Source organism: Rhizorhabdus histidinilytica (genome assembly GCF_900167915.1).
Lineage (GTDB): Bacteria > Pseudomonadota > Alphaproteobacteria > Sphingomonadales > Sphingomonadaceae > Rhizorhabdus > Rhizorhabdus histidinilytica.
The window spans coordinates 1-53011 of record NZ_FUYM01000014.1 but is presented as its reverse complement, the minus strand read 5'-3'; the positions used below and the strand labels follow the sequence as shown (position 1 = coordinate 53011).

At 67.2% G+C, this 53011-nt stretch carries 61 protein-coding genes and 2 tRNA genes (1 of these 63 cut by a window edge); 34 read left to right on the top strand and 29 right to left on the bottom strand.

Going from position 1 to position 53011, the window contains the following annotated elements; translation table 11 throughout:
- A protein-coding gene (locus tag B5X82_RS22675; protein ID WP_079650574.1) for a Gfo/Idh/MocA family protein crosses the window boundary here: on the bottom strand, positions 1–357 show its 5' end (the start). It extends 666 nt beyond the left edge of the window; 357 of the gene's 1023 nt are visible here — the first part of the coding sequence; it begins with the start codon at positions 355–357; the stop codon falls past the left edge of the window.
- The gene (locus B5X82_RS22670) at positions 354–1325 is read right to left on the bottom strand and encodes an MDR/zinc-dependent alcohol dehydrogenase-like family protein (protein WP_223811291.1); all 972 of its coding nucleotides are present in this window, start codon (positions 1323–1325) and stop codon (positions 354–356) included. Before B5X82_RS22670 ends, B5X82_RS22675 begins: the two co-directional genes overlap by 4 nt.
- Before the next feature lie 76 nt (positions 1326–1401).
- Between B5X82_RS22670 and B5X82_RS22665 the strand changes: the two genes are divergently transcribed.
- Positions 1402–1680 (top strand): SWIB/MDM2 domain-containing protein, encoded by a 279-nt coding sequence (locus B5X82_RS22665; RefSeq protein WP_079650571.1) that lies wholly within the window; start codon positions 1402–1404, stop codon positions 1678–1680.
- Here B5X82_RS22665 and B5X82_RS22660 read toward each other — a convergent pair.
- The 4 genes from B5X82_RS22660 to B5X82_RS22645 are packed head-to-tail and all read right to left on the bottom strand — an operon-like array spanning position 1664 to position 5085.
- On the bottom strand, positions 1664–2788 hold the full coding sequence (locus tag B5X82_RS22660; RefSeq protein ID WP_079650569.1) for an inositol-3-phosphate synthase: 1125 nt from the start codon (positions 2786–2788) through the stop codon (positions 1664–1666). The two genes, B5X82_RS22665 and B5X82_RS22660, sit on opposite strands and share 17 nt — an antisense overlap.
- A gap of 10 nt (positions 2789–2798) precedes the next feature.
- Positions 2799–3719, bottom strand: coding sequence for a glycosyl hydrolase (locus B5X82_RS22655; protein ID WP_079650568.1), 921 nt, complete (start codon positions 3717–3719; stop codon positions 2799–2801).
- On the bottom strand, positions 3716–4498 hold the full coding sequence (locus tag B5X82_RS22650; protein ID WP_079650566.1) for a TIGR04290 family methyltransferase: 783 nt from the start codon (positions 4496–4498) through the stop codon (positions 3716–3718). Before B5X82_RS22650 ends, B5X82_RS22655 begins: the two co-directional genes overlap by 4 nt.
- Positions 4495–5085 (bottom strand): histidine phosphatase family protein, encoded by a 591-nt coding sequence (locus B5X82_RS22645; RefSeq protein ID WP_079650564.1) that lies wholly within the window; start codon positions 5083–5085, stop codon positions 4495–4497. Before B5X82_RS22645 ends, B5X82_RS22650 begins: the two co-directional genes overlap by 4 nt.
- A 298-nt stretch (positions 5086–5383) precedes the next feature.
- Between B5X82_RS22645 and B5X82_RS22640 the strand changes: the two genes are divergently transcribed.
- Genes B5X82_RS22640 through B5X82_RS22610 form a run of 7 tightly spaced genes read left to right on the top strand, consistent with a single transcriptional unit; the run spans position 5384 to position 12994 of the window.
- Positions 5384–6490, top strand: a complete 1107-nt coding sequence (locus B5X82_RS22640) for an NAD-dependent epimerase/dehydratase family protein (RefSeq protein WP_079650563.1) — start codon at positions 5384–5386, stop codon at positions 6488–6490.
- The gene (locus tag B5X82_RS22635) at positions 6487–7548 is read left to right on the top strand and encodes an NAD-dependent epimerase/dehydratase family protein (protein WP_079650561.1); all 1062 of its coding nucleotides are present in this window, start codon (positions 6487–6489) and stop codon (positions 7546–7548) included. The genes B5X82_RS22640 and B5X82_RS22635 overlap by 4 nt, the downstream gene beginning before the upstream one ends.
- Positions 7545–8660, top strand: coding sequence for a glycosyltransferase family 4 protein (locus B5X82_RS22630; RefSeq protein WP_079650559.1), 1116 nt, complete (start codon positions 7545–7547; stop codon positions 8658–8660). The genes B5X82_RS22635 and B5X82_RS22630 overlap by 4 nt, the downstream gene beginning before the upstream one ends.
- Positions 8657–9772 (top strand): CgeB family protein, encoded by a 1116-nt coding sequence (locus B5X82_RS22625; protein ID WP_079650558.1) that lies wholly within the window; start codon positions 8657–8659, stop codon positions 9770–9772. Before B5X82_RS22630 ends, B5X82_RS22625 begins: the two co-directional genes overlap by 4 nt.
- Positions 9769–10857, top strand: coding sequence for a CgeB family protein (locus B5X82_RS22620; protein WP_079650556.1), 1089 nt, complete (start codon positions 9769–9771; stop codon positions 10855–10857). Before B5X82_RS22625 ends, B5X82_RS22620 begins: the two co-directional genes overlap by 4 nt.
- The gene (locus tag B5X82_RS22615) at positions 10854–11972 is read left to right on the top strand and encodes a CgeB family protein (protein WP_079650555.1); all 1119 of its coding nucleotides are present in this window, start codon (positions 10854–10856) and stop codon (positions 11970–11972) included. Before B5X82_RS22620 ends, B5X82_RS22615 begins: the two co-directional genes overlap by 4 nt.
- Entirely contained in the window at positions 11969–12994 is a 1026-nt protein-coding gene (locus tag B5X82_RS22610; RefSeq protein WP_079650553.1) for a UDP-glucuronic acid decarboxylase family protein, read from the top strand. The genes B5X82_RS22615 and B5X82_RS22610 overlap by 4 nt, the downstream gene beginning before the upstream one ends.
- Before the next feature lie 27 nt (positions 12995–13021).
- On the opposite strand, the gene B5X82_RS22605 is transcribed toward B5X82_RS22610, so the two are convergent.
- On the bottom strand, positions 13022–13786 hold the full coding sequence (locus B5X82_RS22605) for an SDR family oxidoreductase (RefSeq protein ID WP_079650552.1): 765 nt from the start codon (positions 13784–13786) through the stop codon (positions 13022–13024).
- 212 nt (positions 13787–13998) lie between these two features.
- Positions 13999–14073: transfer RNA gene (locus tag B5X82_RS22600), tRNA-Gln, on the bottom strand.
- Positions 14074–14169: 96 nt separating this feature from the next.
- Between B5X82_RS22600 and B5X82_RS22595 the strand changes: the two genes are divergently transcribed.
- The 4 genes from B5X82_RS22595 to B5X82_RS22580 are packed head-to-tail and all read left to right on the top strand — an operon-like array spanning position 14170 to position 17031.
- Positions 14170–15168: an SDR family NAD(P)-dependent oxidoreductase gene (locus tag B5X82_RS22595; protein WP_079650550.1), complete on the top strand. Its 999-nt coding sequence runs from the start codon at positions 14170–14172 to the stop codon at positions 15166–15168.
- A gap of 4 nt (positions 15169–15172) precedes the next feature.
- Positions 15173–15532, top strand: a complete 360-nt coding sequence (locus B5X82_RS22590) for a hypothetical protein (RefSeq protein ID WP_079650548.1) — start codon at positions 15173–15175, stop codon at positions 15530–15532.
- Positions 15533–15550: 18 nt separating this feature from the next.
- Positions 15551–16432, top strand: a complete 882-nt coding sequence (locus B5X82_RS22585) for a dienelactone hydrolase family protein (RefSeq protein ID WP_079650547.1) — start codon at positions 15551–15553, stop codon at positions 16430–16432.
- Positions 16429–17031 carry a glutathione S-transferase family protein gene (locus B5X82_RS22580; protein WP_079650545.1) on the top strand — a complete coding sequence of 201 codons (603 nt, stop codon included), beginning with the start codon at positions 16429–16431 and terminating at the stop codon, positions 17029–17031. Before B5X82_RS22585 ends, B5X82_RS22580 begins: the two co-directional genes overlap by 4 nt.
- Here B5X82_RS22580 and B5X82_RS22575 read toward each other — a convergent pair.
- Positions 16991–17746, bottom strand: a complete 756-nt coding sequence (locus B5X82_RS22575) for a WecB/TagA/CpsF family glycosyltransferase (protein ID WP_079650544.1) — start codon at positions 17744–17746, stop codon at positions 16991–16993. The two genes, B5X82_RS22580 and B5X82_RS22575, sit on opposite strands and share 41 nt — an antisense overlap.
- A 93-nt stretch (positions 17747–17839) precedes the next feature.
- Entirely contained in the window at positions 17840–18568 is a 729-nt protein-coding gene (locus B5X82_RS22570) for a Bax inhibitor-1/YccA family protein (protein ID WP_079650542.1), read from the bottom strand.
- A gap of 142 nt (positions 18569–18710) precedes the next feature.
- On the opposite strand from B5X82_RS22570, the gene thpR reads away from it, so the two are divergent.
- Positions 18711–19244, top strand: coding sequence for an RNA 2',3'-cyclic phosphodiesterase (gene thpR / locus B5X82_RS22565; protein WP_079650541.1), 534 nt, complete (start codon positions 18711–18713; stop codon positions 19242–19244).
- On the opposite strand, the gene B5X82_RS22560 is transcribed toward thpR, so the two are convergent.
- The 4 genes from B5X82_RS22560 to B5X82_RS22545 form a co-directional block, all read right to left on the bottom strand.
- The gene (locus tag B5X82_RS22560) at positions 19229–19714 is read right to left on the bottom strand and encodes a low molecular weight protein-tyrosine-phosphatase (protein WP_079650539.1); all 486 of its coding nucleotides are present in this window, start codon (positions 19712–19714) and stop codon (positions 19229–19231) included. The two genes, thpR and B5X82_RS22560, sit on opposite strands and share 16 nt — an antisense overlap.
- On the bottom strand, positions 19711–20259 hold the full coding sequence (locus B5X82_RS22555) for a superoxide dismutase family protein (RefSeq protein WP_079650537.1): 549 nt from the start codon (positions 20257–20259) through the stop codon (positions 19711–19713). The genes B5X82_RS22560 and B5X82_RS22555 overlap by 4 nt, the downstream gene beginning before the upstream one ends.
- A gap of 148 nt (positions 20260–20407) precedes the next feature.
- Positions 20408–21529 carry an OmpA family protein gene (locus tag B5X82_RS22550; protein ID WP_079650535.1) on the bottom strand — a complete coding sequence of 374 codons (1122 nt, stop codon included), beginning with the start codon at positions 21527–21529 and terminating at the stop codon, positions 20408–20410.
- A gap of 243 nt (positions 21530–21772) precedes the next feature.
- Entirely contained in the window at positions 21773–22369 is a 597-nt protein-coding gene (locus tag B5X82_RS22545) for an SOUL family heme-binding protein (protein WP_079650533.1), read from the bottom strand.
- A gap of 131 nt (positions 22370–22500) precedes the next feature.
- Here B5X82_RS22545 and B5X82_RS22540 point away from each other — a divergent pair, with 131 nt between their 5' ends.
- On the top strand, positions 22501–23064 hold the full coding sequence (locus B5X82_RS22540) for a helix-turn-helix domain-containing protein (protein WP_079650531.1): 564 nt from the start codon (positions 22501–22503) through the stop codon (positions 23062–23064).
- 90 nt (positions 23065–23154) lie between these two features.
- Positions 23155–24474, top strand: coding sequence for a cystathionine gamma-synthase family protein (locus B5X82_RS22535; protein ID WP_079650529.1), 1320 nt, complete (start codon positions 23155–23157; stop codon positions 24472–24474).
- Positions 24475–24490: 16 nt separating this feature from the next.
- Here the strand turns inward: B5X82_RS22535 and B5X82_RS22530 are convergent, their stop codons facing one another.
- Positions 24491–25375, bottom strand: a complete 885-nt coding sequence (locus B5X82_RS22530; protein WP_079650527.1) for a winged helix DNA-binding protein — start codon at positions 25373–25375, stop codon at positions 24491–24493.
- 189 nt (positions 25376–25564) lie between these two features.
- Here B5X82_RS22530 and B5X82_RS22525 point away from each other — a divergent pair, with 189 nt between their 5' ends.
- Positions 25565–26125 (top strand): hemerythrin domain-containing protein, encoded by a 561-nt coding sequence (locus B5X82_RS22525; protein WP_079650525.1) that lies wholly within the window; start codon positions 25565–25567, stop codon positions 26123–26125.
- Positions 26126–26288: 163 nt separating this feature from the next.
- On the opposite strand, the gene murA is transcribed toward B5X82_RS22525, so the two are convergent.
- Entirely contained in the window at positions 26289–27572 is a 1284-nt protein-coding gene (murA, locus tag B5X82_RS22520) for a UDP-N-acetylglucosamine 1-carboxyvinyltransferase (protein WP_011951706.1), read from the bottom strand.
- 132 nt (positions 27573–27704) lie between these two features.
- Between murA and B5X82_RS22515 the strand changes: the two genes are divergently transcribed.
- Both B5X82_RS22515 and B5X82_RS22510 read left to right on the top strand, forming a co-directional pair.
- Complete coding sequence (locus B5X82_RS22515; RefSeq protein WP_079650523.1) at positions 27705–30320, top strand: TonB-dependent receptor; 2616 nt, start codon at positions 27705–27707, stop codon at positions 30318–30320.
- Positions 30320–31096, top strand: coding sequence for a hypothetical protein (locus B5X82_RS22510; protein WP_079650521.1), 777 nt, complete (start codon positions 30320–30322; stop codon positions 31094–31096). The genes B5X82_RS22515 and B5X82_RS22510 overlap by 1 nt, the downstream gene beginning before the upstream one ends.
- Before the next feature lie 80 nt (positions 31097–31176).
- Here B5X82_RS22510 and clpS read toward each other — a convergent pair whose 3' ends face one another.
- From clpS to B5X82_RS22495, 3 genes are all read right to left on the bottom strand, one after another.
- Complete coding sequence (clpS, locus tag B5X82_RS22505; protein ID WP_029548701.1) at positions 31177–31503, bottom strand: ATP-dependent Clp protease adapter ClpS; 327 nt, start codon at positions 31501–31503, stop codon at positions 31177–31179.
- 205 nt (positions 31504–31708) lie between these two features.
- Positions 31709–32572 (bottom strand): phasin family protein, encoded by an 864-nt coding sequence (locus B5X82_RS22500; RefSeq protein WP_223811289.1) that lies wholly within the window; start codon positions 32570–32572, stop codon positions 31709–31711.
- A 137-nt stretch (positions 32573–32709) separates the two neighbouring features.
- Positions 32710–34476 (bottom strand): PHA/PHB synthase family protein, encoded by a 1767-nt coding sequence (locus B5X82_RS22495; RefSeq protein WP_079650517.1) that lies wholly within the window; start codon positions 34474–34476, stop codon positions 32710–32712.
- Positions 34477–34603: 127 nt separating this feature from the next.
- On the opposite strand from B5X82_RS22495, the gene B5X82_RS22490 reads away from it, so the two are divergent.
- Positions 34604–35812 (top strand): LL-diaminopimelate aminotransferase, encoded by a 1209-nt coding sequence (locus B5X82_RS22490; RefSeq protein WP_079650515.1) that lies wholly within the window; start codon positions 34604–34606, stop codon positions 35810–35812.
- Between the two features lie 98 nt (positions 35813–35910).
- Here B5X82_RS22490 and B5X82_RS22485 read toward each other — a convergent pair whose 3' ends face one another.
- Positions 35911–36192 (bottom strand): hypothetical protein, encoded by a 282-nt coding sequence (locus tag B5X82_RS22485; protein WP_079650513.1) that lies wholly within the window; start codon positions 36190–36192, stop codon positions 35911–35913.
- Between the two features lie 181 nt (positions 36193–36373).
- On the opposite strand from B5X82_RS22485, the gene B5X82_RS22480 reads away from it, so the two are divergent.
- On the top strand, positions 36374–36847 hold the full coding sequence (locus B5X82_RS22480; protein ID WP_235862771.1) for a DUF2721 domain-containing protein: 474 nt from the start codon (positions 36374–36376) through the stop codon (positions 36845–36847).
- Positions 36844–37290 (top strand): DUF4345 domain-containing protein, encoded by a 447-nt coding sequence (locus B5X82_RS22475; RefSeq protein WP_079650511.1) that lies wholly within the window; start codon positions 36844–36846, stop codon positions 37288–37290. The genes B5X82_RS22480 and B5X82_RS22475 overlap by 4 nt, the downstream gene beginning before the upstream one ends.
- A 182-nt stretch (positions 37291–37472) precedes the next feature.
- Here the strand turns inward: B5X82_RS22475 and B5X82_RS22470 are convergent, their stop codons facing one another.
- Genes B5X82_RS22470 through B5X82_RS22460 form a run of 3 tightly spaced genes read right to left on the bottom strand, consistent with a single transcriptional unit; the run spans position 37473 to position 39342 of the window.
- Positions 37473–38003, bottom strand: a complete 531-nt coding sequence (locus B5X82_RS22470; RefSeq protein ID WP_079650509.1) for a hypothetical protein — start codon at positions 38001–38003, stop codon at positions 37473–37475.
- A gap of 59 nt (positions 38004–38062) precedes the next feature.
- Positions 38063–38746: a hypothetical protein gene (locus B5X82_RS22465; RefSeq protein WP_079650507.1), complete on the bottom strand. Its 684-nt coding sequence runs from the start codon at positions 38744–38746 to the stop codon at positions 38063–38065.
- A gap of 2 nt (positions 38747–38748) precedes the next feature.
- Positions 38749–39342 carry a hypothetical protein gene (locus B5X82_RS22460; RefSeq protein ID WP_079650505.1) on the bottom strand — a complete coding sequence of 198 codons (594 nt, stop codon included), beginning with the start codon at positions 39340–39342 and terminating at the stop codon, positions 38749–38751.
- 150 nt (positions 39343–39492) lie between these two features.
- Here B5X82_RS22460 and B5X82_RS22455 point away from each other — a divergent pair, with 150 nt between their 5' ends.
- From B5X82_RS22455 to B5X82_RS22445, 3 genes are all read left to right on the top strand, one after another.
- Positions 39493–40095 carry a YdeI/OmpD-associated family protein gene (locus tag B5X82_RS22455; protein WP_079650503.1) on the top strand — a complete coding sequence of 201 codons (603 nt, stop codon included), beginning with the start codon at positions 39493–39495 and terminating at the stop codon, positions 40093–40095.
- A complete protein-coding gene (locus B5X82_RS22450) occupies positions 40082–40798 on the top strand; it encodes an extensin family protein (RefSeq protein WP_079650501.1) in 717 nt (238 codons plus the stop codon). Before B5X82_RS22455 ends, B5X82_RS22450 begins: the two co-directional genes overlap by 14 nt.
- A 61-nt stretch (positions 40799–40859) precedes the next feature.
- On the top strand, positions 40860–41759 hold the full coding sequence (locus B5X82_RS22445) for an LOG family protein (protein WP_079650499.1): 900 nt from the start codon (positions 40860–40862) through the stop codon (positions 41757–41759).
- Positions 41760–41765: 6 nt separating this feature from the next.
- On the opposite strand, the gene B5X82_RS22440 is transcribed toward B5X82_RS22445, so the two are convergent.
- Together B5X82_RS22440 and B5X82_RS22435 are read right to left on the bottom strand one after the other, a co-directional pair.
- A complete protein-coding gene (locus tag B5X82_RS22440) occupies positions 41766–42344 on the bottom strand; it encodes an alpha-ketoglutarate-dependent dioxygenase AlkB (RefSeq protein WP_079650497.1) in 579 nt (192 codons plus the stop codon).
- Positions 42345–42347: 3 nt separating this feature from the next.
- Complete coding sequence (locus B5X82_RS22435; RefSeq protein WP_079650495.1) at positions 42348–42971, bottom strand: YbhB/YbcL family Raf kinase inhibitor-like protein; 624 nt, start codon at positions 42969–42971, stop codon at positions 42348–42350.
- 175 nt (positions 42972–43146) lie between these two features.
- Between B5X82_RS22435 and B5X82_RS26860 the strand changes: the two genes are divergently transcribed.
- From B5X82_RS26860 to trmFO, 5 genes are all read left to right on the top strand, one after another.
- Entirely contained in the window at positions 43147–43407 is a 261-nt protein-coding gene (locus B5X82_RS26860) for a hypothetical protein (protein ID WP_176152678.1), read from the top strand.
- On the top strand, positions 43404–44564 hold the full coding sequence (locus tag B5X82_RS22430) for a winged helix-turn-helix domain-containing protein (RefSeq protein WP_176152677.1): 1161 nt from the start codon (positions 43404–43406) through the stop codon (positions 44562–44564). Before B5X82_RS26860 ends, B5X82_RS22430 begins: the two co-directional genes overlap by 4 nt.
- A gap of 82 nt (positions 44565–44646) precedes the next feature.
- Positions 44647–44778 (top strand): entericidin A/B family lipoprotein, encoded by a 132-nt coding sequence (locus tag B5X82_RS22425; protein ID WP_047168555.1) that lies wholly within the window; start codon positions 44647–44649, stop codon positions 44776–44778.
- Between the two features lie 247 nt (positions 44779–45025).
- Positions 45026–45148, top strand: coding sequence for a hypothetical protein (locus tag B5X82_RS27275; protein WP_268878260.1), 123 nt, complete (start codon positions 45026–45028; stop codon positions 45146–45148).
- A 68-nt stretch (positions 45149–45216) separates the two neighbouring features.
- Positions 45217–46554, top strand: a complete 1338-nt coding sequence (gene trmFO, locus B5X82_RS22420; protein WP_079650493.1) for a methylenetetrahydrofolate--tRNA-(uracil(54)-C(5))-methyltransferase (FADH(2)-oxidizing) TrmFO — start codon at positions 45217–45219, stop codon at positions 46552–46554.
- Between the two features lie 110 nt (positions 46555–46664).
- On the opposite strand, the gene B5X82_RS22415 is transcribed toward trmFO, so the two are convergent.
- Positions 46665–47075, bottom strand: a complete 411-nt coding sequence (locus tag B5X82_RS22415; RefSeq protein WP_079650491.1) for a low affinity iron permease family protein — start codon at positions 47073–47075, stop codon at positions 46665–46667.
- A 146-nt stretch (positions 47076–47221) separates the two neighbouring features.
- Here B5X82_RS22415 and B5X82_RS22410 point away from each other — a divergent pair, with 146 nt between their 5' ends.
- Entirely contained in the window at positions 47222–48403 is a 1182-nt protein-coding gene (locus B5X82_RS22410; RefSeq protein WP_079650489.1) for a glycosyltransferase family 4 protein, read from the top strand.
- Between the two features lie 16 nt (positions 48404–48419).
- Here B5X82_RS22410 and B5X82_RS22405 read toward each other — a convergent pair whose 3' ends face one another.
- Both B5X82_RS22405 and B5X82_RS22400 read right to left on the bottom strand, forming a co-directional pair.
- Positions 48420–48740: a DUF2218 domain-containing protein gene (locus B5X82_RS22405; RefSeq protein ID WP_079650645.1), complete on the bottom strand. Its 321-nt coding sequence runs from the start codon at positions 48738–48740 to the stop codon at positions 48420–48422.
- Positions 48741–48748: 8 nt separating this feature from the next.
- Positions 48749–49372: a PadR family transcriptional regulator gene (locus B5X82_RS22400; RefSeq protein ID WP_079650487.1), complete on the bottom strand. Its 624-nt coding sequence runs from the start codon at positions 49370–49372 to the stop codon at positions 48749–48751.
- A 128-nt stretch (positions 49373–49500) separates the two neighbouring features.
- On the opposite strand from B5X82_RS22400, the gene B5X82_RS22395 reads away from it, so the two are divergent.
- From B5X82_RS22395 to B5X82_RS22380, 4 genes are all read left to right on the top strand, one after another.
- Positions 49501–50817, top strand: coding sequence for a replication-associated recombination protein A (locus tag B5X82_RS22395; RefSeq protein WP_079650485.1), 1317 nt, complete (start codon positions 49501–49503; stop codon positions 50815–50817).
- 20 nt (positions 50818–50837) lie between these two features.
- Complete coding sequence (locus tag B5X82_RS22390) at positions 50838–51164, top strand: MmcQ/YjbR family DNA-binding protein (RefSeq protein ID WP_235862770.1); 327 nt, start codon at positions 50838–50840, stop codon at positions 51162–51164.
- Entirely contained in the window at positions 51161–52030 is an 870-nt protein-coding gene (locus B5X82_RS22385) for a hypothetical protein (RefSeq protein ID WP_079650482.1), read from the top strand. The genes B5X82_RS22390 and B5X82_RS22385 overlap by 4 nt, the downstream gene beginning before the upstream one ends.
- 20 nt (positions 52031–52050) lie before the next feature.
- A tRNA-Thr gene (locus B5X82_RS22380) sits at positions 52051–52125 on the top strand.
- Positions 52126–52226: 101 nt separating this feature from the next.
- On the opposite strand, the gene B5X82_RS22375 is transcribed toward B5X82_RS22380, so the two are convergent.
- Positions 52227–52874 (bottom strand): pyroglutamyl-peptidase I family protein, encoded by a 648-nt coding sequence (locus B5X82_RS22375; protein ID WP_079650480.1) that lies wholly within the window; start codon positions 52872–52874, stop codon positions 52227–52229.
- Between the last annotated feature and the right edge of the window lie 137 nt (positions 52875–53011).

Sequence of the window (53011 nt, the reverse complement as noted above, 5' to 3'; positions counted from 1 at the left end):
ACCGATGCACCGGTCCGCCCGCCGCGCGGCGGCCAGCACCGCCTCCACCTCCCGGGCATCCCGACCGAGCGGTTTCTGGCAGAACACCGGCACACCCCGATCCAGTGCCGCGATCGCCTGCCGCGCGTGCAGCGCGCTCGGCGTTGCGATCACCACCCCGTCGGGCTGCCGATCGAGCAGGGCATCGAGATCGCCGCAGGGCACGGCATCGGGGGCCAGCCGCAGCGCCCCAGCGAGATTGTCGGGCGATGGATCGGCTATCGCGATCGCCTCTGCCCCGGCCGCGAGCAGCTTCTCCATCCGGTGCCGTCCGATCCATCCGACGCCCAGGAAGGCGAGCCTGACGGCGCGGCTCATGCGAGCCGCACCCAGGCCTTGAGGAAGCCGTCGGGCCGATCGCGGGTCGCATCGAGCGCGTCGCCCAACTCGTCGAGGCCATAGCTGTGGGTGTAGAGCGGCGAAGGATCGAGCCGTCCGTCTGCGACGGCATCGACCGCGTCACGGATGCCCGCCGCATAGACGGCCGGATCGCGCTCATGCGCGTTGATCACGTCGATCCCGCGCCAGTTCCAGAGCCACATGTTCACCTGCCGTGGCCCATCCTGATGGTAGCCAGCGACCACGAGCCTGCCCCGCTCGCCGGTCAGCTCCGCCGACAGGTCGAGCGCCTCCTGCTTGCCCACCGCCTCGATCACCCGCGCGCAGAGCCGATCCCCGGTCCGTTCGGCGACGCGCGCGACGACGGCGGCGCGGTCGTCGAGGACGATCGTCTCGGCCGCCCCGAAGCGCCGCGCGACCTCCAGCGAAAAGGGCCGGCGCGAGATGGCGATGACACGCGCACCCGCATCGGTGGCGAGCCGCGTCAGGATCGCACCGAGGAAACCGATGCCGACAATCGCGACATCCTGCCCGGCCCGGATATCGGCACGGCGGAAGATGTTCATCGCACAGCCGAGCGGCTCGCCCGGAAACGGCCGGCCGGCGAGCGACGACGGCAGCGGGACGCAGGCCGCCTCGTCGGCGATGTCGAACTCGGCATAGCTTCGATAGGAGAGGGCCGCGACGCGCTGGCCGACGAGCAGGCTCGACACCCCCTCCCCCAGCGCATCGACGGTCCCCCAGCCCTCATGGCCGAGCGCGCCGGGTTCGGTCGGGAACGCCATCCATTCGGGGCCGGCCCAGGGACCGAGATTGGAGGCGCAGACCCCGCAACCTTCGAGCCGGATGCGGACCTGTCCGGGGCCCGGATCGGGGATGGCAACCCGATCGATCCGGGTCTTTCCGGGGCCGGTCAGGACGACTGCCGCCATGCTGGTTCGCTTCATCCTATCCTCGCTCGGCATCGGGAGCCGGCCGACCGGCGGAGCGTTTCCGCCGGGTCCAGCAAATGGGAGACATGTCATGGCGACGAACCGGAAGACGGGCGCGAAGACGGACGGGCTGCATCGCGCGGTGCAGCCGTCGGCGGAGTTGGGAGCGATCGTCGGCGACAAGCCGACGACGCGCGCGGATGTGGTCAGCCGGATATGGAGCTACATCAAGAAGAACGACCTTCAGGACGCGAAGGATCGCCGCACGATCAAGGCCGACGACAAGCTGTCGAAGATCTTCGGCAAGAAGGAAGCCTCGATGTTCGAGATGAACAAGCATCTGGCGCGCCACCTCAAGCCTGCGGGCTGACGGCATCGCCGCCGACGAAGCGGCCCAGCGCGGCATGGGCCGCTTCGTCGGACATCTGCAACGGCGGATGCTTGCAGAAGAAGGCCGAGGCGGAGTCGATCGGCCCGCCGATCCCGCGATCGAGGGCCAGCTTCGCGCAGCGGATCATGTCGATCGCCACACCGGCGGAATTGGGGCTGTCCTCCACCGAGAGACGCATCTCCAGGTTCATCGGCACGCCCCCGAACAATTGCCCTTCCATCCGCAGGAAGCAGACCTTGTTGTCGTTCTGCCAGGCGACATAGTCCGACGGCCCGACATGGATATCCTCGTCGGCGAGCCGCTGCTCGGCCACGGCCTGGACCGCTTCCGTCTTCGATATCTTCTTCGAGGTGAGCCGCTGCCGGTTAGACATGTTGAGGAAGTCGGTGTTGCCGCCGGTGTTGAGCTGGTAGGTGCGGTCGAGCTTCACCCCGCGCCGTGCGAACAGGTCGGTGAGCACGCGGTGGACGATGGTCGCGCCCATCTGCGCCTTGATGTCGTCGCCGATGACCGGCACGCCCGCCGCAGCGAAGCGCCGGGCCCAGGCGGGCTCGCTGGCGATGAACACGGGGATGGCGTTGACGAAGGCGACCCCGGCCTCCAGCGCGCATTCGACGTAGAACTCGGTCGCGGCCTGCGATCCGACCGGCAGATAGTTGATCAGGACGTCGGTCCCGGTCTCGCGCAGCCGCCGAACGACCGTGCCCTTGTCGGGCTGCGCCGCATCCGCGGGCAGGAAGGTGCGGTCGACGGGCTGGTCGCCCATATGCTCGGCGACTCCGTCGAGGACCGCTCCCATCTCGACCACGGCGCCCGTCGGCTCGAGATCGGCGAAGAAGATGGTCGTGCAATTGGGCCGGGCGAAGATCGCATCGGCGACGTCGCGCCCGACCTTGCGCGCGTCGATGTCCCAGGCTGCGACGATCCGGATGTCGGAGGGCCGATAGCCGCCGATGTCCCATTGGCGCAGGCCGGCGGGGTCGTTGCGGCCATCGGCATAATAGCCGAGCCCCTGCACGAGCGAGCTGGCGCAGTTGCCGACGCCGACGATGGCCAGGTTGATGGGCTGCGATGGGGGTGCGAGCATCGATCCTCTCCTAGGCGCCCATGGCGCGGGGCAGAGCCGGCCGGGCCGGCGCATAACGGTCGATCATCTCGGCGCAGAAGTCGGCGAAGGCGGTCGGATCGGCCGGCGCGCTGGTATGGTGCGGAACCATGCCGAGATGTTCGGGGGTGAAGCAGAAGGTGACGGTGACGTCGAACTCGGCGAGCGCTTCCATCTGCCGGTCGAACCAGTCGAGCGCGCCCGGCCGGAAATAATCGGCCCAGGACAGGCCGGTCCGCAATTGCCGGACGCCGAGGCTGCGCATCCAGCGCACCGCCTCGTCCAGACGGTGGTCCTCGAAATGGAACCACTGCATCAGGCCCATGCGGGAGGCGACCCGCGCATAATCCTCCAACGCGGGCTTCGGGCTGCCGTCCTCGCGAATGAGGCCCATGTAGAAGTGGCGATAATAGCTCGATCCCTCGGCCTCGCGGTGGCGCGTCGTCGCTCCCCAGCTCTGCGGAAGATCGAACAGGCTGTACCAGAAGATGCGCGGCACCCGGTCGATCAGCAGCTCGGCAGTGCGGTTGAGGCCGAAGACCTGCACCTCCTCCGCGCCGAACGAGCCGACACCGACCTCGGTCACCCACACCGGCTTGTCGGTCACCGCCTCGATCTCGGCGATCTTGTCGGGCCAGGCGTGGATCGGCCACAGATTCCAGTCGAGCGGGAAGCCGTGCACCGCGACGACCTCGACATGGTCGAGCGCCCCGTGCGCTTCGACCTGCCTCAGCCAGAAGGGGTCGATCGGAGACATGCCGCCCAGCACGCGCGGCAGTCCGGGATTGACCGCGGCGATCGCGCTTCCCGCCAGCCGGACGCATTCGCCGTAGCGGGCCCAGTCGGGGTCGATCTCCAGATCCCAGTGCGACTTGTTGTTGGGCTCGTTCCAGATCATCGCGGCTTCGATCATGTGTCGGCCTTTCGTGCAGGATAGACCGCGCCGAGCCCCGGGCCCCAGCCCTGATAGGGAATGTCGGCGACGCGGCAGAGATAGACCTCGTCGACGGGACCGGCCTCGATAGCGAACCCCGCACTGCGCAGCATCGCCTCGGTCGCAGCGCGGTTGGGTATCCACCAGTTGGTCCAGTCATGGGCGAACTGGTGCTCGACGAAGTGCAGCTTCGGATAGCCGGGCCGGCCGAAGTCGTCGGGATCGTCGAATTCATAGTCCGGCTTCACCGGCGCGACGCGGCGCGAGCCGCGCGTCAGCGACTGGAACAGCAGGAGATCGCCGGCGACGTGCTCGCGGATCAGGTCGAGCGCGAGCAGCGGATGGCGCAGATGATAGAAGACACCCATGAAGATGACGAGGTCGAAGCGCCGGCCGAGCAAGGCGACATCGTAGACAGACAGCCGGCGGAACTCGACGTCGGCATAGCCCAGCGCTTCCGCGACGAACCGCGCCTGGGCAAGATAATGGTCGTCGGAATCGACGCCGAGCACATAGTCCGCGCCACGCCGCTTCATCTCCATCGAGTAGAAGCCGGCATTGCACCCGATGTCGAGCACCGACATGCCGCGCAGGTCCTTTGGCAGCGCCCTGGCGAAGCGCCGGAATTTCGCGCCCGGATAGTCGCCCAGGAAATGGTCAGGCGCGGTCCAGACCCCGTGGATGTCGATGTTATGGAACCAGGGGCCGAGCGCCTCGATATCGGCACGCAGCTCCCGCGGAGACGGCAGACGGTTCATCGCGGCACCTCGTTGAGCTGAAGGACCCGCGCACATCGGTCGTCGAGGAACAGGCTGCTGAGCGATCCGGGTTCGATCTCGAACTCGAGCATCCGGTCGAAGCCCAGTCCCGCATAGAAGGCGACCGCGCCGCGGATGATGTCGCAATGGCTGACGCACAGCACGTGGCTGCATCCCTTCGCCGCCAGCCGGTCGAGATGCCGGACAATCCGACCGGTCGCGGCGGCCATCGTCTCGCCACCCGGCGGACGAGCCAGCGCACGCCGGCTGTTCCACCGGCGCCAGCGCCGGTCGGCATCGAGCGCGGCGAAGGAACGGCCCGTCCAGGCGCCGAAGTCGATCTCGTCGAGATCGTCGACGACGATCGGCTCCAGCCCGAAGGCCTTCGCCACTATCTCCGCTGTCTGACGCGCACGCGGACGCGGGCTGCTATGGATCGCGGTCAGGCCCAGCGAAGCGCAATGGGCGGCCAGCCTCGCCGCCTGGTCCAGACCCGCAGACGACAGGCCGATGCCGGACCGGCCCGAAAGAATCCGACCGACTTCGTCATGGGTGCCATGCCGGGCGAGGAAGATGGTCGCGCTCATGAGGATTGTGACGGCAGCATCAACATAGAAGCTGCAAAAGCACGAAACAGCGACTTGGTTCAGCTATTTTGAAATATATCCGATGAATGGAACATGAATGAAGCCAAGCCGAAAATACTCTTCGGAACTAGATGATGAAGAAGCTCGTCTTAATAGGCCTTATATTTGAAGGAAGGCGAGCCAAAAACATTAATCCATGTTAAAATCATTTCAAATAGCAAATATGATCTAACATAGATCAAGTAATTAACATAGATTGATGGCCCGCCCTCGGTGCGATGGAGCGAGGGAGATTCGCGTGGAAAATATTCTGATCACCGGCGGGGCCGGCTTCATCGGACGCGCCGTCGCGGCGGAGCTGCTCGACCGCGGGCATCGCGTCCGCATCCTCGACAGCCTCATCGAGCAGGTGCACGGCGCCGATGCCGTCCCGCCCACGACGGGCGTCGAATTCCTCCGTGGCGATGTCCGTGACGGGGACGCCGTGTCGCGCGCGCTGCGTGGCGTCGACAGCGTCATCCATCTCGCGGCCGAGGTCGGCGTCGGCCAATCGATGTACGAAGTGGAGCGCTATACCTCCGCCAACGACGTCGGCACCGCCGTACTGTTCGAGCGGCTGATCGACCAGCCGGTCCGCCGGGTCGTCACCGCCTCCTCCATGAGCATTTATGGCGAAGGCCTCTATCGCGACGTGGAGGGGAATGCCGTGGAGGACGCCGAGCGCCGGACGCTCCACGACGGCCAGGTCTGCTGGGACCCGCTCGATGCCGACGGACGCCCGCTGGCACCGATCGCGACCCCCGAATGGAAGCGGCCGAGCCTCGCTTCGATCTACGCGCTCAACAAATATGTCCAGGAGCGCACCACCCACATCATGAGCCGTCCCTATGGAATCGAGGGGGTCTGCCTGCGCCTGTTCAACGTCTATGGTCCGGGCCAGGCGCTTTCCAATCCCTATACCGGCGTACTCGCGATCTTCGCGTCCCGTCTGCTCAACGGCCAGCAGCCGCTGATCTTCGAGGATGGCGAGCAACGCCGCGACTTCGTCCATGTCGACGACGTGGCCCGCGCCTTCGCCGACGCGCTGTTCCTGCCCCAGGCTGCCGGCGGAACCTTCAACATCGGCTCCGGCCAGGACCGCTCCGTGACAGAGGTCGCCGTCGAACTGGCCCGCGCCATGGGCAAGAACCAGATCGAGCCGCAGATATTGGGCAAGGCGCGGATCGGCGACATCCGCCATTGCTTCTGCGACACACGGCTGGCGGACGAGAGGCTCGGCTTCCAGGCCAGTCGCGACTTCGGCGAGGGGCTGGCCGAGCTCGCGCAATGGGTCGCCGAACGAACCGCCGTCGACCGGGTCGACCATGCGCGCGCCGAACTCGAAGCGCGGGGGCTGGTGGCATGATCGATTCCCGCCCCGTCCTGATCACCGGCGGCGCCGGCTTCATCGGCTCGAACATTGCCGACAGGTTGGCCCGCGAAGGCCATGACATCGCCATCTATGATGCCCTGACCCGCCCCGGCGTCGATCGTAACCTCGACTGGCTGCAACGTCGCCACCCCGGACGCATCTACGCGATCGTCGCCGACATCCGCGAGGAGGATCGCCTCCGGATGGCCGTCGCAGAAAGCAAGGCTGTGTTCCACATGGCGGCGCAGGTCGCGGTCACCACCAGCATCGAGGATCCACGCTCCGACTTCGAGACCAACGTGCTGGGCACGATCGAGCTGCTCGAAGCGCTGCGGTGCGAGGCTCCCGCCACGCCGCTCGTCTTCGCCTCGACCAACAAGGTCTATGGCGGGCTGGGCGATATCGAGCTCGTCCTGAAGGAGGAGGGCTATCGCCCCGCCGACGAGTTCGTCGCGCGCAACGGCGTGAGCGAGGAACGGCCACTCGACTTCCACACCCCCTATGGCTGCTCCAAGGGCGCGGCCGACCAATATGTGCTCGATTACGCCCGCAGCTTCGGCCTGCGTACCGCCGTGTTGCGGATGAGCTGCATCTACGGGCAACGGCAGATGGGCACCGAGGACCAGGGCTGGGTCGCCCATTTCCTGATCCGCGCGCTCGAAGGAAAGCCGATCACCATCTTCGGCGATGGGCATCAGGTCCGCGACATCCTGGACGTCTCGGACGCGGTCGAGGCCTATCTCGCCGCCTGGCACCGGATGGACGAGGTGCGGGGACGGGCGTTCAATCTCGGCGGCGGCCCGTCCAATGCAGTGAGTCTCAACGGCCTCGTCGCGCATATCGAGCGTCTGCTGGACCGTCGGGTCGCAATCGAGTTCGCCGACTGGCGGGCAGGCGACCAGCGCTATTTCGTCGCCGACACGTTGCGCGCCGACGGCGAACTCGGCCTGCCGCCCAAGCGCGATTGGCGCGAAGGCGTCGAGCGGCTGGCGCGGTGGCTGGCCGAGGAGCGCGCCGTCGCCTGGCCACGCACGCTGATGGCCGCGTCATGACCGCGGCGCCCCGGATCATGATGAGCTGCGACGCGATCGGCGGCGTTTGGCAATATTCGCTTGATCTCTGCCGCACGCTCACCGCGCAAGGATCGGTCATCGCCCTGGCGGTGCTCGGCCCTCCGCCCGGTCCGCGCCAGCGCGCGCAGGCCGAGGCGATCGATGGTCTCAGCCTGTTCGAGACCGGACATGACCTCGACTGGACCGCCGCCGATCCGCGACGGATCGAGGAAGCTGGGGAGCATCTGGCCCTGCTGGCGGCAGCCCACGACGCAGATATCGTCCACCTCAACAGCCCCGCGCTGGCCGCCGCGGCCGATTTCCCGGCGCCGGTCGTGACGGTGGCCCATAGCTGCGTCGGCACCTGGTGGGATGCGGTCCGCGGCGGCCCCCTGCCCGCCGATCTCGCCTGGCGGGACGAGCTCCATCGCGCCGGACTGGACAGGGCGGATCTGGCGATCGCGCCGAGCCGGAGCTTCGCCGCCGCGACAGCCGCGCACCATCGCCTCGCCCGCATGCCGCTGGCGATCCACAACGGACGGGTCGCCAGCGGCGCTTCCTCTCGGGCGATGCACGACTTCGCCTTCACGGCCGGCCGGCTGTGGGACGATGCCAAGAACCTGGCGACCCTCGACCGCGCCGCCGCCCGGCTCAGCGTACCGTTCCGCGCCGCCGGCCCCTGTGACGGCCCCAATGGCGAGCATATCGACTTCGCCGCCATCGCACCACTCGGCCACCTCGACGACGAGGCGGTGGCGGACCGGCTGGCGAGCCGCCCGGTCTTTGTTTCAGCCTCGCTCTACGAGCCTTTCGGCCTCGCGGTTCTCGAGGCCGCGATGGCCGGTTGCCCGTTGGTCCTGTCCGACATCCCGACCTTTCGCGAGCTGTGGGCCGATGTCGCCGTCTTCGTCGATCCGCGCGACGATTTCGGCTTCGCCGAGGCGATCGACCGGCTGATCGGCGACGCCCGGATTCGGATCGAACGTGGCGACGCCGCGCGCATCCGGGCGCGCCGCTATTGCCCCGTGGCGACGGGCACGGCGACCATGGCCGCCTATCGCCGCCTGCTCGACGGCAACACCCTTCCGGCACGAGCGAGGGCGCTGGCATGAAGATCGCCTATTTCACCCATTCACTGCTGTCCTGCTGGAACCATGGCAATGCCCATTTCCTGCGCGGCGTGCTGTCGGAGCTCCAGCGGCGCGGCCATGAGACGCTGGCGCTCGAAGCCCGCGACAATTGGAGCCTGAGCAATCTGGTCGCCGACCATGGCGTGGCGGGGCTCGACGCCATGACCGAAGCCTATCCCGAGCTCAGGACCCGCTGCTACGGCCCCGGAACCCGCGCCGCCGACCTGACCGATGGCGCCGACCTGGTGATCGTCCATGAATGGAACGATCCCGGCCTGGTCGCCGACATCGGCCGGCTGCGCAAGCGCGGCGCAGCCTTCACCCTGCTGTTCCACGACACCCATCACCGTGCGGTCAGCGACCCCAAGGCGATCCGCGCCTTCGACCTGTCCGGCTATGACGGGGTGCTCGCCTTCGGCGAGGCGCTGTCGGAGGTCTATCGCCGCTGGGGCTGGGGCGATCGGGTGTGGACGTGGCACGAGGCCGCCGATACGCGCATCTTCCACCCACCGGCTAAAGGCGAGACCGATCGCGACGGGCTGGTCTGGATCGGGAACTGGGGCGACGGCGAGCGCACCGCGGAGCTGGAGACCTATCTCTTCCGCCCGGCCCGCGAAGCGGGCCTGCCGCTCGACCTCTACGGCGTGCGCTATCCCGATCGGGCGCTCGACATGCTACGCCGCTACGGCGTCCGCTATCATGGCTGGGCGCCCAATGCGAAGGTGCCCGCGATCTTCGCCGGTGCGCTTGCGACCGTCCATGTCCCGCGCCACTATTATGCGACGCGGCTGCCCGGCATCCCGACGATCCGGATGTTCGAGGCGCTCGCCTGCGGAATCCCGCTCGCCTCGGCGCCCTGGACCGACAGCGAAGGCCTGTTCCGCACCGGCACAGACTATCTCGCGGCGCGCAGCGGTACGGAGATGAGCCGCCATCTGCGCGACATCGCGCACGATTCCGGGCTGCGCGCCAGTCTCGCCGCCCATGGGCTGGAGACGATCCGGTCCCGCCATAGCTGCGCCCATCGCGTCGGCCAGCTGCTCGACATCGTCGACGGCATCGCCGCGCCCCTGCCCGCACGGAGCATCGCATGAAGATCGCCTTCTACGGATCCAGCCTCCTCTCTTCCTATTGGAACGGCGCCGCCACCTATTATCGCGGAATATTGGGCGAATTGGCGAAGCGCGGGCACGCGATCAGCTTCTACGAGCCCGACGCCTTCGACCGGCAGCAGCATCGTGACATCGATCCGCCCGAATGGGTTCGTTCGATCGTCTATCCCGCCACCACAGAAGGTCTGCGGTCGGTGCTGGCCGAGGCGGCGGATGCCGACATCGTCGTCAAGGCCAGCGGCGTCGGCGTGTTCGACCGCGAGTTGCTCGAAGGCATCGTCGAACGGTCCCGCCCCCACGCGCTGAAGATATTCTGGGACGTCGACGCCGCCGCTACGCTGGACGAGATGAGCGGACAGCCGGACCATCCCGTGCGCCGCGCGGTCTGCGAGCTCGACCTCGTCCTGACCTATGGCGGTGGCCCGCCCGTGATCGAAGCCTATCGCCGTTGGGGCGCGCGGCGCTGCGTTCCGGTCTACAACGCGCTCGATCCCGAGACCCATCATCCGGTTCCCGCCGATCCTCGTTTCCGCGCCGATCTCGCCTTCCTCGGCAACCGCCTGCCCGATCGCGAGGAGCGTGTCGCCGAGTTCCTGTTCGAACCGGCCCGATCGCTACCGGATCGCCACTTCCTGATCGGCGGCAACGGCTGGGCAGACGCGGCGATGCCTGCCAATGTCGTCCCCGTCGGCCATGTCTACACGGCCGATCACAACGCCTTCAACTCGTCGCCCCTGGCGGTGCTCAACATCGCACGATCGAGCATGGCGCAGGTCGGCTATTCCCCTGCCACACGCGTGTTCGAGGCGGCCGGCGCCGCGGCCTGCCTGATCACCGACGCCTGGGAAGGGATCGAGCTGTTCCTGAAGCCGGGCGAGGAAGTGCTGGTCGCGCGCGACGGACGGGACGTGGCCGAGCTGCTGGCGACGCTGACCCCGGAGCAGGCGATCGAGATCGGCGCGGCCGCCCTCCGGCGGGTCCGGTCGGAGCACAGCTATGCACTGCGCGCCGTGGCGGTTGATCGCCTGTTCCGCGAGCTGGCCGAGCAGGTCGAGGTGGCGGCATGAAGCTCGTCGTCCTCGGCCTCACCCTGTCCTCCTCCTGGGGCAACGGCCATGCCACCACCTATCGCGCGCTGCTCGACGCCTTCGCGGCACGCGGCCATGATATCCTGTTCCTCGAACGCGACATGCCCTGGTATGCCGAGCAGCGCGATCTCGTCGATCCGACCTATTGCCGTCTCGCCTTCTATCGCGACACGGCCGAGCTCCGCAGATGGTCACGCGCGATCTCTGCAGCCGACGCCGTCATCGTCGGCTCCTATGTGCCCGACGGCATCCAGGTGGGCCGCTACGTCCAGGACGTCGCCGAAGGGGTGACCGCCTTCTATGACATTGACACCCCTGTGACGCTGGCGCGGCTGGAGCGCGACGACTGCAGCTATCTCTCCGCCGATCTGGTTGCGGGCTACGACGTCTACCTGTCCTTCACCGGCGGACCGATGCTGCGGCAGATCGAGCTTCGCTACGGCTCGCCGGCGACGCGGGCGCTCTACTGCTCGGTCGATCCGGACGCCTATCCGGTGCTCGATCTGCCGAAGCGCTGGGACCTCACCTATCTTGGCACCTACAGTCCCGATCGCCAGCCGATGCTCGAAAGGCTGCTGGTCGAACCAGCGCGACAACGCCCCGACCTGCGCTTCGCGGTGGCGGGCCCGCAATATCCGCCCGACATCGCCTGGCCGGCCAATGTCGAGCGGATCGACCATCTGCCGCCGGCCGAGCATGCGGCCTTCTACAATAGCTCGCGCTACACGCTGAACGTTACGCGTGCGGACATGGTCGCCGCCGGCTGGTCTCCCTCGGTACGGCTGTTCGAGGCCGCTGCGACCGCTACCCCGATCATTTCCGATGTCTGGCCCGGGATCGGCACGCTGCTGGAGCCCGACCGGGAGATCATCCTGGCCGAGCATGGCGACCGCGTCCTCCGCATTCTCGACCAGGATCGCCGGGAGATCGGCCGGGCGGCCCGCGAGCGCGTCCTTCATTCCCACAGCGCCGTGCACCGCGCGGCCGAGCTCGAGCGACATCTCGCGGAAGCGGCGAGACCGGTCAGGGCGGTTCCCCACATCCTGCCCGACGATTCCGAAAAGACCACCGACGCGAAGAGGACCATGGCATGAGCAAACGTTCCGATCAGATCACCCTGGTGGCCGGCGGGGCGGGCTTCATCGGCTCGCACCTTTGCAGAGCGCTGCTCGATCGTGGGGAGACCGTGCTGTGCCTCGACAACCTCCAGACCGCGCGACCGAGCAACCTCCGCCTCCTGGAACGGGACGAGCGTTTCGAGTTCATCGAGGCCGACATCGTCAATCCGCTGCCGCTCGACGTGCTTGAACGCACCTGGAGCATCGGCCGCGTCTACAACCTCGCCTGCGCCGCCTCGCCGCCGCAATATCAGGCCAATCCCGAGCATACGATGCTGACCAACGTCGTCGGAACCGATCATCTGCTACGGCTCGCCGAACGTGCCGACGCCCGCTTCCTGCTGACCTCGACCAGCGAGGTCTATGGCGATCCCGAGGCGCATCCGCAGCATGAGGATTATCGCGGCTGGGTGAACTGCACCGGCCCGCGCGCCTGCTATGACGAAGGCAAGCGCGCGGCCGAGGCCATGGCGTTCGACTTCGCCCGGATGGAGCGGACCGACGTCCGCGTCGCCCGGATCTTCAACACCTATGGTCCGCAGATGCACCCCGACGACGGCCGAGTGGTGTCGAACCTGATCTGCCAGGCGTTGTCGGGCAACGACATCACCATCTATGGCGACGGCACCCAGACCCGCAGCTTCTGTTATGTCTCCGACATGGTGGAGGGGCTGATCGCGCTGATGGAGAGCGAACAGGTCCAGGCCGAGCCGATCAACCTCGGCAATCCCAACGAGATCAGCGTCAACGAATTGCTGACGCATATCCTGGCGCTGACCGGCAGCGACGCCGACGTCGTCCATCGGTCGTTGCCGGTCGACGATCCGCGCCGGCGGCGCCCCGACATCAGCCGCGCGCAACGCCTGCTGGGCTGGCAACCGCGGGTATCGCTGGAGGAAGGCTTGGCGGCGACCTGCGCCTGGTTCGCCGGTGAGATCGACGGCGGGCGGGTTCCCCGCCCCACCGCACCGGATCGGGTCCGGGCATCGGTCGCCTGACGGCGACCGCGGCCCGGCCGTCCCGGCTCAGGGATGGTCGAGCCGGGTTTCCACCCGCATCATCGACACCGCCGTCCGCCGCGGCTGCCGCAGCATGAAGTGCGCCGCCACCGCGATGTCCTCGGCCCGCAGCATCTTGTGTTGGCCAATCAGCTCGACCTGCTTTTCCGGTGGATAATCGGGATATTGGAAGTCGGCGCCGGTGAAGCCCGGCTCGATCAGCCCGACCTTGATGTCCTTTTCCGCCAGTTCCTTGCGCAGCGCCTCCGCAAAACCCTGAATCCCCGCCTTGGCCGCCACATAGACCGACGATCCGGCCGATCGTGAATTGGCCGACATCGATCCGATGAGGATCACGTCGGCCCCCGCCTGCATCCGGCGCACCGCCTCCCGCGTGCAGGACAGATAGGCGGTCAGGTCGGTCGCGGTCTGATAATAGAGGTCGTCCTCGGACGTGTCGGCCAGCGCCTCGGCGGGGATCGCGGCGTTGATCACGGCAAGGTCGAGACCGCCGAGATAGGCGTCGGCCGCCTTGAAGAAACGATCGACATCGTCGCGCCGCGACAGATCGACCGTGACGCCGTCGCCTTCCCCCACCTCGCGGATTCGCTCGAGCGCGTCATCGAGATGCTCGGACGTGCGGCCGCAGACGAAGACGCGGACCCCTTCGCTCGCCAGCAGCACAGCGATCGCGCGGCCGATGCCGGTGGTGCCGCCGGTGATGGCCGCCCTGCGTCCCCGTAATGAGGGCTGTTCGGTGTGCGCGTCGGAAAGTCGGGACCGTTCGGACATGACGAGGGGTTCCTCTCGATGGGGCGGCGATCGCGAGCACCTCGACGGCGCGCATATGGGACCCGATGTTCGGGGCTAACCGGCCCAAACGATCACGGTCCGGCGCCTGCGGCACTGCGCGCATTCGCAGCACCGTCGCGAGCAACTCGATCAAGACGTAAAACCCGGCCGCCGCCGACACGTTCCGCGCACTGCTGCACTGATCGACATGTTGGCTGGGGCGGCAGGATTCGAACCTGCGAATGGCGGCACCAAAAGCCGCTGCCTTACCACTTGGCGACGCCCCAGCATGGTCGGCGAGGCGCCCTTATAGGCATCGATGCGGCAATGGGAAGCCTCGAAGATCGGTTTTCCTGCCGCCGCCAACACCTTAAGGATGGCGCATGGCGATTCTCATCACAGGCGCCGCCGGCTTCATCGGCATGCATTGTTCGCTACGCCTGCTCGCCCGTGGAGAAAGCGTCGTCGGAATCGACAACCTCAACGATTATTATTCGGTCCAGCTCAAGCGTGACCGCGTCGCCAAGGCCGCTGCGGAGGGCGGCGGCCGCTACAGCTTCATCCCGTGCGACTTCGCCGATCATGCCGCGCTCGACGCGGCGCTCGAAGGGTTGGAGATCGACCGGATCGTCCATCTCGGCGCGCAGGCCGGCGTCCGCTATTCGCTCGAGAATCCGCGCGCCTATGCGCAAAGCAACCTCGTGGGCCACCTCAACATCCTCGAACTGGCGCGCGAACGCCGGGCCGGGCATCTCGTCTACGCCTCCTCCTCCTCGGTCTATGGCGGCAATGAGACGCTGCCCTTCCGGGTCGAGGACCGGGTCGATCACCCGCTGTCGCTCTACGCCGCCACCAAGAAGGCAGACGAGTTGATGAGCGAGACCTATGCCAATCTCTATCGACTGCCGCAGACCGGCCTGCGCTTCTTCACCGTCTATGGCCCCTGGGGCCGGCCCGACATGGCGCTATGGCTGTTCACCGACGCGATCCTGCGGGGACGGCCGATCTCGGTGTTCAACGGCGGCGAGATGCGGCGCGACTTCACCTATATCGACGACATCGTCACCGGCGTCATCGCGGCCGTCGACAATCCGCCGGCCGACGACGGGCAGGCCAAGGCGGGCGGGAGCGTCTCGCCTCACGCCATCTACAATATCGGTAATCACCGATCGGAGGAGCTGACCCGGCTGATCGACCTGATCGAGGCCGCATGCGGCCGGCCGGCGATCCGCGAGATGAAACCGATGCAGCCCGGCGACGTGCGCGAGACCTTCGCCGATATCGGCGCGATCGAGCGCGACCTGAGCTTCCGACCGACGACCGACATCAGCGAGGGCGTCCCCCGCTTCGTCGACTGGTTCCGCGACTATCATGGGGTATGAACCGATGCGCCGCTCGCTTCTGATTGCCGCGCTGCTGATCACGCTATCCGGCTGCGGGAAGGAGAAGCCTCCCGTGGTCGAGGAGGACGGCGGCGGCCCTCAGATCGCTACGAGCATCGACGACGTCGCCCTACCCGTCGACCGGTCCGACCAGATCACCGCGATCGATGCGACGACCGGCGACGCGGCCGGCATGCCCAAGGACGGCGGCGCCGTGGTCCATGCACCGAAACCGGAGGCACGTCCGGCGGTTGAACCGGGCAAGGAAGCCGCGGCCGTTCCGGTCGCGGCGCCGACCGTCGCGGTCCCGCCGCCGGTGGTTACCCCTCCCCCACCGCCGGCCCCGCTCCCGGCCGGACAATAGGATGAAAGGGCCGACAGCATGCACGATGAGGATCTGAAGGCCCGCGCGATCGCGCTCTACGACCGCTTCACCCATGGCGCGCAGGATCGCCGCGCCTTCATGGCCGACATGACCCGCCTCGCGGGCAGTGCGGCGGCCGCACAGATGCTGGCGGCGACGATCGCCGCCGATCCCGCCGCCGCCGCGATCGTCGCCGAGGACGACAAGCGGCTGACGGCGCGGATGGTGCATTGGCCGGGCGCCAATGGCCATCAGTTGTTCGGTTATATGGCGATCCCGAAGAAGCATGCGAAGAAGCCCCCCGCCGTCCTCGTCGTCCACGAGAATCGCGGGTTGCAGCCCTATACGCGCGACGTCGCCCGGCGGCTGGCGGTTGCCGGCTTCGTCGGCGTCGCGCTCGATTTCCTGTCGCCGCAGGGCGGCACGCCGGCCGACGAGGACAAGGCGCGCGCGATGATCGCCGCGCTCGACCTTCCCGCCGCCACCGCCGACGGCGTCGCCACGATCGACTGGCTCGCCGCGCACAAGCTGCTGAGCGGCAAGGTCGGGGTGGTCGGCTTCTGCTGGGGCGGCGCGATGGCCGATCGGCTGGCGGTCACCGCAGGGACTGCGCTGAAAGCGGCCGTCGCCTTCTACGGCCCGCCTCCGCCGCCCGCCGACGCGGCAAAGGTCAAGGCTGCGGTCATGCTCCATTATGCGGGCAGCGACGACCGGGTGAACGCGGGTGCCGGGCCCTGGGTCCAGGCGCTGCAGGCGGCGCATGTCGACGTCCGCCGCTTCGACTATCCGGGCACCCAGCACGCCTTCCACAACGACACGTCGGCGGCACGCTACAATGAAGCGGCCGCGACCCTCGGCTGGGACCGGACCCTCACCTTCCTGCGGGAGAAGCTGGCATGAACGACGAACTGGTCCTCTACGGCAATCCGCGCTCGCGCGCGCAGATGGTCCATTTCCTGCTCGAGGAGCTCGGCATCCCCTACCGGCTGGTGGTCATCGACTTCGAGAAGGGCGAGAGCCGGCAGGCCGACTATCTGGCGATCAATCCGATGGGCAAGGTGCCCGCGATCGTCCATCGCGGCGTGACGGTGACCGAGACGGGCGCGATCATCGCCTATCTGGCCGACGCCTTTCCGGAAAAGGGGCTGGCGCCCGCCATCGGCGATCCGCAGCGCGGCACCTGGCTACGCTGGATGTTCTTCGGCGCGGGCGTGATCGAGCCGGCGATCCTCGACACGATGCTCAAGCGGCCCGATGCACCGCGGACGACCGCCGGCTATGGCAGCTATGCCGACGTGCTCGACACGCTCGACACGATGCTAGACCCCGGCCCGTGGATATTGGGCGAGCGGTTCAGCGCCGCCGACGTCTATGTCGGCGCGGAACTCGTCTGGGCGGCGATGTTCGGGGTGCCCGATATCGCCGATCACCCCCGCATCGCCGCCTATATCGAGCGGATCAGGGATCGACCCGCCTTTCGGATGACGGCGGGCGTCTGAACCTCCAGGCGAGCAACAGGATGCGCGGGCCTTCGACCAGATAGCGGCGCCATAGCCGGGCCGGATCGGACAGCAGCCGATGGAGCCATTCAAGCGCCAGCCGCTGCATCCAGCGCGGCGCGCGCTTCTCGCGCCCCGCCAGGAAGTCGATCGATGCCCCGATACAGAGCGCGGTGCCGCGCGCATCAGGGTGGTCGAGCGCCTCGGCGGCGATCAGTTCCTGCTGCGGCGATCCGGTCGCGAGCAGGATGAAGCGTGCGCCGCTGCCAATGGCGAAGCGGACGGCGGCGGTGCGGGCGGCGGGGTCGTCGCGCAGCCCCATCGGCGGGACGTGCTGGACGAAGACGATATCGGGACGAAGGCGCGACAGGACCGTCGGATCGCCCTCCCGCCCGCCGATCAGCGCGATCCGATCCCCCGGGGCGGCCACGTCCAGCAACAGCCGGGCGGTCAGGTCGCTGCCGGGCACCACCGGCAAGCGGATACCGCGAAGCGAGGCGAGCAGCGCCAGGATACGGCTGTCGCATAGCGACCAGCCGGCCCGCCGATAGGCGCGCCATTCCTCCGCATTGTCGGACAGCCGCGACAGCCGCACGACGTGATCGACATTGGGGGTGACGAGATAGGCGAAAGGCGCGTCCGCCGTCCGCGCCCGCAGCCGATCGACCACCGCATCCTCGTCGAGCTGGTCGAAGCGCAGGCCGAGATAGTCCATCCGTCCCCCCATCGCCGGACCATAGCGCGGAGCGGGCAAAGAAAAAGGCCCGGTGTCGCCACCGGGCCTTTCATCATTCGACCTGCGTCGGGATCAGCGGCGATCGCCCATGAACTGCAGCAGGAAGGTGAACATGTTGATGAAGTCGAGGTAGAGGGTGAGCGCACCCATCACCACCGACTTGCCGGCGAAATCGGTGCCGGCGACGTAGAAGTACATGCTCTTGATCTTCTGCGTGTCATAGGCGGTCAGGCCCGCGAACAGCAGCACGCCGATGGCGCTGATCGCCAGGTTCAGCGCCGGCGACTTGAAGAAGATGTTGAGCAGCGAAGCGACCAGCAGGCCGACGACGCCCATGATCAGGAAGGTGCCGAAGCCCGACAGGTCCTTCTTGGTGGTGTAGCCCCACAGGCTGAGCGCGGCGAAGGCGGTCGCGGTCGCGAAGAAGGTGATCGCGATCGACGAGCCGGTATAGGCCAGGAACAGCGACGACATCGACAGGCCCATCACACCCGCGAAGGCCCAGAACAGGCCCTGCGCCGCCGTGGTCGACAGCTTGTTGATGCCGAAGCTCAGCACCATGACGAAGGCGAGCGGCGCCAGGACGATCAGCCAGCGAAGCGGTGTGACGAAGAGCTGCGCGGCCAGGCCGGATTCGGCGAAGAGCAGCGCGACGATACCCGTCAGCAGGACGCCCGACGCCATGTAATTGTAGACCGAGAGCATGTAGGACCGCAGACCGGCGTCAAAGGCTGCGTCAGCCACACCCGCTCGTGTCGCGGCGGGCGCGGCATTTACTCGGGGGTCGGACCAGTTTGCCATGGTATAAACACTCTCCAATGATGCGGCGAAATGCCGCGCTGTCCGCAATATCGGCGGAACGACTTGGTTTTTCAAGCATATCGCGCCTGAAAGGCGCCTGAACAGGCTTGCGTTACCGTCACATGGCGCGACAATCGGGGGCATGCACCGCCTGTTCATAGCCTTGCGTCCGCCGCTTCCGATGCGTGAGGCATTGCTCGCCGCGATGGGCGACATTCCCGGCGCTCGGTGGCAGGACGACGCCCAGCTCCACCTCACCCTCCGTTTCGTCGGCGAGGTCGATCGCCATGTCGCCGAGGACGTCGCCGCGGCGCTGGGTGCGGTGTCCCATCCGGCCTTCACGCTGCGGCTCGACGGAGTCGGCTGCTTCGACCGTCGCGGCCGGATCGACAATATCTGGGCGGGCGTGACGCCGCATCCTCCGGTGAAGTCGCTCCATGGGGCGGTGACAGCGGCGTTGGTGCGGGCGGGGATCCCACCCGAGGAACGGGCGTTCGTGCCGCATATCACCCTGGCCCGCTTCGCACGCGGGCAGGCGCCGTCGGGAAGGCTACCGATGGACAGCCTCTGGCCCGACCCGGTGGAGGGGCAATTCGACCATTTCCTGCTCTACGAGAGCCACCTTGGCGCATCGGGCGCCAGCTATTCGGCGATCGCGCGCTACCGGCTCGGTTGACCCGCGAGTTCGGCAAGCAGGCCGCCGACGCCGGCGCAGATGTCGCGCCAGGCCTGCTCGAAGCCCTCGTCCTCCCCGAAATAGGGATCGGCGACGTCCTCGCCCTCACGGCCCGCGACGTGATCGAGCAGCAGCGACAACTGCGCTCGTCCGTCTTCGGGCGCGATCGCGCGCAGCGTATCGAGGTTGCTGCGGTCGAGCGCAACCAGCCGGTCGAAGGCGCGGAAGTCGTCGGCGCCGACCTGGCGCGCGCGCAGCCCGGCGATGTCGAGGCCATGGCGGTACGCGGTCGCGATCGCGCGGCGATCGGGCGCCTTGCCGACATGCCAGTCGCCAGTGCCGGCGGAATCGACCTCGACCGGAACATCCTCGCGCTCGGCGGCCGCGCGCATTGCCGCCTCAGCCAAGGGGGAACGGCAGATGTTCCCCAGGCAGACGAACAGGATGCGCGGCGGCCGGCCGTCGGTCATTCGGCCTTGATCACGCCGCAGGCGAGACGGCCGCCGGCATTGCCGGTCGGATCGGTCTTATAGTCATCGGCGGCGGCATGGACGACGACGGCAGCGCCGTCCGCATCGAGCAGCGGCATGGCACCGTCGGTCAGCATTCCGCCCTTGATCACGGTCTTGAGTTCGCCGGTGCCGTCGGCACCGACCGTCATGTTCGGCATGTCGCCCATATGGGCGCCGGCCGGATTGTCGTGGCCATGCTGCTTCTTGCCGGGGTTCCAATGCCCGCCCGCACTGGTGAAGTCGGGGCCGGTGCAGGTACCGGTGGTGTGGACGTGGACGGCGTGGACGCCGGCCGGCAGGCCGACCGCCTTCACGTCGACCTCAATGCCGTCCTTGCCCTGCCGGATCGTCGCCTTGCCCTTGGTCTGGCCCTGGCCGTCGATCAGGTCGGCCATCGCCCCGCCGCCATGGCCATGATCATGCGCCAACGCCACGGCGGGCGCGGCCAGCAGGATCGGCAATGCGGCAAGGAGGCCCATAGAAAGCGAACGGGTGCGGGACATGCTATATCTCCTTCATCGGCAGCCCCCAACGGATGCCGACAATGCCCCATCCCCATCGCTGAATAAAGTGTTGAGGACAAAGAAAAAGGGCCGGCCCGAAGGCCGACCCCAATTCTGCGCGTCATCGACGGATCGATGACACAGCCGCTTACATGCCGGCGCCGAAGGTGATTTCGACGCGACGGTTCTGCGGCTCGCGGACACCGTCGGCGGTGTCGACCAGCGGACGGCTCTCACCGAACGCTTCCGTCGTGATCGCCGAGTCCGGCACGCCCTTGCCAGCGAGGTAGGCCTTCACCGCGTCGGCACGACGCTGCGAGAGGCCGACGTTATACTGGTCGCTACCCGACTTGTCGGCGTGGCCGGCAAGCTGGACCCGCGCCTGGCCGGTCGTCGCATAGGCGTTGGCAGCATTGTCGAGGATCGACGCGGCTTCCGCCGTGATGTCCGACTTATCCCAGTCGAAGAACACGATGAACGGACCCGGAGTCTCGACCACCGGCGGAGGCGGCGGCGGAGGCGGCGGGGGCGGAGGCGGCGGCGGCGGGGGCGGCGGCGGAGGCGGCGGAGCAGCCGGCTCACCGAAGTTGTAGACGAGGCTCAGCAGCAGGCTGTGCGAACGCCACGTGCCCTCATATTCGGCGCCGAGGCGGTCGAATACCTTCGCATCCTTGACGTTGAAGTAGCGATACTTCAGGCCGACGTCGACGTTGGTCGACACCGGATAACGGACACCGGCGATCGCCTGCCAGGCGAACTTCGAGTCCGAGTCGTTCAGGAAGTCGTCGCCCGACACATTGTAGCCGGCGAACTTGACGCGGGCGATACCGGCGCCACCGCCGATGTAACCCGAGAAGCCTTCCTCGCCACCGAAGTCGAGCAGGCCGTTGACCATGAAGCTAAGGGCGCTGTTCTTGCCCGAAGCGTCCGGATAGGTCCCGGCCGGAGCACCGGCGCCACCGACAGCGGCGGGAGTGCGCGACGCGCTGGTCGTGAAGCTGTTCACGCGGTCACGCTTGTAACCGACTTCGCCTTCAAGGCGGAACATGCCGAAATCATAGCCGACGATGCCGTCGACGTCGAAACCGGTCTTGGAGTCGACCGTTGCACGGCCGCCCGGCGACAGCGTCGACGGACCGACGTCGAACTTCATGTCCTCATGCAACATACCACCGCCTTCGACACCGACGTACCAGGCGTTGTCACGAGCAAAGGACGGCGCTGCGAGCGCGGTAGATGCTAGGGCCGCCAGGATGGCAAGCTTGCGCATATCATTCCCCTTTCCAACAGGTTCCCAATGGAACTGCGTTCACCTAACCCAATCACCCGGATACGCGCAAGCGCATCCGTTTCTGCGACGAACCGATCCGGAAACGACATCCATTCCGGAACCGCATCGGATCCCCCAGACAGCCGCTAAACGAGCTTTCGGTGAAAGGGTTGCGATCAACGGAAAAAATTTCGCGACTATTGCCACCTGTGGCTTTTCCGCCACAGTCCGATGCCCTTTTGCCTAGGTCGCGAGCGGAATGAACAGCTCGTTGGGCAGAGTCGTGCCGGGCTTGAGCGGCGAGTTGTAATAGGCGTGCTCGACATCCCCGGCGGCCCTGCGCCCCTGCCCCTCGATCCAGCGCCCGAGCTCGTCCGCCTTCGCCGCGAACAGACGGTCGGTCGGCTTGCCGGGAACCGAGATGACGGCGACCTCGCGCGCCGGGATCTCGGCGAGCGATATCCCCGGCCCGGGCGGATCGAGGCTTTCGCGATCGATGCCCTGCGGCAGCAGGAACCGGATGCGCCACGCATCGCCGGGCAGCGCTCCGGCCAGCACCGGCATGGTGATCGGAATCTCTTCGCCGCCGCGTCCCTCGCCGAACATATAGTCGGCGAGCAGGCCGAAGCCGTTGCCGAGCGCACGGTCGCGCTTACCATATTGGGCGGTCTCGATGACGAGCAGGGCCGGATAGCGGCGAATCTCGAATGGCCCGTCGCTTGCCAGCGTCTCGTGAATCGGCGCCCGCGCTGCGCGCTGCTTGAAATAGACATAGGCCGCGCCGGCCGCGGCGGCAGTGGCCACGCCCGCCAATATCTTGCCCCAGCCGATCTTCGCCATCGATCCTCCGTTCGCGCCGGAAATAGGCGGGCCTCCCGGGAATTGCCAGTTTCTTCCGGCCCGTCCTTGTACCGGGCAGGCGCACTTCGCTATGCAGCCACCGCTTTACCAGCCGCCTGGGTCAGGAGCCGATGAGAAGCTGCATCCGCGAAGTACGGCGCGCCAAGGGAATGACGCTCCAGGACGTAGCGGACCGCTGCGTACCGCCGACGACGGCGCAGACGATCGGCCGGCTCGAAACCGGGATGCGGACCGTCTCGATCCGCTGGCTCAACCGCATCGCCGCCGCGCTCGGCGTCGAAGCCGCCGAGTTGGTCCGCGTTCCCGAACAGGCCACGCTCGACATCCTCGCCCTGCTCGGCCCCGACGGCGCCGCCGCGCCGCGCCAGCCACAGATCGCCGCCTTGCCCCGCCCCTCCTATAGCGGGCTGACCATGCTCGTCGAAACCAGCGTCGGCGAATATCGCACCGGCGACATGATCTGGCTGGAGCGGCTCGACCTGCGCTCCTTCGGCCAGGCGCTCAATCGCGACGTGCTGGCGCCGCGCGCGGGTGGGCGCTTCGTCTTCGGCAGGCTGATCGACCATGACGGCCACCGCTTGCAGATCCTGCCCCCCGGCCAGGGATCACGCCAGCAGATCGTCGACGCGCCGTGGCTGGCGGTTGCCATCCAGTTGCTCCGGCCGCTCGCCTGACTTCGTCTCGCCTGAAGGCCCTCCCGCTTGTCAGCGCAGTGGGCAAGGCGCATCTTCCTGCCCATCACAAAAGATATGCGCAGGATATCCATGCCCAAAAATACCGAACATACGCTGAGCGGCACGACACCGCGCCGGCGCCCCAAGCCCGAGGTCCTCGAGATCGGCGGCCACAGGCTCAAGCCTTCCACCCTGATGATGGGGCATGGCTATGATCCGATGCTGTCGGAAGGTGCTCTCAAGCCGCCGATCTTCCTGACTTCCACCTTCGTCTTCGAGAACGCCGCCGCCGGAAAGCGCCATTTCGAGGGCGTCACCGGCAAACGGCCGGGTGGGGCCGAGGGCCTCGTCTATTCGCGCTTCAACGGCCCGGACCAAGAGATATTGGAGGACCGGCTCGGCATCTGGGAGGATGCGGAGGACGCGCTGAGCTTCTCCAGCGGCATGTCGGCGATCGCCACGTTGCTGCTCAGCCTGGTCCGTCCCGGCGACGTGATCGTCCATTCGGCGCCGCTCTATGCCGCCACCGAGACGCTGATCGCCCGCATCCTCGGTCGGTTTGGCGTATCGTGGCTCGATTTCCCGGCCGGCGCCACGCCGGAGGAGATCGACACGGTGATCTCCGCCGCCAAGGCGAAGGGCCGGGTCGCGCTGATCTATCTGGAGAGCCCCGCCAATCCGACCAATGCGCTGGTCGACGTGCAGGCGGTCCGCGACGTGCGCGACCGGCTGTTCGCCGGCGAGGACGAGAAGCCGCCGATTGCGATCGACAACACCTTCCTCGGCCCACTTTGGTCGAAGCCACTGCGGCATGGTGCCGAGCTGGTGGTCTACTCGCTGACCAAATATGCCGGCGGCCATAGCGACCTGGTGGCTGGCGGCGTGGTCGGGGCCAAGGCGCTGCTCGATCCGGTCCGCGCGATGCGCAACACGATCGGCACGATCACCGATCCCAACACCGCATGGATGCTGCTGCGCTCGCTCGAAACGCTCGAACTCAGGATGAGCCGGGCCGGCGAGAACGCCGCCAAAGTCTGCGAATGGCTGCGCGGCCGGCCGCAGGTCGACCGGGTCGGCTATCTCGGATTCCTCCAGCCCGGATCGCGCCAGGCCGACATTTACCAGCGACATTGCGACGGCGCGGGATCGACCTTCTCGCTCTACCTAAAGGGGGGTGAGCGCGAAGCCTTCGCCTTCCTCGACGCGCTCAAGATCGCCAAGCTGGCGGTCAGCCTGGGCGGGACCGAGACGTTGGCCAGCCATCCCGCCGGCATGACCCACCTGTCGGTGTCCGAGGAGCGCAAGCGCGCGCTCGACATCGGCGACAATCTGGTCCGCATCTCGATCGGCATCGAGGACCCGGACGACCTGATCGCCGACTTCGAACAGGCGCTGCGCGCGATCGGCTGATCTTCCAGCCGGCCGGTCAGCCCCGCGCGCCGGCCGGCATCGCCGTGAAATAGGCCTCCATCACCGACGCGGCATGGTCGGTCAACTCGATGAACACGCGCCGGCCGTCATCTGGATCAGCGACCCGGCGGAGCAAGCCCGCTTCGGTCAGCTGCTTGATCCAGCGCAGCGCCGTCGTCGCCGGCACCGCCGCGGCGATGCACAGGCTCGATACGGCGACCGGGCGGCGTTCGAGCCGCGCGGCCATCAGGTCGAGCAGCATGTCCCAGGCCGGATCGGCGAACAGCCCGGCGCCGAACAACTCGTCGCGCAGGCGACGAGCACGGATCATGTCGCGGATCGCACCGGCATCGATGACCGCAGGGCGGGGCGGCGGCTCGTAGCCGATCCCCTCCCCGTCGCTGCCGCCTTCACGCACGACTGGGACAGGCCGGTGCACCTGCTCGAAGCTCTCGATCGGAAAGTCGTGGCGCCGGATCGCCTCGTCGCCACCGTCCTCGCGAAGCTGCGGCGCCGCGCGCGCCAGCCGATCGGCCAATGCAGCGTCCAGCGCCCGCTCGTTGCGGCCGACCAGGATGCTGACGGCGCTGCCGCCGATCTGCGACGCGACGATGTCGACCAGTTCCGACGGGATCACGATCAGCGCCGCGAAATCGCCGCGCTCGGTGCCCACAACCAGCCGTTCGAGAAGCCGGTCCAGGATCGGGCCATGATCGGCCGCGATATCGACCCAGACCAGGTCGATCGCCACCTGGCTCTCCAGCCGTTCCGCCGCGGTATCGATATCGACCGATGCCGCGATCCGTCCTCCAGTGGCTTCAACGCTTCTCGCCGCCGCCGCCACCCCCTCCTCCGTGTCGGCGGAAACCAGGATGATCGGAGCCGAGCCCCAATATGTCATTCGCGACCTCCAGCACGCCGCATCAACCCGCTCGCTCGCCCCCGCGTGCCATGTCCGTTAAGAACTAGCGCCCCTCCCATGGCTGTCAGCAGGCAATTGGTCCGTTATGGATTAACCAAGGCGATGGGAACATCGGTCAGCCCCGGCCCGTTGATCCGAAATGGAAATTCTTCACAAAGGAGGTCGGCCGTGCCGGGCAAATATGGTTCGCGCAACACCGAGGGAAAGCACCGGATCGCGGCAGACGATCCGATGGCGATCAGCCTGCTGAAGGAAGAACATCATGTCTTCCGGGAACTGTTCGACGAAGCCGAGGAGGCGCGTCCGACGCGGCGCGTCGAGATCGCCCGCGAACTGTGCATGCGGCTGACCGTCCATATGGCGATCGAGGAGGAGATACTCTACCCCGCGCTCAAGCCGGTGATCGGCGACGACGAGGTCAACGAAGGTATCGTCGAGCATCAGTCAGGCAAGCGCATCATCGCCGAGCTCGAGCAACTCGACGGCGACGAGGAACTGTTCGCCTCGAAGGTCCACGTCCTCGGTGAGGAGACCGTCCACCATATCGACGAGGAGGACGAGGAACTGTTCGAGGACGCCCGCGCGGCGCATGACAAAGGCCGGCTCGACCTCGATGCGTTGGGCGAGAGGCTCCGGTCGCGCCAGGCCGAGCTCTACAACCAGATCATGGCGACGGGCGAGACCGGCAAGACCTGCGAGGCGCAGCCCGACGAGGTCGAACGCGCCTGACGGTCGAGCTATTCCTCTGACCCGCTCATCCTGAGGAGGGACCGAGGCTTGGCGAAGGCCCGTCTCGAAGGATATTTCGAGACGCCATCTCGCCTTCGCTCAATGGCTCCTCAGGATGAGCGGAAGCAGATGCACCAACGAAATGCGCGATACTCTAGATCGCTCAGCCGTCGCTTTCGCGCTCGATATCCGCGCCGACCGCCGACAGCTTCTCCTCGAGCCGCTCATAGCCGCGGTCGAGATGATAGACCCGGTGGACCCGCGTCTCGCCCTCGGCGACGAGGCCGGCGAGCACCAGGCTCATCGAGGCGCGCAGGTCGGTCGCCATCACATCGGCCCCGACGATGCGGTCGACGCCCTTGACGATCGCGGTGCGGCCATGGACCTGGATGTCCGCGCCCATGCGGGTCAGTTCGGGAACGTGCATGTAGCGATTCTCGAAGATCGTCTCGGTCAGCACGCTGGTTCCATCCGCCATCGCGAGCATCGCCATGAACTGCGCCTGCATGTCGGTCGGGAAGGCCGGGAACGGCGCGGTCGAAAGGGTCAGCGGGCGCAGCTTGCCGTTCGCGGTCACGCGGATGCCACCATCGAACGGCTCGATCCCGACACCGGCGGTGCGCAGGCCCTGCAGGATCGCCTCCATATCGTCGGTCCGGGCGCCGACCAGGTCGATCTCGCCGCCAGTGATCGCCGCGGCGCAGGCATAGCTGCCTGCCTCGATCCGGTCGGGCATCACCTCATATTCGGCGCCGTGCAGGCTCGTCTTGCCCTGGACGACGAGGCGGTCAGTGCCGATGCCGTCAATCTCGGCGCCCATCGCGACGAGGCAGCGGGCGAGATCGACGATCTCAGGCTCTCGCGCGGCATTCTCCATCACCGTCTCGCCCTGGGCGAGGACGGCGGCCATCAGCGCGTTCTCGGTGGCACCGACCGACACGACCGGGAAGCTGATCCGTCCGCCGCGCAGGCCGCCCGACGGCGCGATCGCCTTCACATAGCCGGCCGCCAGCTCGATCTCCGCACCCAGCGCTTCGAGTGCCTTGAGGTGCAGGTCGATCGGACGGTTGCCGATCGCGCAGCCGCCCGGCAGCGAGACGGTCGCCTCTCCCGCCCGCGCGACCAGGGGCCCGAGCACGAGGATCGACGCACGCATCTTGCGGACGATGTCGTAGGGCGCGACGGTCGAGGCGATGGTGCCCGCCGACATGGTGAGCTTCCGGCCGATGGTCTCGCCATTGCCGCGGCTCATCGTCGTCGAGACGCCGAGCTCGTTGAGCAGGTGGCCGAAGCTGTCGACGTCGGCGAGACGCGGCAGATTGGTGAGGGTCAGCCGCTCCGCGGTGAGGAGCGAGCAAGGCAGCAGCGTCAACGCCGCGTTCTTGGCCCCTGAAATCGGCAGGCGGCCCTTGAGGCGGTTGCCGCCCCTTATCGTGATGCGATCCATGAACCGCGTTTATCGGGGAGTCCGCTCCGCCTCAAGCGGCAGGATGACCGTCCCGAAAACGTCATCCAACGGGAACCGTGGCGTCATCCCTCCCGACTATCCGCCGCCCGACGGAAAAAAGGGGATTATCCTATGACGCGATCGACTCTGCTTGCAGGCGTGGCCCTGCTCTGTCTCTCCAGCGCCGCCCTGGCGGCCGAGGGCGACGGGGACATCGTCGTTTCGGGCCAGCGCGCCCAGCAGGAGCGCGCGATCGAGGCGAAGCGCTTCACCATCGGCATCGCCGACATCGCCGCGTCGGACGAGATCGGCCGCCTGCCCGACCGCAACGTCGCCGAAGTCGTCGAGCGGCTGCCCGGCGTCGGCGTCACCTACGACCAGGGTGAAGGCCGTTACGTCGCGGTGCGCGGCGTGCCGTCGGACCTCAACGGCTATACGGTCAACGGAATCGAGATCGGCAATCCCGACGGCCAGACCCGCGCACTGCCGCTCGACATCATCTCTGGCCAGCTCCTCAACCGGGTCGAGGTCAACAAGGCGCGGACGCCCGATATGGACGGCCAGGGGATCGGCGGCACGATCAACCTCGTCACCCAGACCGCCTTCGACTTCCGCGACCGCTTCACCGTCGTCGCCAACGGCCAGGTCGGCTATCAGGAGCTCAACGACAAGCGCCCGATCCGCGGCGATGCCGCCGTCGCCGGACGTTTCGGCAGCGACGAGCAGTTCGGCATCACGCTGGGCGGCAGCTATTCGGATCGCACCTACACCAGCTACGGCATCTATCCGGACGACTGGCGGCCGGTGGCAGGCGCGGCGCGCGGCGGCCTGCCGACCAACATCAAATATACCGACTACAGCCTGAAGCGCGAACGGATCGGCGCCACCGGATCGCTCGACTGGCGGCCGGGCGACGATCACCAGGTCTACGTCCGCGGCATCTACAGCAAGTTCACCGAGGACGAGTATCGCCAGCGCTACCGGCTCGACTTCGCGACCGACGCGCTCATCAACTCCCCCGCCTTCGCCTTTCATCCCGGCGGCGTGTCGGGCACCGTCAGCGGCACTCCCAATGCCGGCGTCGGCAGCGGCACCGGACCGGAACGACGCCAGGACCTGCGGCAGGAGCACAAGGCCAAGTCGGTGCTCGCGGGCATGATCGGCGGATCGAGCCGCTTCGACGCGCTCAAGCTCGATTATGTCCTCGCCCGCGTCCACAACGAGGTGCGCGAACCGAATCAGCTCTGGCAGTTCCGCTGCAACCCCGGCACGGTCGACTTCGATTTCAGCGACACGGTGTTCAGCGCCGCCCCACGCAACGAATGCTCGCCGTCGCAGATGAACTTCCGCCAATATACCGAGCAGAACGAACGCGGCGACGAGGATATCTGGCAGGGCAAGGTCGACCTGACCTACGACCTGAGCTCGCTCGGCCAGGGCAGCTTCCTGAAGGTCGGCGGCAAATATCGCGCGACCGACAAGGACTTCGACTCGCGCAACGACACCTGGACGCGCGGCGGAAACGCGGCGAGCCGCTTCACCCTCGCCCAGTTCGGCCTCGCCGGCGATCCGGTGCTGTCCTATCCGAAGGCCGGCAAGCCCTATGGCGTAGCGCCGGTGATCGACCTCGACGCGATCCGCGCCTTCACCGCCGCCAACCTACCCGGCCCCTATTTCGTGCTGGACAGCGCGACCAGCCTCAACAACGCGACACTCAACGACTTCGTCGTCGATGAGGACGTGACCGCCGGCTATGTCATGGCGAACCTGGTGCTCGGCAAGGTGACGGTGACGCCGGGCCTGCGCTACGAGCGGACCAAGCTGCGCATCACCGGCTTCCGGCTCGATACGCCCGCTGGCGGCGCGACCGTGGTGGCGCCCAGCAACAGCCGCAACAGCTATGACGACTGGCTACCCAGCCTGCTCGTCCGGGTGACGCCGTCGGACGACACCGTCTTCCGCTTCGCCTATACGCGCAGTATAGGCCGCCCCAATTACAGTCAGCTCTCGCCAAGCGGCGCGCTGAACTACGAGGCGGGCGCCGCGCCGGGCACGTTCGAGGGGTCGATCTCGTTCGGCAATCCCGATCTGAAGCCCTATCGCTCCGACAATCTCGACGCTACAGCCGAATGGTATTTCGCCAAGGGCGGCCTGCTCAGCGTCGGCGTGTTCGCCAAGTTCATCAAGAACCCGATCTTCACCCAGACCTTCACCCAGACCGACGTCACCGTCGACGGCCGTACCTATGCGATCCTCGACACCTCGCAGCCGCTCAACGCCGATCGCGGCGACATCATCGGCATCGAGGGCCAGTTCCAGCAGCAGTTCACCTTCCTGCCGGGCCTGCTGTCCGGTCTCGGCGTCAGCCTGACCGGCACCTATACCAGCTCGACGCTGAAGCTGCCCGACGGCCGCAGCTCGACCTTTCCCCAGCAGTCGCGCTACCTCTACGGGGCGGAGCTGTTCTACCAGAAGGGCCCGCTCGAAGGCTCGATCGCCTATCACAACACCGGCAAGTCCCTTCTCGCGCCGGGCGGCGTGGCGTATCAGGACCAGTACAACAACGACCTGCGCCGGCTGGATGCGAAGATCAGCGTGACGATCACCGACAATATCCGCGTCTATGCCGAGGCGCAGAACCTGACCGACGAACCCACGCGCCAGTATCAGGACAAGCGGACCGACTGGATCATCCAGAACGAACGCTATGGCCGGACCTTCTACGGCGGCGTGTCGGTGAAGTTCTGATGCTGGCGATCGTCCTGGCCGCGGTACTGGCGCTGCCCGCCGCGACCGAAGTGCGGCGCGTGCCGGCCGAGGACGCCCGCCAGGGCGCGGTGTCCGACGGCCGCCACCTCTATGCGATCGACAATGCCGCGATCAGCAAGATCGATCCGGCGAGCGGGCGGGTGATCGCCCGCTGGCAGGGCGACAAGGCCGCGTTCAAGCATATGAACTCCTGCATCACCCTGAAGGACCGGCTCGTCTGCGCGGCGTCCAACTATCCCGACGTGCCGATGGCGAGCTCGATCGAATGGTTCGACACCCGCGCGATGAAGCATGTCGCCAGCCGCAGCCTCGGCCCCGGCCGGGGCTCGCTCACCTGGCTCGACTGGCATGACGGAAGCTGGTGGGCGTGTTTCGCCAATTATGACGGCAAGGGCGGCGAGCCGGGGCGCGACCATCGACTGACGACCCTCGTCCGCTTCGACCGCACTTTCGCCGAACAGGGCGCATGGCTGTTCCCGCCCGAGATACTCGACCGGATGGCGCCCTACAGCTCGTCGGGCGGCGCCTGGGGCGCGGACGGATGGCTCTACGTCACCGGCCACGACCGGCCCGAACTCTATGTCGTGGCGCTGCCCGAAGCCGGATCGATCCTGCGCCACGTCGCGACCATCCCGATTCCGACCAACGGCCAGGCGATCGCCTGGGACCCGAAGGACAAGCGGCTGCTCTGGTCGATCGAACGCAAGGCCCGCGAACTGGTGGCCAGCCGGGTGCCCGAGGTCGTGGGGGAATAGGTCGAACCGTTCACGCCCCTCCCTTTTTCGTCATTCCCGCGAAAGCGGAAATGACGATCAATGAGAAGACAGGAGTGGGCTCACGCCTTTTCCAGCGTGCACTGGAGCGGGTGCTGGTTCTGGCGGGCGAAGTCGACGACCTGGCTCACCTTGGTCTCGGCGACCTCGTAGCTGAACACGCCGCACACCCCGACGCCCTTCTGGTGGACGTGGAGCATCACCCGGGTCGCATCCTCCAGGTTCATCCGGAAGAAGCGCTGCAGGCACAGGACGACGAACTCCATCGGCGTATAGTCGTCGTTGAGCATCAGCACCTTGTAGGGCGACGGCTTCTTGGTCCGCGTCCGGGTGCGCGTGGCCAGGCCAAGGCCGGTGCCGTTGTCATCGCCATCCTTGCGCGTGGCCATGCCGGTCGGGGCAGTGGTGAAGGCGGATTGGCTCATGATCGGCGCGGGACTCACACAAATGGGGGACATGGAGAGAATATGGCACGCCGGGCCCCTTCGGCAAGAGGCTGGCGACCGCTTCGCCCGATCGGCGACCCGATGGAGCCGCCAATGAAAACGGCCGCCTCCCGAGGGAAGCGGCCGTAAACTCGCAGCGAAAGGGAAATCAGAGCGCCGCGGACTTGAACTTCTCGGCAGCGAGCGCGTAGCGGCTCGAGATCGGCTGGACGACCTCGCCGGCCAGCTTCAGCCAGGCTTCGCTCAGCTTCGACGCTTCCGCGACGGCGCTGTCGAACGCCGACTTGGCGTAGTCGCTCTGGATCTGGAACAGCTCGGTCGGGGTCTTCACCGCAGCCAGGCTCTTGATCGTGGCCGAAGCGCTCTCGAAGCTCTTCTTGCCATAGTCGGCCAGTTCCTGGCCGAGCGACTCGGCGCCCTTGGCGGCAGTCTTCGCCGAGGTCGCGAACGCCTCGAAATTGCCCTTGGTGAACTCGCCCAGCTCTTCGCCGGCCTTGGCAGTCTTCTCGAAGGCGGCCTTCGCACGATCGTTGAAATCGGAAATCATAATATTGACCTTTTCAGCAGCAGCCTTGGGCTGGGGTGGAACGGTGGTGGCCATGACGCGCACTCCCTTCGTTTCCGGCTTTGACGCTGCCGGGGCGGGCTTGACCGCGGGCGTCGCAACCTTGACGACCGACGGCGAAACAGTCTTTGCGGCGGGAGCCACCGCCGGCTTTTCCGGCGCGACGGCCTTCGCCGGCTGCGCCTTCACCGCGACGGGTTCGACCTTGGCGGTCGGAGCGACCGGCGCCGGCTTCGCGGCGATCTCAGCCGCCACGGGAGCCGGCTTGGGATCGGCCGGCTTGGGCGCCGCGGCTTTCGCCACGACGGGCTTGGCCTGCACAGGCGCCTTGGCATCTGCCTTGGTCGCCGATGCCGCCTTATCCTTGCCGGGAAGCCTGTCCGCCATCGAATCGATTCCGTCTTTGATGTTGCGATGCACAATATGCGTATTTTTGAGCTGATGCAAGATGTATTGTGCAGTGCAACATAAACGTAACGGCACTGCAATTTTCTGGCTGAAATTCGGGATTTCAGACGCGCCGGGCCAACGCCCATCTACCCGGGCGGTTCCAGAATAACGTCAAAATATTTCGCAAATGCGAATCAGGGCGTCCGCACGTAGCGGCCCGGAGCATCCTCGATCGCCGGCAAAGAGCCCTCGCCAGGGCGCCGCGCACCCTCCGCCGCGACCTCGGTCGGCGCCAGCGCGCGCGTCCAGGCCTGCCAGTCGGGCCACCAGCTTCCCTTGGTCTCGCTCGCCGCCGCCTCGAACGCTTCGAGCGTCTCGGCCGGCGCCTCGCAGGTCCAATATTGATATTTGCCAGCCTCGGGCGGATTGACCACCCCGGCGATGTGCCCGGACCCCGCCAGCACGAAGCGCAGCGGCCCCGCGAGATGCCCGGTGATCTTCCAGACGCTCCGCGACGGGGCGATATGGTCCTCGCGTCCGGCCTGGACATAGGCCGGTGTCTTGATCCGCCGCAGATCGATCGGCACCCCGTCGATCGACAGCGCGCCCGGCCGGACCAGCAGATTGTCGCGGTAGAGATTCTCCAGATAGGCGCGGTGCCATTTGGCGGGCAGGTTGGTGACGTCGCCGTTCCAATGGAGCAGGTCGAAGGCGGGATAGTCCTCACCTAGCAGATAGTTCTGCACGACATAGTGCCAGATCAGGTCGCGCCCGCGCAGCAGGTTGAAGGTCGCCGCCATGAAACGGCCGTCGAGCACGCCGCTCCCCTGGGTCAGCGCATCGATCAGCTTGAGCTGCTCGTCGTCGACGAACAGGTTGAGCTCACCCGCCTCGCTGAAGTCGACCTGCGCGGTGAAGAAGGTCGCGCTCCTCACCTTGTCCGCCTCACCCTTCGCGGCAAGATAGGCGAGCGTCATCGCCAGCGCGGTACCGGCGACGCAATAGCCGACGGTGTGGACATGATCGACGCCCAGCAACGCGCGGACCGTATCGATCGCATCGACCTGCCCGCGCACGACATAGTCGTCCATCGTCACGTCGGCCATGCTCTCGTCGGCCGACTTCCATGAGACGACGAACACCGAAAAGCCCTGGGCGACCGCCCAGCGAATGAAACTGTTCTTCGGGTTGAGATCGAGGATGTAGAAGCGGTTGATCCACGGTGGGAAGATCAGCAGCGGCACCTCCACCACCTTTTCGGTGACGGGGCTGTAGTGGATCAGCTGGTAGAGCGGCGTCTCGTGGATCACCTTTCCCGGCGTCGCGGCGATATTGCGGCCGAGCTCGAACGCATCGGTGTCGCTATGGGTCAGCTTGCCCTTGCCGATGTCGGCCAGCATATGCTCCAGCCCGCGCAGCAGATTCTCGCCGCGCGTCTCGAAAATGCGCTCCAGCACCTGCGGGTTGGTCAGCGCGAAATTGGCCGGCGACATCGCATCGGCGACGACGCGGGTGGCGAATTTGAGCTGCTCGCGCTGCTTGGGCGGCAGCCCTTCGAGCGCGTCGACGCCCTTCAGCCAGGCATCGCACAGCAGCAGATAGGCATCGGCGATGACGCCGAACAGCGGCGTCTCGCGCCATTGCGCCGCCTTGAAACGCCGGTCGCGCGCAGCCTCCTTTCCCGCGCCCTCCTCCATCAGCTGGCCGAACAGGCCGAGACTCGCCTTCATCAACTCGCTCTGCTGGTCGGCGAGCTTCTCGGGATCCGGGAAGACCGGCGCCGGCATGGTCGGCAGCGGCAGTTCGGCGGGGGCCTGGGCCATCGCCTCCGCCATATGCTCCATTAGCATCTGCTGCGCCTGGCCGATCACGCCGGTCCAATGCTGGACCTCCTCGAGCGAAGGCAGCTCGAACGCCTCCCCCGTCCCGGATGCGCCGCGATCTTCGCCCGTGTCCGCCATGCCAAGCTCCTGCCCAAGCTTTTTTCACGATGCGCCTGCAATCGGCGCGCAGAATCTGTATAGGTCGCGTCGGCGACCATGGGGGATCGATCCCCGCTCGCCAAGTCCGAAACCCAAAGGAAGTGAAATGTCCGAGGAATTCTACCGCATCAAGCGCCTGCCGCCCTACGTCATCGCCGAAGTCAACGCGATGCGGGCAGCGGCGCGAGCGCGGGGCGAGGACATCATCGACCTGGGCATGGGCAATCCCGACCTGCCGCCGCCGCCGCACGTCATCGACAAGCTGTGCGAGGTCGCCCGCAAGCCCGACGCCCACGGCTATTCGGCGTCGAAGGGCATTCCGGGGCTCCGCAAGGCGCAGGCCGGCTATTATCAGCGCCGCTTCGGGGTCGACCTCGATCCCGAGAGCGAGGTCGTCGTGACGCTCGGCTCGAAGGAGGGTCTCGCCAATCTCGCCCAGGCGATCACCGCGCCCGGCGACGTCGTGCTGGCGCCGAACCCGAGCTATCCGATCCACACCTTCGGCTTCATCATCGCCGGGGCCACGATCCGCTCGGTGCCGACGACGCCCGACGAGCGCTATTGGGAAGCGCTCGACCGCGCGGTGAAGTTCACCGTGCCGAAGCCGTCGGTACTGGTCGTGGGCTATCCGTCGAACCCGACCGCCGAGGTGGTCGACCTCGCCTTCTACGAGCGGCTGGTCGCCTGGGCGAAGGAGCACAGCATCTGGGTGCTGTCCGACCTCGCCTATTCGGAGCTCTATTATGATGGCGTCCCTACCCCCTCCATCCTTCAGGTTCCGGGGGCGAAGGACGTCGCGGTCGAGTTCACCTCCATGTCCAAGACCTACAGCATGGCGGGCTGGCGGATGGGCTTCGCGGTCGGCAACAAGACGCTGATCTCGGCGCTGACGCGCGTGAAGTCCTATCTCGACTATGGCGCCTTCACGCCGATCCAGGCGGCGGCGGTCGCGGCGATCAACGGGCCGCAGGACATCGTCGAGAAGAATCGGGAGCTCTACAAGAAGCGTCGCGACGTGCTCGTCGAGAGCTTCGGCCGCGCCGGATGGGACATCCCCTCCCCCCGCGCGTCGATGTTCTGCTGGGCGCCGCTGCCGCCGGCGGTCGCGCATCTCGGCAGCCTCGAATTCTCGAAGCAACTCCTCACCCATGCCGGCGTCGCCGTCGCGCCGGGCGTCGGCTATGGCGAGGACGGTGAAGGCTATGTCCGCATCGCGATGGTCGAGAATGAGCAGCGCATCCGGCAGGCGGCGCGCAACGTGAAACGCTACCTCCTGTCGATGGGCGTCAACGTCGGTTCGAAGACTGCGGGCTGAGCGGTCACCGCAACTTCGTTGCGGCGCAACATATCATGGACAAAAAGAAAGGGAGGCGGTCACGCCTCCCTTTCCGCATTCGGGGGGGCTGCCGCCGATCAGTTGGCAGCGAAGACCGGGCTGTTGCCGGTGGCGGCGACGGCGGTCGTATCGGCCTTGAAGCTGACCGGCCAGGAGCCGACCTGCCCGGTGACGCGGCCGTCGCGGAGCCTCAATCGGAAAGACTGGCCGCTGTTGACGATGGTGCCCGATATCAGCGTCGCGGGCCCGACCGTCCTGACGCTATAGTCATAGGTGACACCGTCGCGGGTGAAGCTTTCCGCCATCGCCGGTGCCGTGGCGACCGAGGACAGAATGGCGAGCGTAAGAAACGTCTTCATCACAATCTCCCTTCAAATGGTGCCAGCAGGTCCTCTTTATTGTGCGGAGCAGCATCCCTGACGAAGCCATGGCGTGCAAATGCATAAGCCAGAGGCCCAATTGCATCGCCTGCACTGGTTGCAGCGGACGTATGCGCCGGTGCGTGGGCGTCATCACGGGCGGCTTGACCACGACAGGCGCATGACCCATCCCATGCCGATGGGAGACAGCTTCGCACTCAACGACATCGCACACACCATCCAGCTCGCGATGGCCCCCTGTTTCCTGCTGACGGCGATCGGCGCGATGCTCAACATGCTGACCGGACGGCTCGCCCGCGTCATCGACCGGTCGCGCTGGATCGAGCAGAATTTCACTGCGAAGAACGATCCCGCCCATCCCTATCAGGTGCAGCAGCTCCGCTGGATCGACGAGCGGATGCGCCACGCCAACGGCGCGCTGATCCTCTGCACGATCAGCGCCGTGCTGATCTGCATCGTCATCGCCGGACTGTTCACCGCGGTGTTGTTCGACCTGGCGCTGGCGCAACCGATCGCGATCATCTTCGTGCTGGCGATGCTGCTGCTGATCGCCGGCCTCGGCCTCTTCCTCTACGAGGTTCGCATCGCGGTCCATGCCACCCGCATCCAGGACGAGCTGCTGGAACGCGAATGATCAGCGAACGCAGGCTGTTGCAGGGCGTCGTCGCGGTCGCTTGCCTGGTGCCGGTTCTGACCGGGATCGACGGCGTTCTGCGCGGTGCGGCGATGCTGCGGCCCGGCGCGGTACCGGCCGATCTCGACAGCCATTTCCGCTACCTGTCGGGCATCTTCCTGATGCTGGGCGTGGCGTTCGCCTGGACCATCCCGGCAATCGAGCGTCAGGGGCCGCGCTTTCGTCTGCTCGGCGCGATGGTGGTGACCGGCGGGCTGGCGCGGCTGCTGAGCTGGGCGGCGATCGGCGCGCCGAGCCTGCCGCACCGGCTGGGACTGGCGATGGAGCTGGTGGTCGTGCCGCTCCTGATGCTGTGGCAGGCGCGGGTTGCAAAGCGGGCGGCGGGAATCGACCAACCCGGAAATGAAAAGAGTTGCCGGGACCTGAGTCCCGACAACCCCTAACATGGTCAGCGGCCGGAGTGCCGGCCCGGAGAACCATGGCGCCTCTTAGAAGCGCGTTCCCCGAACGGACAGAACCGACCTCCATGCTGAACCATGAGACATCGGATCACCTCCTTTCGCAATGTTGCCGAGGACTCGAACATGGGTCATCGCAGCGCTGCGAACAAGCCTTGTAATATCTTCTATTTTCGGCAATCCTCGATGGCTCGCGCCGGTTCGGCCCAGGCCGGGACCGCCAGGTCGGGAAGCCCCGGCGAGCGCACCGCGATCCGCCCCCGGCTGAACGCCATCACGTCCAGGAAGCCATCGTTCGCGCTCAGGATCACGGCGCTCATCGCCGCGCCGCGATCGACGACATGCCCGGCGGGGAAGCGCGCGCTGCGGGTCGAGGCAATGATCTCGATCTGCGCGCTGGTCCCCGCGCGCATGATCGTCACCTGCCGCTTCGCCGCGTCGCATTGGACGACGAGCTGCGACACCTGCCCGTCGCCGTAACGCGCCGCCGAGACCGGCGTACCTGGAACATAGCGCCACGTCCCTGGCGCAAGCGGCCAGTCGCGCCAGTCGCCGGCATGCGCGATTGGCGCGGGAGCGGGCGGAGGCGCCGGTGACGGCACCGGTGCGGGCGGCGCGGAGGTGGTCGCGGCGCAGCCGCTGAGCGTCAGCAGCAACAGCGTGGCGAACGGTCGGATATCGGTCGATCGGAAGGCCATCCACCGTCCATGGCGGATCGAGGCGGCGAAGGAAACCCCTGGGAGGTTTGGCTTTTGTCCTATCTGCGACCGCGGCAGTCGCGGATCAGACGAACGACGGCGGGGCCGATCGGCACCACCGCCTTGCGGGTCGCATGGAGTTGGATGGTCATCGGCACCGATCCGTCGAGCGCATCGAAGAAGGCATGACCGGCCGGCAGCGTCGTGCTGATCGTGCCGCCACCATCCGGCGAGTAGCTGGCATCCATCATCAGCTTGACCTTGCCGACGGTGATCGCCTGCTGGTCGAAGCTGCCCGGCGATCCGGTGCCGATGGCGATGATCTCGATCGTCCGCGTCGCGCTGGTGCAGGCGAACGCATAACTCCACTGGCCGCCCGTTCGGCTGTAGATCGCGCCGGGGCCGTCGCCCAGCCGCGCGACATAATACCATGCGTTGGCGCGTCGGGCGTCCACCGGCTGGTCGGCGGGCGCGGCGTCGGTCGGTGCCTCGACCACCACCGTGGCCGCCGAGTCGGGCATCGCCGCCGCGGGCGTGTCGGCCGACGCCGTCACCGCCTCCGGCGCGACATCGCGCCGGCTGTCGCCCGTCGGCGCCGAAGCCTCCCGCGACTGGATCAGACGGGTGAGGCCATAGCCGCCCGCGGCCAGCGCGATCGCCGCCAGCACGACGGCCAGCCGCGCACGCAGACCCGACCGCTTTCGCACCAATGTGGGCGGCGGATAGCCGATCGGGCCCTGCATGTTCATTCCGCGTTGAACACCGCCGCATCGATCGCGACGGGCTTCACATTGGCGCTCTCGCTCACCGAGATGTCGTAGGAGAGGCTCGACCGCTTCACCTCGGTATGCTCGTCGTCGTCAATCACCTGCGTGGCCAGTTCGTCTGCCTCGGGCATCTGATTGGCCTTGAGTATTCGGGTGAAGGACCTGCAGTCGGCCGCGAGCGCCGGGCCGAACGCATATTGGATCAGGTAGCGACCGTCAGGCACGCCTTCGATCGTCAGCGCCTCCTGCTGGCGCAGGAAGAAGCTTGCCGCCAACCGGCCTGTATCGGCATGTCGGATCTTGACCAGCGCATCGCGCATGCCGCTGTTCTGCAGCTCGATGCTGTGCCCTTCGGAGCCGAGCTCCATGTCGCCCGCCAGCTTCCGGCCGGATTCCGGCGGTGTCGCGCAGACCGGCACGCCGGGCTCTTGCGCGGCGGGCAGCCCGGCCGCCGCATCGGCCGCCGCGATCGCGTTCGCCCGCGGCGACGGGTCCGCCGCTTGGGCGGGCCCGGACAAAAGCATGAGGGCGGCGCCGAGCCCAAGGCCCAGCCCGCTGGAAAATCCGTTCATATTCCCACCCCGATCGGACGCCGCAGGCGCCCTTTCCGCATCGGAGTGTGCGCGATATGTTCATCAGGGGAAAGGGGTTGAAACGTAAACTCTTCCGACTTTCGGACGATTTCGTCTCGGTTTCGGACCATCATGGGACAGCATCGAGCCATGAAGAGCGATCCCCGCATCGACGCCTATATTGACCGGGCTGCTCTTTTTGCCCGGCCGATTCTCGTTCATCTTCGCGATCTGGTCCGGCAGAGCTGCCCCGCGGCGGAGGAAACGATCAAATGGGGTTTCCCGCACTTCGTCCTCGACGGAACCATTCTTTGCAGCATGGCGGCCTTCAAGGCGCACGTCGCCTTCGGGTTCTGGCAGGGCCGCCGCGTGACCGGCGGGCAGGCCCCTGACGCAAAGGATGCGATGGGCCAGTTCGGCCGGATCGCCACCATCGCCGATCTTCCCGCCCCCGCCATGCTCGCCGAGATGATCGCCCAGGCGGCCCGGCTGATCGAAAGCGGCGAGAAGGTGCCCCGCCCCCTCAAGCACCCCAAGCCGCCGGCTGAGCCGCCCGCCGACCTGCTGGCCGCGCTCGCCGCCTCGCCGCGCGCCGCCGTTACTTTCGAAAGCTTCCCGCCGGGGCAGCGACGCGAATATATCGAATGGATCACCGGAGCGAAGCGCGACGAGACGCGCCGGAAGCGGCTCGACGCGACGATCGCCCAGCTTGAGGAGGGCAAGCGTCTCAACTGGAAATATGAACGCGGCTGACTATGGTGGCGGGGTGTCGTCCCTCGTCCCTGCCGGCAGCCGCCGCCGTTTCCCCCTCCGCCGCCATCGGCTCCTGCCGGGCCTTCTCGTCGTCCTGACCGCACTGGCCGGATGTATCCCCTCCCCGCGCGCCCCGCGCCGCGGCTGGACGCCGCCGATCGAGACACCCGAGCGTTTCCGGCAGTGTTTGGCCGCGTTGCGGGCCGAGGGCGCGCAGGTCGAGGCGTTGGCCGACCGCCGTTTCGACAATGGCTGCTCGGCCACCTCCGCAGTCAAGCTGGTCGCCATCGGCATTCCGGTGACCAATCTCGGCGCGGTCAAATGCGGGGCCGCGCTGCCCTTCGTCCGCTGGGTACGGCAGGACGTGCCGACGATGGCACAGCGCTGGCTGGGCTCCGACGTCGTCCGGATCGAGAGCTTCGGCAGCTTCGCCTGCCGGCCGGTCAACAACCAGGCCGGCAACCGCCTGTCCGAACATGGCCGCGCCAATGCCGTAGACATCGCCGCCTTTCGCTTGCGCGACGGGCGGCGGATCAGCGTCAGGGACGGCTGGAACGGCGACGATCAGCAGGTGCGGGGCTTCCTCCGCGCGCTTCACAAGGCCGCCTGTGGACGCTTCTCGGTGGTGCTGGGGCCCGACGCCAACGCGCTCCACCACGACCATTTCCATTTCGATATGGGCAGCGGTCCCTATTGCCGATAGAAATCCGCGCCTGCCCGCCCCTGTAATATCGGCGAAAGCCGACTATCTGTAACAGAGAGATATGGCACACAGAAAAGTACCCAAGCGCGTCTTCCCCCGGGCCAAGGAGGATGCGGCGGTCGCCAAGACCGCCACGGAAACCCCGCAAACCACTGACAGCGCGTACAAGCTCGCCTTCCAGGACACCGACTTCCTGCTGCGCGACGACCTGCGCCCGGTGCGCTTCCAGCTCGAGCTGCTGAAGCCCGAGCTGCTGCTCGAGGAAGCGAACATCGGATCGACCTTCGTGATGTACGGTTCGGCCCGCATCCCCGAGCCGGGCAAGGCCGAGGCGCTGGTCAAGTCGGCCGTCACCCCCAAGCAGCGGCGGATCGCCGAGCGATTGCAGGCCAAGAGCCGCTACTATGACGAAGCCCGCAAGCTGGCCCAGATCGCCAGCCAATGCCCGCTCGACGCCGACGGCAAGCGCCAGTTCGTCGTCTGTTCGGGCGGCGGCCCATCGATCATGGAAGCCGCCAATCGCGGCGCGCACGATGTCGGCGCGGAATCGATCGGCCTCAACATCGTCCTGCCGTTCGAGCAGACGCCGAACGCCTATGTGACGCCGCACCTGAGCTTCCAGTTCCACTATTTCGCGCTCAGGAAGATGCACTTCCTGCTGCGCGCCCGCGCCGTCGCGGCCTTTCCCGGCGGCTTCGGCACCTTCGACGAGTTGTTCGAGCTGCTCACCCTGGTCCAGACCGGCAAGATGGCGCAGTTGCCGATCTTCCTGTTCGGCAAGGATTTCTGGCGCCGGGTCGTCGATTTCGAGGCACTGGTCGAGGAAGGCGTGATCGGCGAGAACGACCTGAACCTGTTCCGCTTCGTCGAGACGGCGGAAGAGGCCTGGGAGAAGCTCAGCCTCTATTATGCCACCCGCGAGCGCTCCTACCGCCATCGCGATCCCTCCAAGGCGGCCTGACCGCCCTCATCCTCGGGCGTGGAGCAGCCCCTTTTCGGACAGGCTCCGGAAGGTGATCGACCAGCGGGTCGCGGGCATGGGTGCGATCCCATGCTCCCATGTCCAGCGCGCCTCGCCGTGCAGATGGTAGACCGAGCGGGGCCGGAGCAGGAGCGATCGCCGATCGAAGCCGTCGGGACGGCGCCGACGGAAGCGCAGGGTGGCCGGTTGGCCGAGCGAGACGCCGATCACCTCGCCGAACTGCGGACGATCCCGGTGCCAGCCGATGCCGGCCCCCGGATCGTAACGGATCAGCAGCGCGTGGACGAGATCGTCGGGCTCCAAACCTGCAAAGCGCGCGGCGCGGCGGCGCAGCGGCGACAACCAGCCGGGAAGCGGCTGCGCCGGAGCGAAGCCGCCCTTGTCGAAATCATAGCTCCAGCCGAACGTCCGGGTCAGGCGCTTGCCGAGGAAGCCCTGGAAGCGGAACGGGGCGAGGCCGCAGTCGTCGATCGCCGCGATGAGGTCCGCTTCCTCCTCAGCCGTCACGACCTCTTCGCCATAGGCCAGGCCAGGCACGATCGGCTCGCCGAAGAGATCCGCCATCGATCAGGCAGGCGACACGCCCGCCACGCCTTGCCCGCCGAGCGGCGCCTCCTCACCGCGCGAATAGGTGCCGACCAGCATGCCGGCGCCGAGCACCCGCCCTTGCAGCCCGCGCACCAACCCCGACCGGCCGGGATTGGTACCGATCTCGATCGTCTCGCTGAGCGCGAAGAGCTGGAAGACATAGTCGTGGCTGCCATGACCGGTCGGCGGATCGGGCGGCAGCCAGCCTTCGAACAGGCTGTTGCGACCGACGTCGGGCCCCGTCGACGCCCCCTCGCCATCGGCGACGATCGCGCCTTCCGGCAGGTGCCGTTCGTCGGGCGGGATGTTCCAGACCAGCGCATGGACCAAGGGCTGGAGCGCCGGAGCGTCGGGGTCCTCTACGATCAGCGCGAGGCTGGCCGTGCCGGGCGGCACCTCTCCCCACAGCAGCGGCGGCGACACGCCCTCGCCGTCCGCGGTGAACCGCACCGGCAGGCGCGCGCCCGACGCGAAGGCGGGGCTGCTCAGGTCGATCACCGTGTCGCCGATCTCCAGTTCCGGTTGGGCGATCACCAGCTTCGAATGGCCCGCGCGGACATTGCGCAGCATGGCTCCCAGCCAGCGGGGAAGATGTTCAAGCATCGTCGCGCTCCCTCCTTTCGGAGCATAATGCGCCAGACGAATTGCCGATCCGCGAAATCGTTCCAGCGCCGCAAATCCGATCTCACCGCCTTTGCGGCCGGAAGGTCAATGGGGGGATATACGAATGGCGATCGGGGGCTTGCCTTCGCGCAGGGCCCACGGCATCGCTCGACGCATGGATCTCGACGCGCTGCTCCTCCACTATTTCGGCACCGACGACCTTGACGCTCTCGACGAGGCGACGATCGAGGAGGGCCGCCAGCGTGTCGAGATCGCGTTCGGCACCGAGCGAGATTCCGGCCGGCGCTTCGCGCTGTGGATCCTGCTCCATGCGCTCGGCGGCGCTCCCGATCCCGAAGTCGCGTTCAGGGACGCCAGGGACCGCAAGGCCGCCGAGGACTATGCCTGGGCGGCCCGACGGATGGAGCGGCGTTGACCGCGACGCTGTCGCTCGCCCAGGCGCGCCGCATCGCGCTCGCCGCGCAGGGCTTCGGCGCGGCCCGGCCGCAGGCGCCCGGCCCCCTTCACCTGCGCCGCACGCTCGACCGGCTGGGGCTGCACCAGATCGACAGCGTCAACGTCCTGTCGCGCGCCCATTATCTCCCCGCTTTTTCACGGCTCGGCCATTATGACCGCGCCGCGCTCGACGAGGCGGCCTGGGGCCGGCGATCGAAGCGGCGCATGTTCGAATATTGGGCGCATGAGGCATCACTGCTGCCGCTCGACCTCCATCCGATGCTGCGCTGGCGCATGGCCGAGGCTGACCGCGGCGAGCGGGGCTGGTCGTCGCTACGCGTCTATGCGCGCGAAAAGCGCGACGAGGTCGATGCCGTGCTCGACCGCATCCGAGCCGAAGGGCCCCTCGCCGTCTCCGACTTCGATGATGGCAAGAGCCGCAGCGGCTGGTGGGAATGGGGCGACAGCAAGCGCAAGCTCGAATGGTTGTTCTGGGCCGGCCATATCACCACCGCGACCCGACGCGGCGGGTTCGAACGCGTCTACGACCTGACCGAGCGGGTGATCCCGCCGGCGATCCTGGCACTCCCCACCCCAGACAAGGCGACGGCGCACCGCGCGCTGGTCGGCCGCGCCGCCGCGGCGCTCGGCATCGCAACCGAGACCGACCTGCGCGATTATTTCCGGACCGGCGTCGCCGACACCAGGGCGGCGATCGCCGAGCTGGCCGAGGAAGGCGTGCTGCTGCCCGCATCGATTGCGGGTTGGCGGCGCCCCGCCTGGCTCCACCGTGACGCACGCCATCCGCGCCGGGTGAACGCCCGCGCCTTGCTTGTGCCGTTCGACCCGCTGATCTGGGAGCGCGATCGCACCGAACGGCTGTTCGGCTTCCACTATCGGATCGAGATATACACCCCCGCAGAGAAGCGCCGCTATGGATATTACGTCCTGCCTTTCCTGCTCGGCGACCGGCTGGTCGCACGGGTCGACCTGAAGGCCGACCGGCAAGCGTCGATGCTGCGCGTGCTGTCGACCCACCTCGAACCCGACGCCCCGGCCGCGACCCGGGCCGAACTGGACGAGGAGCTTGCGGCGATGGCCGGCTGGCTGGGGCTCGAGCGGGTGAGCCGCGGATGATCGTACCGCCATCGTTTTGATATGGACAGTGCGGGAAGCGGCCCGCTAACGCTTCGCCTCGTACGCAGGGGAGATATAAGCGATGCGAAACATGCTGGCGGTGACGGTTCTGGGCTGCGCGCTCCTGGCGCTCTGTGCCTGCAACACCGTGAAAGGCCTCGGCCGCGACATCCAGTCGGTCGGCGAGGCCGGCGACCGCGCCACCTTCAAATAAGGGGCGGGCCTCCGGCGCCCGGCGATCCCGGCACCGGAGGCAATTTTTTCCCACAGCGGCCGGCGCACGATCCGCGCCCGGGCTTAGACATTGGTCTAGCCCCCCGATGCTTTCGATTCCGGGATCCTGTAAAAGCAATCCCGGCGCCCGCAACGAGCAGGTTCGTTTCCGGGCGGCGGGGGAGAATGGATCGATGAAAGGCCGTGGACGCCATGCACATGCTCGCACTGCCATCATTTGCATTCCGGTGGGATTGCTCGACGTCGGACAGGAAGATCGCTACCCGCCCTATGTCGGGCTGCTGATCGCGATCGGCGGATCGGCGCTGCTCTGGGCGATGATCGGCTGGGTTGTGGCCAAGCTCACCTGACGCCGCGCGGCCGGGATGGGGCGATCCCGGCCGTTGCGATCGCGGGACCGGGCCCGTAAAGCGCGGCCATGGTTCATCAGATACATGTCATCGGCGGCGGCCTCGCCGGTTCGGAAGCCGCGTGGCAGCTTGCCCAGGCGGGCATTCGCGTGCGCCTCTCCGAGATGCGCGGGGTCGAGGCCACGCCCGCCCACCAGACCGACAGCCTCGCCGAGCTGGTCTGCTCGAACAGCTTCCGTTCGGACGACCCGGCCAACGCGGTCGGCCTGCTTCACGCCGAGATGCGATCGCTGGGATCGCTGATCATGGCCAAGGCCGACGCGCACCGCGTCCCCGCCGGCTCCGCGCTCGCTGTCGATCGCGAGGGCTATGCCGAGGCGGTCACCCGCGCCGTCGCCGATCATCCGCTGATCGAGCTGGTCCGCGAACGGGTCGACGCGCTGCCGGCGGACGGCCCCGCGATCGTCGCCACCGGCCCGCTGACCGCCGCGGCACTGGCGGACTCGATCGGCGCCGCGACGGGAGCCGACGCGCTCGCCTTCTTCGACGCGATCGCGCCGATCGTTCATCATCATTCGATCGACATGGACGTCGCCTGGATGGCGTCGCGCTGGGACAAGGGCGAAACCAAGGACTACATCAACTGCCCGATGGACAAGGAGCAGTATCTGGCCTTCCACCAGGCATTGCTCGATGGCGAGAAGACCGCGTTCAAGGAGTGGGAGAAGGACACGCCCTATTTCGACGGCTGCATGCCGATCGAGGTGATGGCGGAACGCGGCGTCGACACGCTGCGCTACGGCCCGATGAAGCCGGTCGGCCTCGACAATCCGCGCACCGGCCGCTGGCCCTATGCGGTCGTCCAGCTCCGCCAGGACAATGCGCTCGGCACGTTGTGGAACATGGTCGGCTTCCAGACCAAGCTGAAGCATGCCGAACAGGTCCGCCTGTTCCGCACCATCCCGGGGCTGGAAAAGGCCGAGTTCGCACGGCTCGGCGGCCTCCATCGCAACACGTTCATCCAGAGCCCCAAACTGCTCGACGGCACGCTGCGGCTGAAGTCGCGCCCGAACATCCGCTTCGCCGGACAGATCACCGGCTGCGAAGGCTATGTGGAATCGGCGGCGATCGGCCTGCTCGCGGGCCGCTTCGCAGCGGCCGAGCTGCTCGGCCGGCCGATCGAGACGCCGCCCGCCGTCACCGCGCTCGGCGCTCTGCTTGGCCATATCACCGGCGGCGCGGAGGCCGACGGCTATCAGCCGATGAACGTAAACTTCGGCCTGTTCCCGCCGCTCGAAGGCGCAAAGAGCGGCCGCAAGCGCAAGGGCGACCGCAAGGCGATGATGGCCGAACGCGCCGGCGAGGCACTCAAGGCGTGGATGGAGGGCGGTGTCGAGCTGGCCTGATCCCGGTCATCATCCCGGCGAAGGCCGGGATTTCATTTTTTCTCTCAGGAAACAATCACAAGCCAAGAGAAAGAAAAGAGCTTCCAGATTTCGCTGGAATGACGGAAATCTCAGCGCCGACGGATGAGATGACGAATGCTGTCGGTGTGATGGGGTTTGCCGTCCTCGCCCGGCGCGAACTCCTCCTCGATTTCGCTACGGATCTTCTCGAGCTCCTTCTCGGTCAGATGCTCGATGCCGATATAACGGTTGCGCGCATCGGCGACGGCGCGAAGCAGTTCGTCGAGCTTGGCCTGCATCGCCGCGGCGTCGCGATTCTGCGCATTCTGGATCAGGAACACCATCAGGAAGGTCACGATCGTCGTCGTCGTGTTGACGATCAGCTGCCAGGTATCCGAAAAACCGAACATCGGGCCGCTCACTGCCCAGGCGATGATCGCGCAGAAGGCGATGATGAAGGCCAGCGGCTGGCCCACCGCGCTGGCGATCCGGGCAGCGACACGTGTGAAAAACTGATCCATCGCACGTCCCCTTTTAGGATTGTTCCGTGTTTTCCGTTCCTTGCGGGCGATGTCGGCGCTCCATCGACATCGTTTCAGGATCACAACCCTTTCGTTGCCCGGCTGTTCCGGTTGCGATGAAGGGCTTTGCCTCCTAAGGCGTCGCGATGGATGCGTCCCAGCTTCGGATCGCCCTGTTCACGGGCAACTACAACTATGTGCGCGATGGCGCGAACCAGGCGCTGAACCGGCTGGTAGGCTATCTGCTGGGTCAGGGCGCGGCGGTGCGCGTCTATTCGCCGACCGTCGAGCAACCGGCCTTTCCGCCGACCGGTGACCTGGTCAGCATCCCTTCCCTGCCAGTTCCCGGACGCGCCGAATATCGCTTTCCACTGATGATCCCGCCAAGCGTCAAGCGCGACATCAGCCGGTTCAACCCGAACATCATGCATGTCGCGAGCCCCGAGATCCTCGGCCATCGCGCCGTGTCGCTCGCGCTGCGTCGCAAGCTGCCGGTGGTGGCGTCGGTCCACACCCGGTTCGAGACCTATTTCCGCTATTACGGCCTCGCCTTCCTCGAACCGATGGTCGAAGCGCTGCTGCGCCGCTTCTATCGCCGCTGCGACGCGATCTTCGCACCGTCCGAATCGATGGCGCAGCTGCTGCGCGACCAGCGGATGAGCTATGACGTCGGTATCTGGTCGCGCGGTATCGACCGCACCATCTTCAAGCCCGAGCGGCGCTGCGACGACTGGCGCCGGTCGCTGGGGATCGGGACCGACGAGGTGGTGATCGGCTTCGTCGGCCGGCTGGTGATGGAAAAAGGCCTCGACGTGTTCGCCGACACGATCGACCAACTCGAACGGCGGCAGGTACGTCACAAGGTGCTGGTGGTGGGCCACGGCCCGGCGCGCGAATGGTTCGAGAAGCGCCTGCCTGGCGCAGTCTTCGCAGGCTTCCAGGCCGGCGAGGACCTCGGCCGCGCGGTGGCGTCGATGGACATGCTGTTCAATCCCTCGGTCACCGAGACCTTCGGCAACGTCACGCTGGAGGCGATGGCCGCCGGCCTGCCCGTCGTCGCGGCGCGCGCGACCGGCAGCGAGAGCCTGATCGAGGACGGCGTGACCGGCCGGCTGATCGCCCCCGGCCGCACCCAGGCCTTCGCCGATGCGCTGCAGGCGCTGTGCGTCGATCCCGAGATGCGGCGGACGATCGGGCAGGCCGGCCTGAAGGCCAGCGAGCGCTACGGCTGGGATCAGGTCAACCAGGAGCTGGTCGACGCCTATATAAGGATCGTCCGCCAGCACCAGGCGGGGGTCAGGGTCACCCGGCAGAGCCCGGTGCCCTGAGCGAAAAGCCAGCCGGTCAGGCCGCTTTCCAGTCGAAGCTCAACGGCGCCTCGCGAAAGGCGAAGCGGTCGAGGTGGCGGGCCACCGCTCCCTTCAGCGCGTCGAGCTGCTCGTCAGAGCTGGCGTCGATGCGCACCTCCAGCGTCGTGTCGGTCGCGTCGAAGGTGGCGAGCCCGTCCCCCGGATGGTCGGCCCCGCGTGCATCGCGCGGGAAGACGACCGTTCCGTGGACGGGGGTGAATTCGACCTTCAGGTTATGTGCCCAATGCTTGCAGAGCTGCTGGAGGTAGCGGCTGGCGGATGCGGTCGGCACCGTTGCGGTGGCGCTCGTCGTCATCGCCAAGCTCACAGCCGCTCGATCTTGCGGGCCGCGTCGTCGAGGATCGCCGCCACGTCATGGGCAAGCTCGCCGCCGCGATCGCGCGTCAGCCGGTCGCGCAGCACCATGGCGAGGTTCATCATCGCCCGGCGAACCGGCATCCGGCTTTCGCCGCCGCCCTGCTCCTCGCCCAGCGCGTCGAGCCGCGCGAACAGCGCCTCGATCTTCTCGCCCTGCTCGCCGATCTCGAGCTTGCCGGCGTCGGTGATGCCGAACAGCCGCTTCGAGCCCTCGGCCGCCTGCTCGGCGATCTGGCCCATGTCCTCAAGCATCGTCAGCGTCGGATAGATGACGCCCGGGCTGGGCGCATAGGTGCCCCCGGTCCGCTCCTCGATCGCCTTGATCAGGTCATAGCCGTGGCGCGGCTGGTCCCCGATCAGCGCGAGCAGGATCAGGCGCAGTTCCGTCCCGTCGAACACGCGACGCCGGCCGCCGCCCCGCCGGCCGCCCATGCCGCCACCGAAGCCCTCCCCGAAGGGATCGAAGAAACCGCCGCCGAAACCGTGGTGACGGCCGCGCATCGCGCGGAGGCCGCCATGGAAGCCACCGTGGCGGCCATGCTCCCGATGTCCTTTGTGAAATCCAAACAATGTCATTCTCCAACTTCTGGTGATCTCGAATCAATCTCGATAGTTCCAAGATATATCTTGAAAGAGTTTTTGCAAGGGACTTTCCAAGCCCCCTGTCCGGCCTGCGATCCCGCCCCTATATCGTCGCGATGGCCGACCTCTTTGCGCCCGAACCCGCCGCCGGCTTCGTCCCCACCGACGCTGCGCCGCTCGCCGAACGGCTGCGGCCCCGCACGCTGGCAGACGTGATCGGGCAGGAACATCTCACCGGTCCCGAAGGCGCGATCGGCCGCATGGTCGCGGCGGGACGCCTGTCCTCGCTGGTGCTGTGGGGCCCGCCCGGTACCGGCAAGACGACGATCGCGCGGCTGCTCGCCGATGCGGTGGGGCTGCGCTTCGCGCCAGTCTCGGCGGTCTTCTCGGGCGTCGCCGACCTCAAGAAGATCTTCGCCGAGGCGCGCGAGCATGCGCGGATCGGCACCCGGACGCTGCTGTTCGTGGACGAGATCCACCGCTTCAACCGCGCCCAGCAGGACAGCTTCCTGCCCTATGTCGAGGACGGCACCGTCGTGCTGGTCGGCGCGACCACCGAGAATCCCTCGTTCGAGCTCAACGCGGCGCTGCTCAGCCGGGCGCAGGTGCTGATCCTCAACCGGCTCGATGCCGCCGCACTCGGCAAGCTGATCGCGCGCGCCGAGGAGATCGAGGAGCGCCCCCTGCCCCTGACCGAAGGAGCGCGCGAGGCGCTGATCGCATCGGCCGACGGTGACGGCCGCTTCCTGCTCAACCAGGTCGAGACGCTCTTCTCCATCGCGATCGACCATCCGCTCGAACCGGGGGAGCTCGCCGCACTGCTCCACCGCCGGATGGCGGTGTACGACAAGGATCGCGAGGGGCACTACAACCTGATCTCGGCGCTGCACAAATCGCTGCGCGGATCGGACCCGCAGGCGGCGCTCTACTATCTCGCGCGGATGCTGACGGCGGGCGAGGAGCCGCTCTACGTGCTGCGCCGGCTGGTCCGCTTCGCCAGCGAGGATATCGGGCTTGCCGATCCGCAGGCGCTGGTCCAGTGCCTCGCCGCCAAGGACGCCTACGATTTCCTCGGTTCGCCCGAGGGCGAGCTGGCGATCGTGCAGGCCTGCCTCTACCTGGCGACCGCGCCCAAGTCGAACGCGGCCTATGTCGCGCAGAAGGCAGCGTTCCGATCGGCGAAGGACACCGGCTCGCTGATGCCGCCGAAGAATATCCTCAACGCCCCCACCAAGCTGATGAAGGACGTCGGCTACGGCAAGGGCTATGCCTATGACCATGACGCCGAGGAGGCCTTCTCGGGCGACGATTACTGGCCCGAGGAGATGTCGCCGCAGAGCTTCTACACCCCCTCCCCGCGCGGCTTCGAGGCGAAGATCGCGGAGCGGATCGCCTATTGGGACCGGCTGCGGCAGGAGCGCGGCAGCAAATGAGGCTCGATTGGGATAGGGTCATGAGCTTCGCGGCCGGCCTGCCCGGGGCCGAGCGATCGACCCATTATGGCGGTCCGGCGGTCAAGGCCAATGGCAACGCCTTCGTCGCGCCGGGGCGCGAGGAAGGCAGCTTCTGCCTGATGATCGACCGCGACACCGTCGACATGCTCAAGGAGACCGATCCCGGCACCTATTGGCAGACGCCCCATTATGAGGGCTGGCCCGCCGTGCTGGTCCGCTACGACGGCGCCGACCCCGAACGGGTGCTGGCGATGATCGAGCGCGCGCACGGGCAGGCGCTGGCGAAGAAGCGGCCGAAGCCCCGTCCGGCCAAGAAGAAGGCATGATCCGCCGCTTCCGCCGTTTCGCCTGCATCGACTGGTCGGGGGCGAAGGGCGATCGGCAGAAGGGCGTCGCAGTCGCGGTCAGCGACGGACCGGGCCGGACCCCGAAGCTGATCGAGCGCACCTGGTCGCGCGGCGCGGTGCTCGACTGGCTGCTCGACCATGCCCGGCGCGACAGCGACCTGCTGGTCGGGATCGACTTCTCGACCGCCTTCCCCTTCCTCGACGCCGGCGGCTATTTCCCCGGCTGGGCGGAGAGCCCGGCCGACGCCCGCGCACTGTGGCGGCTGGTCGACGAGATCTGCGCCGGCGACCCGCACCTGGAGGCGGGTGCCTTCGTCGACCATGTCGAGGCGAGCCGCCACTTTCGGCGCCATGGCGGGAGGCAGGGCGACCTGTTCGGCGCCGGCAATGGCCGCTACCGCCTGGTCGAGCGCCTCTGCCGCGACGGCCGCCACGGCCCGGCGACGAGCTGCTTCAACCTGGTCGGCGCCGCGCAGGTCGGCAAGTCGAGCCTGACCGGCATGCGGCTGCTCCACCGGCTGGACGGCCGGGTGCCGGTCTGGCCGTTCGATCCGCTGCCGGAAACGGGGCCGGCGATCGTCGAAATCTACACGACCGTCGCCGCGCGAACCGCAGGCCTCGGCGGCGGCAGCAAGATGCGCGACGCCGACCGCCTCCGCGCGGGCCTCGCCGGCTACGGCATCCGCCGCCCGCCCCGGCTGGCGCGCTATGACGACCACAGCACCGACGCGATCCTGACCGCCGCGTGGCTGGCCGAGGCGGCCGCCCGCGCGGACCTCTGGCACCCGTCGGCACTTTCTTCGGAGATCGCCGCCGTCGAGGGCTGGACGTTCGGCATTCCCTGACGCATGAGGGCGCGGAGCGTGCCGGCTTAGCACAGTGGTAGTGCAGCGGTTTTGTAAACCGAAGGTCGGGGGTTCGAATCCCTCAGCCGGCACCACATGCAATGAAAAAGGGCCGCGCTTCGCGGCCCTTTCCGGTGCATCCTTTGATTGCGGTCGTCCTGTCGCCATCCCTTCGGCCGCTCGGCCGGATAAGCGATCAGCACGTCATGCCTGCCTGCAGCTTCAGGTCGGCGCCTTCGTGATTGGCCGATATCAGAGCGGCCGTCAGAACGGCCTCGTACATCGTCTCCAACGCCAGCGAAGGAATGGGCGTCGGGCTCGCGGCCGCATGTGCCGACGAAAGGGGAATATGGACGAGGCCTGCCCGCATCGGAAGCGATGACGCGAGATGGCAGGCCAGATAGAAGGTCTGGTTGCACAAATAGGTGCCAGCCGTGTTCGAGACATAGGCGGGGATGTCCCGATCCCTCCAGGCCTGCAATATCGCCTTGATCGGCAGGGTGGAGAAATAGGCCGCCGGCCCGTCATCGATGACGGCCTCATCGATGAACGCGCGCCCGTCGACGTCGGGGATCGGGAAATCCATGACATTGACGGCGACCCGCTCCGCGGCCACGGCGACGCGCCCCCGCGTCACGCCGGTGACGATCAGCACGTCAGGACGGAGCCTTCGCACCTCCTCCTCGAGCAACGCCCGCACCGCGCCGGCGCTGACCGGCAGGACCAGGCCGTGGATGCGAACCCCGTCCTTCTCGGTTCCATGGATGGCTTGGGCGATGGCACCGCTGGGGTTCTGGGCCTCTTCCAGATAGGGACCGAAGCCGGTGACGATGACGGTCTTCATCGCGGTCAGTCCTTGTGGTTTCGTTGCAGGAATGCGGTGAAGGCGGCGATGAAGTCGTCCTTGCGTTCGAGCATGACGGAGGACTGGGTCATGCCCGGGGCGACGAACAATTCGGTGCGGGGTGTCTGCTTGTGCCA

Bases quoted from the DNA above. Each gene is read 5' to 3' on its own strand.
- B5X82_RS22510 (WP_079650521.1), top strand. From the start codon at position 30,320: ATGCTGGCGATCGTCCTGGCCGCGGTACTGGCGCTGCCCGCCGCGACC.
- B5X82_RS22410 (WP_079650489.1), top strand. From the start codon at position 47,222: ATGGATGCGTCCCAGCTTCGGATCGCCCTGTTCACGGGCAACTACAAC.
- B5X82_RS22605 (WP_079650552.1), bottom strand. From the start codon at position 13,786: ATGTCCGAACGGTCCCGACTTTCCGACGCGCACACCGAACAGCCCTCA.
- B5X82_RS22625 (WP_079650558.1), top strand. From the start codon at position 8,657: ATGAAGATCGCCTATTTCACCCATTCACTGCTGTCCTGCTGGAACCAT.
- B5X82_RS22495 (WP_079650517.1), bottom strand. From the start codon at position 34,476: ATGGCGGACACGGGCGAAGATCGCGGCGCATCCGGGACGGGGGAGGCG.
- B5X82_RS22385 (WP_079650482.1), top strand. From the start codon at position 51,161: ATGATCCGCCGCTTCCGCCGTTTCGCCTGCATCGACTGGTCGGGGGCG.
- B5X82_RS22615 (WP_079650555.1), top strand. From the start codon at position 10,854: ATGAAGCTCGTCGTCCTCGGCCTCACCCTGTCCTCCTCCTGGGGCAAC.
- B5X82_RS22455 (WP_079650503.1), top strand. From the start codon at position 39,493: ATGAAGAGCGATCCCCGCATCGACGCCTATATTGACCGGGCTGCTCTT.
- B5X82_RS22645 (WP_079650564.1), bottom strand. From the start codon at position 5,085: ATGAGCGCGACCATCTTCCTCGCCCGGCATGGCACCCATGACGAAGTC.
- B5X82_RS22610 (WP_079650553.1), top strand. From the start codon at position 11,969: ATGAGCAAACGTTCCGATCAGATCACCCTGGTGGCCGGCGGGGCGGGC.
- B5X82_RS22560 (WP_079650539.1), bottom strand. From the start codon at position 19,714: ATGACCGACGGCCGGCCGCCGCGCATCCTGTTCGTCTGCCTGGGGAAC.
- B5X82_RS22550 (WP_079650535.1), bottom strand. From the start codon at position 21,529: ATGCGCAAGCTTGCCATCCTGGCGGCCCTAGCATCTACCGCGCTCGCA.
- murA (WP_011951706.1), bottom strand. From the start codon at position 27,572: ATGGATCGCATCACGATAAGGGGCGGCAACCGCCTCAAGGGCCGCCTG.
- trmFO (WP_079650493.1), top strand. From the start codon at position 45,217: ATGGTTCATCAGATACATGTCATCGGCGGCGGCCTCGCCGGTTCGGAA.
- B5X82_RS22425 (WP_047168555.1), top strand. From the start codon at position 44,647: ATGCGAAACATGCTGGCGGTGACGGTTCTGGGCTGCGCGCTCCTGGCG.
- B5X82_RS22475 (WP_079650511.1), top strand. From the start codon at position 36,844: ATGATCAGCGAACGCAGGCTGTTGCAGGGCGTCGTCGCGGTCGCTTGC.
- B5X82_RS22575 (WP_079650544.1), bottom strand. From the start codon at position 17,746: ATGGACTATCTCGGCCTGCGCTTCGACCAGCTCGACGAGGATGCGGTG.
- B5X82_RS22535 (WP_079650529.1), top strand. From the start codon at position 23,155: ATGCCCAAAAATACCGAACATACGCTGAGCGGCACGACACCGCGCCGG.
- B5X82_RS22515 (WP_079650523.1), top strand. From the start codon at position 27,705: ATGACGCGATCGACTCTGCTTGCAGGCGTGGCCCTGCTCTGTCTCTCC.
- B5X82_RS22595 (WP_079650550.1), top strand. From the start codon at position 14,170: ATGGCGATTCTCATCACAGGCGCCGCCGGCTTCATCGGCATGCATTGT.
- B5X82_RS22590 (WP_079650548.1), top strand. From the start codon at position 15,173: ATGCGCCGCTCGCTTCTGATTGCCGCGCTGCTGATCACGCTATCCGGC.
- B5X82_RS22540 (WP_079650531.1), top strand. From the start codon at position 22,501: ATGAGAAGCTGCATCCGCGAAGTACGGCGCGCCAAGGGAATGACGCTC.
- B5X82_RS22555 (WP_079650537.1), bottom strand. From the start codon at position 20,259: ATGTCCCGCACCCGTTCGCTTTCTATGGGCCTCCTTGCCGCATTGCCG.
- B5X82_RS22570 (WP_079650542.1), bottom strand. From the start codon at position 18,568: ATGGCAAACTGGTCCGACCCCCGAGTAAATGCCGCGCCCGCCGCGACA.
- B5X82_RS22435 (WP_079650495.1), bottom strand. From the start codon at position 42,971: ATGCTTGAACATCTTCCCCGCTGGCTGGGAGCCATGCTGCGCAATGTC.
- B5X82_RS22530 (WP_079650527.1), bottom strand. From the start codon at position 25,375: ATGACATATTGGGGCTCGGCTCCGATCATCCTGGTTTCCGCCGACACG.
- B5X82_RS26860 (WP_176152678.1), top strand. From the start codon at position 43,147: ATGGATCTCGACGCGCTGCTCCTCCACTATTTCGGCACCGACGACCTT.
- B5X82_RS22440 (WP_079650497.1), bottom strand. From the start codon at position 42,344: ATGGCGGATCTCTTCGGCGAGCCGATCGTGCCTGGCCTGGCCTATGGC.
- B5X82_RS22635 (WP_079650561.1), top strand. From the start codon at position 6,487: ATGATCGATTCCCGCCCCGTCCTGATCACCGGCGGCGCCGGCTTCATC.
- B5X82_RS22390 (WP_235862770.1), top strand. From the start codon at position 50,838: ATGAGCTTCGCGGCCGGCCTGCCCGGGGCCGAGCGATCGACCCATTAT.
- B5X82_RS22415 (WP_079650491.1), bottom strand. From the start codon at position 47,075: ATGGATCAGTTTTTCACACGTGTCGCTGCCCGGATCGCCAGCGCGGTG.
- B5X82_RS22660 (WP_079650569.1), bottom strand. From the start codon at position 2,788: ATGCTCGCACCCCCATCGCAGCCCATCAACCTGGCCATCGTCGGCGTC.
- B5X82_RS22650 (WP_079650566.1), bottom strand. From the start codon at position 4,498: ATGAACCGTCTGCCGTCTCCGCGGGAGCTGCGTGCCGATATCGAGGCG.
- B5X82_RS22405 (WP_079650645.1), bottom strand. From the start codon at position 48,740: ATGACGACGAGCGCCACCGCAACGGTGCCGACCGCATCCGCCAGCCGC.
- B5X82_RS22665 (WP_079650571.1), top strand. From the start codon at position 1,402: ATGGCGACGAACCGGAAGACGGGCGCGAAGACGGACGGGCTGCATCGC.
- B5X82_RS22580 (WP_079650545.1), top strand. From the start codon at position 16,429: ATGAACGACGAACTGGTCCTCTACGGCAATCCGCGCTCGCGCGCGCAG.
- B5X82_RS22485 (WP_079650513.1), bottom strand. From the start codon at position 36,192: ATGAAGACGTTTCTTACGCTCGCCATTCTGTCCTCGGTCGCCACGGCA.
- B5X82_RS22670 (WP_223811291.1), bottom strand. From the start codon at position 1,325: ATGAAGCGAACCAGCATGGCGGCAGTCGTCCTGACCGGCCCCGGAAAG.
- thpR (WP_079650541.1), top strand. From the start codon at position 18,711: ATGCACCGCCTGTTCATAGCCTTGCGTCCGCCGCTTCCGATGCGTGAG.
- B5X82_RS22445 (WP_079650499.1), top strand. From the start codon at position 40,860: ATGGCACACAGAAAAGTACCCAAGCGCGTCTTCCCCCGGGCCAAGGAG.
- B5X82_RS22395 (WP_079650485.1), top strand. From the start codon at position 49,501: ATGGCCGACCTCTTTGCGCCCGAACCCGCCGCCGGCTTCGTCCCCACC.
- B5X82_RS22655 (WP_079650568.1), bottom strand. From the start codon at position 3,719: ATGATCGAAGCCGCGATGATCTGGAACGAGCCCAACAACAAGTCGCAC.
- B5X82_RS22375 (WP_079650480.1), bottom strand. From the start codon at position 52,874: ATGAAGACCGTCATCGTCACCGGCTTCGGTCCCTATCTGGAAGAGGCC.
- B5X82_RS22585 (WP_079650547.1), top strand. From the start codon at position 15,551: ATGCACGATGAGGATCTGAAGGCCCGCGCGATCGCGCTCTACGACCGC.
- B5X82_RS22460 (WP_079650505.1), bottom strand. From the start codon at position 39,342: ATGAACGGATTTTCCAGCGGGCTGGGCCTTGGGCTCGGCGCCGCCCTC.
- B5X82_RS22470 (WP_079650509.1), bottom strand. From the start codon at position 38,003: ATGGCCTTCCGATCGACCGATATCCGACCGTTCGCCACGCTGTTGCTG.
- B5X82_RS22450 (WP_079650501.1), top strand. From the start codon at position 40,082: ATGAACGCGGCTGACTATGGTGGCGGGGTGTCGTCCCTCGTCCCTGCC.
- B5X82_RS22480 (WP_235862771.1), top strand. From the start codon at position 36,374: ATGACCCATCCCATGCCGATGGGAGACAGCTTCGCACTCAACGACATC.
- B5X82_RS22465 (WP_079650507.1), bottom strand. From the start codon at position 38,746: ATGCAGGGCCCGATCGGCTATCCGCCGCCCACATTGGTGCGAAAGCGG.
- B5X82_RS22545 (WP_079650533.1), bottom strand. From the start codon at position 22,369: ATGGCGAAGATCGGCTGGGGCAAGATATTGGCGGGCGTGGCCACTGCC.
- clpS (WP_029548701.1), bottom strand. From the start codon at position 31,503: ATGGCCACGCGCAAGGATGGCGATGACAACGGCACCGGCCTTGGCCTG.
- B5X82_RS22630 (WP_079650559.1), top strand. From the start codon at position 7,545: ATGACCGCGGCGCCCCGGATCATGATGAGCTGCGACGCGATCGGCGGC.
- B5X82_RS22490 (WP_079650515.1), top strand. From the start codon at position 34,604: ATGTCCGAGGAATTCTACCGCATCAAGCGCCTGCCGCCCTACGTCATC.
- B5X82_RS22620 (WP_079650556.1), top strand. From the start codon at position 9,769: ATGAAGATCGCCTTCTACGGATCCAGCCTCCTCTCTTCCTATTGGAAC.